At 31.1% G+C, this 57,671-nt stretch carries 53 protein-coding genes and 1 tRNA gene (1 of these 54 running past the window's edge); 39 read left to right on the top strand and 15 right to left on the bottom strand.

Annotated elements, in window-relative coordinates:
* A protein-coding gene (locus tag L1S33_RS08435) for a KTSC domain-containing protein (protein ID WP_240562002.1) crosses the window boundary here: on the top strand, window positions 1-57 show its 3' portion. Its footprint begins 390 nt before the window's first position; 57 of the gene's 447 nt are visible here — the last part of the coding sequence; the start codon falls outside the window, past its left edge; its stop codon occupies window positions 55-57.
* A 164-nt stretch (window positions 58-221) separates the two neighbouring features.
* On the opposite strand, the gene trxB is transcribed toward L1S33_RS08435, so the two are convergent.
* A complete protein-coding gene (trxB, locus tag L1S33_RS08430) occupies window positions 222-1,169 on the bottom strand; it encodes a thioredoxin-disulfide reductase (protein ID WP_240562001.1) in 948 nt (315 codons plus the stop codon).
* 183 nt (window positions 1,170-1,352) lie between these two features.
* On the opposite strand from trxB, the gene L1S33_RS08425 reads away from it, so the two are divergent.
* The 22 genes from L1S33_RS08425 (at window position 1,353) to L1S33_RS08320 (ending at window position 28,725) form a co-directional block, all read left to right on the top strand.
* Window positions 1,353-1,427 (top strand) — tRNA-Pro (locus L1S33_RS08425).
* 203 nt (window positions 1,428-1,630) lie between these two features.
* A complete protein-coding gene (locus L1S33_RS08420; RefSeq protein WP_240562000.1) occupies window positions 1,631-2,890 on the top strand; it encodes a site-specific integrase in 1,260 nt (419 codons plus the stop codon).
* Window positions 2,891-2,944: 54 nt separating this feature from the next.
* A complete protein-coding gene (locus L1S33_RS08415; RefSeq protein WP_068704607.1) occupies window positions 2,945-3,358 on the top strand; it encodes an HYC_CC_PP family protein in 414 nt (137 codons plus the stop codon).
* A 108-nt stretch (window positions 3,359-3,466) separates the two neighbouring features.
* Window positions 3,467-7,174 (top strand): efflux RND transporter permease subunit, encoded by a 3,708-nt coding sequence (locus L1S33_RS08410; RefSeq protein WP_068704609.1) that lies wholly within the window; start codon window positions 3,467-3,469, stop codon window positions 7,172-7,174.
* Window positions 7,171-8,394, top strand: coding sequence for a TolC family protein (locus L1S33_RS08405; protein WP_068704610.1), 1,224 nt, complete (start codon window positions 7,171-7,173; stop codon window positions 8,392-8,394). The genes L1S33_RS08410 and L1S33_RS08405 overlap by 4 nt, the downstream gene beginning before the upstream one ends.
* Window positions 8,395-8,421: 27 nt before the next feature.
* Window positions 8,422-9,015, top strand: coding sequence for a DUF3347 domain-containing protein (locus L1S33_RS08400; RefSeq protein WP_240561999.1), 594 nt, complete (start codon window positions 8,422-8,424; stop codon window positions 9,013-9,015).
* The gene (locus tag L1S33_RS08395) at window positions 9,016-9,471 is read left to right on the top strand and encodes a heme-binding domain-containing protein (RefSeq protein ID WP_240561998.1); all 456 of its coding nucleotides are present in this window, start codon (window positions 9,016-9,018) and stop codon (window positions 9,469-9,471) included.
* A gap of 73 nt (window positions 9,472-9,544) precedes the next feature.
* Window positions 9,545-12,037: a heavy metal translocating P-type ATPase gene (locus tag L1S33_RS08390; RefSeq protein WP_215968330.1), complete on the top strand. Its 2,493-nt coding sequence runs from the start codon at window positions 9,545-9,547 to the stop codon at window positions 12,035-12,037.
* A 4-nt stretch (window positions 12,038-12,041) separates the two neighbouring features.
* Window positions 12,042-13,811, top strand: coding sequence for an efflux RND transporter periplasmic adaptor subunit (locus L1S33_RS08385; RefSeq protein WP_215968331.1), 1,770 nt, complete (start codon window positions 12,042-12,044; stop codon window positions 13,809-13,811).
* 35 nt (window positions 13,812-13,846) lie between these two features.
* Window positions 13,847-14,245, top strand: coding sequence for a heavy-metal-associated domain-containing protein (locus L1S33_RS08380; protein WP_215968332.1), 399 nt, complete (start codon window positions 13,847-13,849; stop codon window positions 14,243-14,245).
* A gap of 151 nt (window positions 14,246-14,396) precedes the next feature.
* Window positions 14,397-14,708, top strand: coding sequence for a DUF6660 family protein (locus tag L1S33_RS08375; RefSeq protein ID WP_068704622.1), 312 nt, complete (start codon window positions 14,397-14,399; stop codon window positions 14,706-14,708).
* 137 nt (window positions 14,709-14,845) lie between these two features.
* Window positions 14,846-19,177 carry a CusA/CzcA family heavy metal efflux RND transporter gene (locus L1S33_RS08370; protein WP_215968333.1) on the top strand — a complete coding sequence of 1,444 codons (4,332 nt, stop codon included), beginning with the start codon at window positions 14,846-14,848 and terminating at the stop codon, window positions 19,175-19,177.
* Window positions 19,178-19,184: 7 nt separating this feature from the next.
* Window positions 19,185-20,390: an efflux RND transporter periplasmic adaptor subunit gene (locus L1S33_RS08365; protein WP_215968334.1), complete on the top strand. Its 1,206-nt coding sequence runs from the start codon at window positions 19,185-19,187 to the stop codon at window positions 20,388-20,390.
* A gap of 3 nt (window positions 20,391-20,393) precedes the next feature.
* On the top strand, window positions 20,394-20,807 hold the full coding sequence (locus L1S33_RS08360) for a Fur family transcriptional regulator (protein ID WP_215968335.1): 414 nt from the start codon (window positions 20,394-20,396) through the stop codon (window positions 20,805-20,807).
* Window positions 20,808-20,864: 57 nt separating this feature from the next.
* Entirely contained in the window at window positions 20,865-22,817 is a 1,953-nt protein-coding gene (locus L1S33_RS08355) for a heavy metal translocating P-type ATPase (RefSeq protein ID WP_215968336.1), read from the top strand.
* An 89-nt stretch (window positions 22,818-22,906) separates the two neighbouring features.
* The gene (locus L1S33_RS08350) at window positions 22,907-23,752 is read left to right on the top strand and encodes an RteC domain-containing protein (RefSeq protein WP_215968337.1); all 846 of its coding nucleotides are present in this window, start codon (window positions 22,907-22,909) and stop codon (window positions 23,750-23,752) included.
* Between the two features lie 319 nt (window positions 23,753-24,071).
* Window positions 24,072-24,350, top strand: coding sequence for a helix-turn-helix domain-containing protein (locus L1S33_RS08345; protein WP_068704635.1), 279 nt, complete (start codon window positions 24,072-24,074; stop codon window positions 24,348-24,350).
* 33 nt (window positions 24,351-24,383) lie between these two features.
* Complete coding sequence (locus L1S33_RS08340) at window positions 24,384-25,049, top strand: hypothetical protein (RefSeq protein WP_218773182.1); 666 nt, start codon at window positions 24,384-24,386, stop codon at window positions 25,047-25,049.
* 48 nt (window positions 25,050-25,097) lie between these two features.
* Window positions 25,098-25,760 (top strand): P-loop NTPase family protein, encoded by a 663-nt coding sequence (locus L1S33_RS08335; protein ID WP_218773183.1) that lies wholly within the window; start codon window positions 25,098-25,100, stop codon window positions 25,758-25,760.
* 120 nt (window positions 25,761-25,880) lie between these two features.
* Window positions 25,881-26,786, top strand: coding sequence for a sce7726 family protein (locus L1S33_RS08330; protein WP_240561997.1), 906 nt, complete (start codon window positions 25,881-25,883; stop codon window positions 26,784-26,786).
* Window positions 26,747-27,682 carry a sce7725 family protein gene (locus tag L1S33_RS08325; RefSeq protein ID WP_240561996.1) on the top strand — a complete coding sequence of 312 codons (936 nt, stop codon included), beginning with the start codon at window positions 26,747-26,749 and terminating at the stop codon, window positions 27,680-27,682. Before L1S33_RS08330 ends, L1S33_RS08325 begins: the two co-directional genes overlap by 40 nt.
* 2 nt (window positions 27,683-27,684) lie before the next feature.
* Complete coding sequence (locus L1S33_RS08320) at window positions 27,685-28,725, top strand: RES domain-containing protein (protein ID WP_240561995.1); 1,041 nt, start codon at window positions 27,685-27,687, stop codon at window positions 28,723-28,725.
* A 1,019-nt stretch (window positions 28,726-29,744) separates the two neighbouring features.
* Here L1S33_RS08320 and L1S33_RS08315 read toward each other — a convergent pair.
* From L1S33_RS08315 to L1S33_RS08305, 3 genes are read right to left on the bottom strand one after another with little or no spacing between them, the layout of a single operon-like run.
* Window positions 29,745-29,993, bottom strand: a complete 249-nt coding sequence (locus L1S33_RS08315) for a hypothetical protein (protein WP_218773187.1) — start codon at window positions 29,991-29,993, stop codon at window positions 29,745-29,747.
* On the bottom strand, window positions 29,971-30,393 hold the full coding sequence (locus L1S33_RS08310; protein ID WP_218773188.1) for a DUF5675 family protein: 423 nt from the start codon (window positions 30,391-30,393) through the stop codon (window positions 29,971-29,973). Before L1S33_RS08310 ends, L1S33_RS08315 begins: the two co-directional genes overlap by 23 nt.
* A 2-nt stretch (window positions 30,394-30,395) precedes the next feature.
* Entirely contained in the window at window positions 30,396-31,151 is a 756-nt protein-coding gene (locus L1S33_RS08305; RefSeq protein ID WP_240561994.1) for a hypothetical protein, read from the bottom strand.
* A gap of 736 nt (window positions 31,152-31,887) precedes the next feature.
* On the opposite strand from L1S33_RS08305, the gene L1S33_RS08295 reads away from it, so the two are divergent.
* The 7 genes from L1S33_RS08295 to L1S33_RS08265 all read left to right on the top strand — a co-directional run bounded on the left by L1S33_RS08295 (window position 31,888) and on the right by L1S33_RS08265 (window position 38,846).
* On the top strand, window positions 31,888-32,112 hold the full coding sequence (locus L1S33_RS08295; RefSeq protein ID WP_240561993.1) for a hypothetical protein: 225 nt from the start codon (window positions 31,888-31,890) through the stop codon (window positions 32,110-32,112).
* A gap of 4 nt (window positions 32,113-32,116) precedes the next feature.
* Window positions 32,117-32,596, top strand: coding sequence for a glutathione peroxidase (locus L1S33_RS08290; RefSeq protein ID WP_240561992.1), 480 nt, complete (start codon window positions 32,117-32,119; stop codon window positions 32,594-32,596).
* A 317-nt stretch (window positions 32,597-32,913) separates the two neighbouring features.
* Window positions 32,914-34,311: an FAD binding domain-containing protein gene (locus tag L1S33_RS08285; RefSeq protein WP_240561991.1), complete on the top strand. Its 1,398-nt coding sequence runs from the start codon at window positions 32,914-32,916 to the stop codon at window positions 34,309-34,311.
* Window positions 34,311-36,575 carry a xanthine dehydrogenase molybdopterin binding subunit gene (locus tag L1S33_RS08280; RefSeq protein ID WP_240561990.1) on the top strand — a complete coding sequence of 755 codons (2,265 nt, stop codon included), beginning with the start codon at window positions 34,311-34,313 and terminating at the stop codon, window positions 36,573-36,575. Before L1S33_RS08285 ends, L1S33_RS08280 begins: the two co-directional genes overlap by 1 nt.
* A gap of 160 nt (window positions 36,576-36,735) precedes the next feature.
* Window positions 36,736-37,110, top strand: coding sequence for a hypothetical protein (locus L1S33_RS08275; protein WP_240552906.1), 375 nt, complete (start codon window positions 36,736-36,738; stop codon window positions 37,108-37,110).
* A complete protein-coding gene (locus L1S33_RS08270) occupies window positions 37,107-38,057 on the top strand; it encodes an XdhC family protein (protein ID WP_240561989.1) in 951 nt (316 codons plus the stop codon). The genes L1S33_RS08275 and L1S33_RS08270 overlap by 4 nt, the downstream gene beginning before the upstream one ends.
* A gap of 117 nt (window positions 38,058-38,174) precedes the next feature.
* A complete protein-coding gene (locus tag L1S33_RS08265) occupies window positions 38,175-38,846 on the top strand; it encodes a hypothetical protein (protein ID WP_240561988.1) in 672 nt (223 codons plus the stop codon).
* 230 nt (window positions 38,847-39,076) lie between these two features.
* Here the strand turns inward: L1S33_RS08265 and L1S33_RS08260 are convergent, their stop codons facing one another.
* The 10 genes from L1S33_RS08260 to L1S33_RS08215 all read right to left on the bottom strand — a co-directional run bounded on the left by L1S33_RS08260 (window position 39,077) and on the right by L1S33_RS08215 (window position 49,040).
* Window positions 39,077-39,739: an HAD family hydrolase gene (locus tag L1S33_RS08260; RefSeq protein ID WP_240561987.1), complete on the bottom strand. Its 663-nt coding sequence runs from the start codon at window positions 39,737-39,739 to the stop codon at window positions 39,077-39,079.
* A 53-nt stretch (window positions 39,740-39,792) separates the two neighbouring features.
* Window positions 39,793-40,425, bottom strand: coding sequence for a tetratricopeptide repeat protein (locus L1S33_RS08255; protein ID WP_240561986.1), 633 nt, complete (start codon window positions 40,423-40,425; stop codon window positions 39,793-39,795).
* 103 nt (window positions 40,426-40,528) lie between these two features.
* Window positions 40,529-42,685: a TonB-dependent receptor gene (locus L1S33_RS08250; RefSeq protein ID WP_240561985.1), complete on the bottom strand. Its 2,157-nt coding sequence runs from the start codon at window positions 42,683-42,685 to the stop codon at window positions 40,529-40,531.
* Between the two features lie 96 nt (window positions 42,686-42,781).
* Window positions 42,782-43,699 (bottom strand): AraC family transcriptional regulator, encoded by a 918-nt coding sequence (locus L1S33_RS08245; RefSeq protein WP_240561984.1) that lies wholly within the window; start codon window positions 43,697-43,699, stop codon window positions 42,782-42,784.
* Window positions 43,689-44,048, bottom strand: coding sequence for a hypothetical protein (locus tag L1S33_RS08240; protein ID WP_240561983.1), 360 nt, complete (start codon window positions 44,046-44,048; stop codon window positions 43,689-43,691). Before L1S33_RS08240 ends, L1S33_RS08245 begins: the two co-directional genes overlap by 11 nt.
* A 1-nt stretch (window position 44,049) precedes the next feature.
* Complete coding sequence (locus tag L1S33_RS08235; protein ID WP_240561982.1) at window positions 44,050-44,358, bottom strand: hypothetical protein; 309 nt, start codon at window positions 44,356-44,358, stop codon at window positions 44,050-44,052.
* A gap of 6 nt (window positions 44,359-44,364) precedes the next feature.
* Window positions 44,365-45,660 carry an NAD(P)/FAD-dependent oxidoreductase gene (locus L1S33_RS08230; RefSeq protein WP_240561981.1) on the bottom strand — a complete coding sequence of 432 codons (1,296 nt, stop codon included), beginning with the start codon at window positions 45,658-45,660 and terminating at the stop codon, window positions 44,365-44,367.
* Between the two features lie 61 nt (window positions 45,661-45,721).
* The gene (locus tag L1S33_RS08225) at window positions 45,722-46,246 is read right to left on the bottom strand and encodes a hypothetical protein (protein ID WP_240561980.1); all 525 of its coding nucleotides are present in this window, start codon (window positions 46,244-46,246) and stop codon (window positions 45,722-45,724) included.
* A gap of 150 nt (window positions 46,247-46,396) precedes the next feature.
* Complete coding sequence (gene dnaK, locus L1S33_RS08220; RefSeq protein ID WP_240552916.1) at window positions 46,397-48,295, bottom strand: molecular chaperone DnaK; 1,899 nt, start codon at window positions 48,293-48,295, stop codon at window positions 46,397-46,399.
* 139 nt (window positions 48,296-48,434) lie between these two features.
* The gene (locus L1S33_RS08215) at window positions 48,435-49,040 is read right to left on the bottom strand and encodes an NUDIX hydrolase (RefSeq protein ID WP_240552917.1); all 606 of its coding nucleotides are present in this window, start codon (window positions 49,038-49,040) and stop codon (window positions 48,435-48,437) included.
* A gap of 10 nt (window positions 49,041-49,050) precedes the next feature.
* Between L1S33_RS08215 and pyrE the strand changes: the two genes are divergently transcribed.
* Both pyrE and L1S33_RS08205 read left to right on the top strand, forming a co-directional pair.
* Window positions 49,051-49,692, top strand: coding sequence for an orotate phosphoribosyltransferase (gene pyrE / locus L1S33_RS08210; RefSeq protein ID WP_240552918.1), 642 nt, complete (start codon window positions 49,051-49,053; stop codon window positions 49,690-49,692).
* 53 nt (window positions 49,693-49,745) lie between these two features.
* Entirely contained in the window at window positions 49,746-50,135 is a 390-nt protein-coding gene (locus L1S33_RS08205) for an elongator complex 1 family protein (RefSeq protein WP_240552919.1), read from the top strand.
* Window positions 50,136-50,212: 77 nt separating this feature from the next.
* Here the strand turns inward: L1S33_RS08205 and L1S33_RS08200 are convergent, their stop codons facing one another.
* Window positions 50,213-50,944: a biotin--[acetyl-CoA-carboxylase] ligase gene (locus L1S33_RS08200; RefSeq protein ID WP_240561979.1), complete on the bottom strand. Its 732-nt coding sequence runs from the start codon at window positions 50,942-50,944 to the stop codon at window positions 50,213-50,215.
* Window positions 50,945-51,042: 98 nt separating this feature from the next.
* Between L1S33_RS08200 and rsfS the strand changes: the two genes are divergently transcribed.
* The 7 genes from rsfS to L1S33_RS08165 form a co-directional block, all read left to right on the top strand.
* Entirely contained in the window at window positions 51,043-51,411 is a 369-nt protein-coding gene (gene rsfS, locus L1S33_RS08195) for a ribosome silencing factor (RefSeq protein ID WP_072554288.1), read from the top strand.
* A gap of 25 nt (window positions 51,412-51,436) precedes the next feature.
* Window positions 51,437-53,395: an ATP-dependent zinc metalloprotease FtsH gene (gene ftsH / locus L1S33_RS08190; protein ID WP_240561978.1), complete on the top strand. Its 1,959-nt coding sequence runs from the start codon at window positions 51,437-51,439 to the stop codon at window positions 53,393-53,395.
* Window positions 53,396-53,416: 21 nt separating this feature from the next.
* Window positions 53,417-54,001: a hypothetical protein gene (locus L1S33_RS08185; RefSeq protein ID WP_240561977.1), complete on the top strand. Its 585-nt coding sequence runs from the start codon at window positions 53,417-53,419 to the stop codon at window positions 53,999-54,001.
* A 2-nt stretch (window positions 54,002-54,003) separates the two neighbouring features.
* A complete protein-coding gene (locus L1S33_RS08180; protein ID WP_240561976.1) occupies window positions 54,004-54,798 on the top strand; it encodes a phosphatidate cytidylyltransferase in 795 nt (264 codons plus the stop codon).
* Window positions 54,795-55,073, top strand: a complete 279-nt coding sequence (locus tag L1S33_RS08175) for an acyl-CoA-binding protein (protein WP_240552924.1) — start codon at window positions 54,795-54,797, stop codon at window positions 55,071-55,073. The genes L1S33_RS08180 and L1S33_RS08175 overlap by 4 nt, the downstream gene beginning before the upstream one ends.
* Window positions 55,070-55,678, top strand: coding sequence for a YceI family protein (locus L1S33_RS08170; protein ID WP_240552925.1), 609 nt, complete (start codon window positions 55,070-55,072; stop codon window positions 55,676-55,678). The genes L1S33_RS08175 and L1S33_RS08170 overlap by 4 nt, the downstream gene beginning before the upstream one ends.
* 143 nt (window positions 55,679-55,821) lie before the next feature.
* Window positions 55,822-57,671 (top strand): hypothetical protein (locus L1S33_RS08165; protein WP_240561975.1); only part of this gene is annotated, 1,850 nt, incomplete at its 3' end.

The raw sequence follows: 57,671 nt of genomic DNA, 5'->3' as shown, positions 1-57,671 counted from the left end.
AATATTTTTAACAAATTTACTTATAGAAAATCTATGAAAGCTTCTGTTGAAGTATAAATTGGTTTCATAAATAAGCTTAGCCATGATTGAAGTGGCATCCTTTTGCTTTTTCTGCAAAAGATATAACGGAAAGCAGGAAATAGCTTCAAAAAAATATCATACAAAACAAAAAAGAGATTGCTTTCGCAATCTCTTTTTTTTATATAAAATAATTAAAAATCTTATTCTAAAGCTCCTAAATAACGCTCTGCATCTAAAGCTGCCATACAACCTGTACCTGCTGCTGTAACTGCTTGTCTGTATTCTTTATCCTGAATATCTCCAGCTGCAAAAACTCCTGGTAAATTTGTTTTGGTAGATTTTCCTTGGGTAATTAAATAACCTACTTCATCCATATCTAAAACTCCTTTAAATAAATCTGAATTTGGTTTATGACCAATGGCAATAAATACACCTGTTATAGCAATATCGTGCTTATCTTTTGTTTGATTATTTACAACGCGAGCACCTTCTACAACAGATTCACCTAAAACCTCATCTAATTCAGTATTATATAAAACTTCAATATTTGCAGTTTTATTAACACGGTGTTGCATTGCTTTTGAAGCACGCATATGATCTTTACGAACTAACATTGTAACTTTATTACAAATATTAGCCAAATAAGTAGCTTCTTCTGCAGCTGTATCTCCTGCTCCAACAACAATTACATCTTGACCTTTATAGAAAAAACCGTCGCAAGTTGCACAAGCAGAAACTCCACCTCCAATTAAACGTTGTTCACTTTCTAAACCTAAATATTTTGCTGTAGCACCTGTTGAAATTATTACTGTTTCTGCTTCTAATTCTTTAGATTCATCAACAATTATTTTATGAATTCCGCCAATTTTATCGCTTAACTCAACTTTAGTAACCAATCCAAAACGAACTTCAGTTCCAAAACGTTCTGCCTGTTTCTGTAAATCATTCATCATAGCAGTTCCGTCTGTTCCATTTGGATAACCCGGATAATTATCAACTTCTGTAGTTGTTGTAAGTTGACCACCCATTTGCATTCCTGTATACATAACAGGTTTCATATCTGCTCTTGCTGCATAGATTGCGGCTGTATATCCTGCAGGTCCAGAACCTATAATTAGACATTTTATTCTTTCTATTGTATCTGACATTTTTGAATTCTAATTTTAAACAATTACAAATGTAATTTTTTTTACGTTTTAAAAAGTTTATTGTGAATATCTTTTGACAATTAGACGATAAGAAAAACCAATCTTACACGTAATAATTTAAATCAAAAATAGTTTGTAAACTTAATAAAAGATGTATCTTTGCAATCCGAAATTTATATTTTTCGGGGTGTAGCGTAGCCCGGTCATCGCGCCTCGTTTGGGACGAGGAGGTCGCAGGTTCGAATCCTGCCACCCCGACTAAATTAATAATCAATTAACATCAAAACCTTGGTAATCGTAAGATTATCGAGGTTTTATGATTTTTAAGCAATCATAAGATTTGGTATTATTTGGTTAAAAAAGTGACCTATTCGGTTACCATTTTATAATAGGTATATAGGTAACCGAATTATTGATTTGACTTTCGTCAGTAAACAAATGTTTAACTAAAGACGAAAGATATGAAAACTTCGACAACGTTTAGTATTCTGTTTTGGCTCAAACTATCAAAAGCTAAAAATGGAAAAGCACCTCTTTATGCACGTATAACAGTAAATGGGAAAAGAGCAGAAATTAGCCTCAAACGAAAAATTAAAATTGAATTTTGGAGCTCTGCCAAAAACAAAGTAAAAGGAACCAACCAAGAGGCTCGAATTATTAACGCATATTTGGACCAGGTATCTTCAGAGCTTCACCAATCCAAAAACGAATTAAAATCCGAAGGTAAGATTACTTCAGCTCAAACCGTTAAGGCTCGTTACCTAAAAGAAGATGAACAAAATTATTCTTTAAATGATATCATAAAATATCATAATGAAGATATGGTTGGAAAACTCAAATGGGGTACTCAAAAAAATTACTTCACAACACAAGGGTACATTGCAGATTTCATTTTTGTAAAATATAAAGTTACAGATATGTATTTAAAGCAATTGGATTATAATTTCATTTTAAAGTTTGAAAAATACTTAAGAAATTTCACACCCACAGACCACCAAAAACCAATGGGTAACAATACTGTAATGAAGCATATTGAACGCTTTAGAAAAATGATTACACTATCTTATAAACTGGAATGGATTGAAAGAGACCCGTTTATAAACTTCAAATCTAAATTTGTAAAAGTAGAAAGAGGCTTTTTAACTGAAATGGAATTGAACGAAATTGAAGAAAAAGATTATTCAATTGAAAGATTACAATTAGTAAAGGATCTATTTGTTTTCGCCTGTTACACCGGCTTGAGTTATATTGATGTAATAAACTTAACAGCAAGTGATATTAATTATGGTATAGATGGCGAGTTGTGGTTAATTATGAAAAGAGAGAAAACAAACAATGCCTTACGAATTCCTATACTACCTAAAGCACTTAATTTAATTAATAAGTATAAAGAAAATCCAAAATCATTAGCAAATGCTACTGTATTTCCAAAAATGTCAAACCAAAAATTAAATGCTTATTTAAAAGAAATAGCAGATTTATGCAGAATAGAAAAGAATCTAACATTTCATCTGGCACGACATACATTTGCTACAACAGTAACTTTAAGTAATGGCGTACCTATTGAAACAGTATCTAAACTTTTAGGTCATTCTCGCATTTCAACAACACAAATTTATGCTAAAGTGATTGAACGTAAGGTAAGTGATGATATGAAAACATTAAGAGCAAAATTTGAGAAAGGTGTAAAAACAACCAAAAACCAATCAAGTTTTATTTAAAGCAAAGTTAAAATCTATTCAAATTGAATTAAATTTTATACCTTTGTTTTCAATATGAAACAAGTATTCCATAAAATAATGTCACTTTTAATGGCTTTTGTAGTGTTATTTTCTACAATGTCATTTACTGTAGATATGCACTATTGTGGAGATACTTTAATGGATACAGCTATATTCCATAAAGCAGAAACCTGTGGAATGGAAATGGAAAACCCATTAACTGATGGGTGTTCTATAACAAAAAAGAATTGTTGTAGTGATGAACAATTAGCTGTTGATGGTCAAAATGAATTACAACTTCAAGTTGATAAAATTACTTTTGAGCAGCAGGTATTTATTGCTTCTTTCGTATATACTTACATTAACCTTTTTGAAGGGTTAGATAATAACGTATCTTCTTTCGAAGAATACGAACCACCACTTGTCGTCAAGCAAATCTTCAAGATTGACGAGACTTATTTAATTTGATTTTTAAACATTAGACTGTTTTATCCTATGGCTGTATGTCATAAGGATGATTTTTTGTATTCGGTGTTTTCTTAACACCTATGTCTAACTGTTTAATAATCAAAGACAATGCTAAATAAAAGCATCAAATTTTTAATAGAAAATAAACTCGTAGCAGTATTATTACTTGTTCTCTTTATAGGCTGGGGAACGGTAAATGCACCATTTAATTGGGAAACAGGATTTTTACCAAGTAACCCTGTAGCTGTAGACGCTATTCCCGATATTGGAGAGAACCAACAAATAGTATTTACTAAATGGGATGGTCGTTCACCACAAGATATAGAAGACCAAATAACCTATCCATTAACAACATCTTTACTCGGTATTCCAGGAGTAAAAACCATTCGTAGTTCGTCTATGTTTGGCTTTTCAAGTATCTATATCATTTTTGAAGAAGATATTGAGTTTTACTGGAGTCGTAGTAGAATATTAGAAAAACTCAACTCGTTACCAAGCGGATTATTACCCGAAGGTGTTAATCCTGCTTTGGGTCCAGATGCCACAGGATTAGGGCAAATTTTTTGGTACACATTAGAAGGTCGTGATGAAAACGGAAATGTAACAGGTGGTTGGGATTTACAAGAATTACGAAGTATTCAAGACTACTATGTTAAATATGCACTATCGTCTGCAAGTGGCGTATCAGAAGTGGCATCAATTGGTGGTTATGTACAAGAATACCAAGTAGATGTTAATCCGGAATTAATGCGTCAATACAATATTGGTTTACATCATATTGTAAAAGCAGTAAAAGAAAGTAATAAAGATATTGGTGCACAAACTTTAGAAATTAATCAAGCCGAATATTTAGTTAGAGGTTTAGGTTATGTAAAATCTATTTCCGACATAGAAAATGCAGTAGTTACTTCCGAAGATTACACAGCGATTAAAATTAAAGACATAGGAAAAGTGTCTTTAGGTCCTGCAACTCGAAGAGGATTACTGGACAAGGAAGGTGCAGAAGTTGTTGGTGCTGTCGTAGTAGCGCGATATGGTGCGAATCCAATGGAAGTTATCAATAATGTTAAAGAAAAAATTAACGAATTAAGCGCAGGACTACCTTCAAAAGTATTAGCCGATGGCAGAACTTCACAAGTAACTATTGTTCCTTTTTATGACAGAACAGAACTCATTCAGGAAACTTTAGGGACACTTAATGAAGCCCTAACATTAGAAATACTAATTACTATTTTAGTTATAATCATTATGGTATTTAATCTTCGAGCTTCTGTATTGATTTCTGGCTTACTACCAGTTGCTGTATTAATGGTTTTTATAGCAATGAAACTCTTTGGTGTAGATGCTAATATTGTGGCTTTATCAGGTATCGCTATTGCTATTGGTACAATGGTAGATGTAGGTGTAATACTTTCAGAAAACATCATTAGGCATTTAGATGAAAACAAAGATAAACTGCCTATAAATAATGTGGTTTACAACGCAACAGCAGAAGTATCTGGAGCAATTGTAACAGCAGTTATGACAACCATTATAAGTTTTATTCCTGTATTTACAATGATTGGAGCTGAAGGAAAATTATTCAGACCATTAGCCTTTACTAAAACATTTGCTTTAACAGCTTCAATTATTGTAGCGTTGTTTTTAATTCCACCCTTTGCTGCATTTTTATTTAAAAAGAAAAACATTAAAACCAATTTCAAATATGTTTTAAATGGGGTTTTAATAGCATTAGGAATTATTGCCACAGTCTATGGTTATTGGTTAGGTTTAATCTTGGTAGCTTTTGGAGTTACAACACTATTAAGTGTTCAAAAAATGATAAGCGAAAAACAAGCAAATCTTATTAATATTATCATATCTGTATCTGCTATTGTGTTTTTATTAGCTGAATATTGGAGACCTTTAGGTGTAGATAAAAGCATCTTTTGGAATCTCATTTTTGTAAGTATTATTTGCTTTGGTTTATTAGGTGTTTTCTCATTATTCATAAGGTATTATACACGTATTTTAAAATGGTGTTTGAACAATAAACTAATATTCTTATCCATACCAACAGCTATTGTAATAGCAGGTTTTTTCATAATGAAAAATACAGGCAAAGAATTTATGCCATCTTTAAATGAAGGTTCTTTTTTATTAATGCCAACTTCAATGCCACATTCTGGAGTCGAAGAAAACAAACGTGTTTTACAACAGTTAGATATGGCTGTAGCAAGTATTCCAGAGATAAAAACCGTAGTTGGTAAAGCAGGTCGTACAGAATCAGCTTTAGATCCAGCGCCTTTGTCTATGTATGAAAATATTATTCAGTATAAATCAGAATATATGCTGAATAAAAACGGAGAACGTCAACGTTACAAAGTAAATAATGATGGTTTATTTGAATTAAAAGATGGACGTTTCATCGCTAATCCTAATAATACAGAAAATGTCACTTTGAGCGCTGTAGAAAGGTCGCAATTAATAGAAGATAATAATGGCGAATTTTATCGAAACTGGCGACCAGAAATAAAATCACCAAACGATATTTGGAATGACATTGTAAAAGTTACCAAGTTACCAGGCGTTACTTCTGCACCTAAACTACAACCTATTGAAACACGATTGGTAATGCTGCAAACAGGTATGCGTGCACCAATGGGAATAAAAGTTAAAGGTCAAGATTTAAAACAAATTGAAGCCTTTGGTGTACAGTTAGAAGGAATTTTAAAACAAGCTGATGGTGTAAAAGACGAAGCTGTTTTTGCAGACCGTATTGTAGGAAAACCTTATTTACTTATTGATATTGATAGGGAAAAAATTGCACGTTATGGTATATCTATACAAGATGTACAAGAGGTGCTAAAAGTAGCTGTTGGTGGTATGGTTTTAACCCAAACTGTTGAAGGTAGGGAGCGTTATGGAGTACGTGTTAGATACCCAAGAGAATTAAGAGCTAATCCAACCGATTTAAAGCAAATCTATGTGCCAGTTGAAAAAGGCAGTCCAGTACCATTAAGCGAATTGGCAACCATTAGATATGAACAAGGGCCACAAGTTATTAAGAGTGAGGATACTTTTTTAGTAGGCTATGTATTATTCGATAAAATGGATGGCTTTGCAGAAGTAAATGTTGTTGAAAATGCACAAGCTTTAATTCAGCAAAAAATAGATTCAGGCGAATTGGTAGTACCAAAAGGGGTTAATTATCAATTTACAGGAAGCTATGAAAATCAAATAAGAGCAGAAAAAACTTTATCGGTTGTAGTGCCTTTGGCATTGGCTATTATTTTCTTAATACTCTATTTTCAATTCCGTTCAGTAGGTACATCATTAATGGTATTTACTGGTATTGCAGTTGCTTTTGCAGGTGGTTTTTTAATGATCTGGTTATATGGTCAAGATTGGTTTTTAAACTTCAACTTTTTTGGCGAAAATCTGCGTGATTTATTTCAGATGCATCCAATTAATTTGAGTGTTGCTGTTTGGGTAGGCTTTATTGCACTTTTCGGAATTGCAACCGATGATGGTGTAGTTATGGCAACGTACTTAACTCAAATATTTGAAAGGAATACACCAAAAAACAAAAAGCAAATCAGAGCAGCTGTTGTTGAAGCAGGAGAAAAACGTATTAGACCGTGTTTAATGACTACTGCAACAACCATATTGGCATTATTACCAGTATTAACCTCAACAGGTCGTGGTAGTGATATTATGATTCCTATGGCAATACCAAGTTTTGGAGGTATGCTAATTGCCTTAATCACCTTATTTGTAGTACCAGTTTTATACAGCTGGAAAGCAGAAGCTCAACTAAAAAGAACATCAAAATGAAACATATAAAAACAATCTTTTTTCTTTTTTCTTTTCTCTTTGTTCTCAAAGGAAATGCACAAGAATTACAAACTTTAATCGATGAAGCTTTGGTAAACAATCCAGAGATTCAAAAATTCGAGTTACAGCACAAGAGAGTTTCAGAAAAAGTAAATGAAGTTAATACCATTCCAAATACCGAATTTGGAGTAGGTTATTTTGTAAGTGAGCCAGAAACAAGAACTGGAGCCCAACGCTTTAAAGTTTCTGCAAAACAAATGTTGCCTTGGTTTGGCTCAATAACAGCAAGAGAAAATTATGTAAGTTCTTTAGCTGAAACTAAATATGAAGATATTGTAATTGCCAAACGTAAATTAATGGTTTCGGTATCACAATCGTATTACAAGTTATATACTAATAAAGCAAAACAAAAAGTATTAACTAACAATATCGAACTCTTAAAAACTTACGAAACAATGGCTTTAACTTCTGTCGAAGTTGGCAAAGCTTCAGCAGTAGATGTGTTACGATTACAGATGCGTCAAAATGAATTACAACAATTAAAAGAAGTGTTGCAACAACAATTTTTAGCAGAACAAACAACCTTAAATAAACTTTTAAATAGAGAAAAAGAGGTTTCTATAGTTGTTGTTGATAAATTAAATATGCCTTCTGAAGATTTTGAAATCACTTTTGAAAATTTAGCATTGCATCCTGAATTATTAAAATATGATAAACTCTTTAAATCCATTGAACAATCAGAATTATTAAACCAAAAAGAAAGCAGTCCTATGATTGGTTTTGGATTAGATTATATCAATGTGGCGAAACGTCCAAATATGGACTTTAGCGATAATGGAAAAGATATTGTAATGCCAATGGTGTCTTTATCAATACCAATATTTAATAAAAAATATAAATCGAAAACAAAGCAAAACGAGTTACAACAGCAGGAAATTACTGCACAAAAACAAGAACGCTTAAATACTTTGGAAACGCTTTTAGATAAAGCAATAAAAGAAAGAGTGTCTGCAAGAATAAGTTATAAAACTCAAACCAAAAATTTGAAGCAAGCTAATGATGCAGAGCAAATATTAATCAAAAGTTACGAAACAGGAACAATTGATTTTAATGATGTTTTAGACATTCAAGAACTGCAATTAAAGTTTCAAATGAATCAAATAGAATCGATTAAAACTTATTATTTACAAACCACAATCATCAATTATTTAAGCAACTAAAAACAAGTATAATTTAAAACAATAAAAATGAAATATTTAAAAACAATAGTAGCAATTTTAGTAATCTCTTTAATAAATCTTACAATAATTTCTTGTAAAGATGCAAAAAAGGAGAATACTCAAGACAGCATAGTTCATTCAGAAATGAACCATAACAAAATGGATAAATCCAATAATATGATGGATGATAATTCACAAAATTCAGGTGTTCAAAAAGTGTTAGCAGACTATATGATACTTAAAGATGCTTTAGTAGAAACCGACAAAAACAAAGCTGCTAAAGCTGGCGATAAATTGAACAATACTTTGAGCAAATTTGAAATAAATGGTTTTACTGTTGAACAGCAAAAAGAACTTAAAGATATTATTACAGATGCCAAAGAACACGCAGAACATATTGGTAGAAGTGAAATAGATCACCAAAGAGAACATTTTAAAACATTGAGTAAGGATATTATGGATATTGTTGCAATTACCGGTACTAAAAATACTTTATATCAACAATTTTGTCCAATGTATGATGGTGGTAGCGCTTGGTTAAGTTTGAATAAGGAAATTAAAAATCCTTATTACGGTAGTAAAATGCTGAAATGTGGTAAAGTGCAAAAAGAGATTAACTAAATGAAAATTGTAAAAATCATAGCATTGGTTTTAGTGGTGTGTTTTGTAGGCATACAGTTTATGCCTACAGAACTAAACCAAAGTAACCTTGTACCAAAAACAGATTTTTTATTGGTAAATAATACACCTAAAAATATCAGTACATTATTGCAAACGTCCTGTTATGATTGTCACAGTAATAATACAAGCTATCCTTGGTATAATAAAATTCAACCCATTGCTTGGTTTCTCGAAAACCATATTGCTGATGGAAAAGAAGAACTGAATTTTAATAACTGGGACACGTATTCAACCAGAAGAACGAATAGCAAATTAAAGTCAATTATTAATCAGATTAAGAACAATGAAATGCCACTTTCATCTTACACCTTAATTCATAAAAACGCAAAATTATCAACATCTGAAAAGACATTGGTTATTGATTATATAAAGAAACTAAAAGGCAATTTAAAATAAAGCCCTGATGTGGGAAGGAAATACTAATTAATTGGTTAATAGCCCTTCCCTTGTCAGGCACAAAAATAAAATAATGAAACACACATATCATATACACGGAATGACTTGCAACGGTTGTCGCAGTCACGTAGAAGAAACACTTTCAAAAGTTGATGATGTTTCAAACGTAAAAGTCAATTTAGAAAAATCAGAAGCTATTATTGAAATGCAATCACATATTTCAATTGAAATATTTCAAAAAGCATTAAAAGATGATGGTGGTCGATATAGTATTCATAAACAAGGTAAACACCAACCTAATAAAGAAAAAAAGCAGGAACAACCTAAAGGCAAAGGAACAGGTACATTTTATTGTCCTATGCACTGCGAAGAAGACAAAACATATAATAAAGCAGGTGATTGTCCTGTTTGTGGAATGGACTTGGTGGAAGAAAGAAGTTTAACTACAACAAGTAGCCAATTTACGTGTCCAATGCACCCAGAAATAATTAAAGACGAAGCAGGTTCTTGTCCTGTTTGTGGGATGGATTTAGTGCCATTAGAAGCGGATATTTCAGAAGAAGACAAAACCTATAAAAAATTGTTGAAAAAGTTTTGGATAGCTGTAATTTTTACTGTGCCAATATTTTTAATAGCAATGTCAGAAGCATTAGATAATAATCCTTTATATAATGTTTTAGAACAAAAACAATGGAACTGGATTCAGTTTGCATTATCAATCCCTGTAGTGTTTTATGCAACTTGGATGTTCTTTAAACGTGCTTACACATCAATAAAAACAATGAACCTGAATATGTTTACTTTAATTGGTATTGGTTCGGGTATCGCGTGGTTATTTAGTGTATTTGCAATGGTATTTCCAGATGTATTTCCACAAGATTTTAAAACAGCCGATGGTAATGTATTTGTTTATTTTGAAGCTACAACGGTAATTTTAACATTAGTATTATTAGGTCAATTATTAGAAGCAAGAGCACATAGTCAAACAAGTGGCGCAATAAAAGAATTACTAAAATTAGTGCCTTCAACAGCAACATTGGTTACTAATGGAGAAGATAAAGTTATTGCAATCGATAAAATTGAAAAAGACAATTTATTACGAGTTAAGCCTGGAGAAAAAATTCCAGTAGATGGTAGTATTGTAGAAGGTCATAGTAGCATTGATGAATCTATGATTACTGGAGAACCAATTCCTGTAGATAAGAGCATAGACGATAAAGTAAGTTCTGGCACAATTAACGGTACAAAGTCATTTATTATGAAAGCTGAAAAGGTAGGTTCCGAAACCTTACTTTCTCAAATTATTCATATGGTAAATAATGCAAGTCGTTCAAAAGCACCTATTCAAAAATTAGCAGATAGAATATCTAAATACTTTGTTCCAATTGTATTAGTTGTTGCAGTAATAACATTTATAGTTTGGGCTATTTTTGGTCCAGAACCTGCTTATGTTTTTGCCTTTGTAAATGCAATTGCTGTATTAATTATTGCTTGTCCTTGTGCATTAGGTTTGGCAACACCAATGTCTGTTATGGTTGGTGTTGGTAGAGGTGCACAATCTGGTGTATTAATTAAAAATGCTGAAGCATTAGAAAAAATGAATAAGGTAGATACGCTTATTGTAGATAAAACAGGTACGATTACTGAAGGAAAACCATCAGTTGAAAAAGTAATCTCAATTAATAATTTAAAAGAAGAAAAGCTACTTCATTTCATTGCTTCCTTAAATCAATATAGCGAACATCCTTTAGCAGAAGCTATTGTAAACTATGGTAAATCTAAAAATACTGTAATTACAAAAGTAAACGATTTTCAAGCTGTAGCAGGAAAAGGTGTTATAGGTACTGTTGAAAACAAAAAAGTTGCTTTAGGTAATGCAAAGTTATTAGAGCAGTTTGCCATAACTATTTCTAAAAATTTAGAAACTAATGTGGTTGCAGAACAAGAACAAGGTAAAACAGTATCGTATATAGCAGTAGATAATGAAGCTGTTGGATATGTAACTATTTTCGATGCCATTAAAACCACAAGTCAAAATGCTATTAAACAACTACAAGATAATGGTGTTGAGGTAATAATGCTAACTGGTGATAATAAAAATACTGCAAAATCGGTAGCAGAACAATTAAACCTTAAACACTATAAAGCAGAATGTCTTCCAGAAGATAAATTGAATGAAATTGATAAACTTCAACAAAAAGGAAGTGTTGTAGCAATGGCAGGTGATGGTATTAACGATGCGCCAGCTTTAGCACAATCAGATGTTGGTATTGCAATGGGTACAGGTACAGATGTAGCTATTGAAAGCGCTTCAATTACGTTAGTAAAAGGAGATTTACAAGGTATTGTAAAAGCTAAAAAATTAAGTCACGCTGTTGTTAAAAACATAAAGCAGAATCTCTTTTTTGCTTTTATATACAATGTATTGGGTGTGCCCATTGCAGCAGGTGTTTTATACCCAATATTCGGGTTATTACTCTCACCAATGATTGCAGCTTTAGCAATGAGTTTTAGTTCAGTATCAGTAATTGCAAACGCATTAAGATTAAGAAATATTAAAATATAGAAAAATGAAAAAATATATAGTTTACATAGTAATATTAGCAGTTGGCTTATTATTAGGTTGGTTGTTATTCGGTAGTTCATCAAACAAAGAAACTGAACATAATCACGATGAAATAGCAGAAACCAATCAAAAATGGACTTGCTCAATGCACCCACAAATTATGCAACCAGAACCTGGTGATTGCCCTATTTGTGGTATGGATTTAATTCCTGCCGAAGCTGGAGCAGATGGTTTAGCAGCAGACCAATTCAAATTAACAAAAAATGCAATGGCGTTGGCCAACATTCAAACATCAATTGTAGGTAGTAGTAAAGCAGACGATAACGGTATTAAACTATCAGGTAAAATTGTTGCCAATGAAAAAGCAAATGCTGTGCAAGTCAGTTATTTCTCTGGAAGAATTGAACGCTTAAATGTCAGTTTTACTGGAGAAAAAGTAAACAAAGGGCAATTATTAGCAACCATTTATTCACCAGAATTATATGCAGCACAACAAGAATTAATTACAGCAGCTTCATTAAAGGAATCACAACCGGCATTATATAAAGCAGTTCGTAATAAATTAAAATTATGGAAACTTTCTGAAAAGCAAATCAATAAAATAGAACAAACAGGAAAAATAAAAGAAAATTTTCCTGTCTACGCAACTATCTCTGGTACTGTAACAGAAAAATTAGTAGAGCAAGGCGATTATATAAAACAAGGGCAACCTCTATTAAAAATTGCAAACTTAAATTCAGTTTGGGGAAACTTTGATGTGTACGAAAACCAAATAGACTTATTTAAAAAAGGGCAAGAAATAAACGTAACAACAAATACTTATCCTAATAAAAAATTTAAAGGTAAAGTAGATTTTATTGACCCTATTTTAGATAACAGAACTCGTACTGTTAAATTAAGAGTAGTGCTTAATAATAAAGACGAAGTATTTAAACCAGGAATGTTTATTGAAGGGAAAATTAAAGAGGTAACCTCTAATAAAGAAAAATCATTATTCGTGCCTTCATCTGCCATTTTATGGACAGGTGAACGCTCTGTAGTATATATAAAAACCAATCCAGACCAACCAGTTTTTGAAATGCGTCAAATAACTTTAGGTAATCAAATAGGTAGTAATTACAAAGTATTAAAAGGTTTAGAAAATGGTGATGAAATTGTAACCAATGGAACTTTTACAGTTGATGCAGCAGCACAATTACAAGGAAAAAAATCTATGATGAATAAAGATGGTGGAAAAGTAATGACTGGTCACGAAGGGCATTTAGGAATGGATAGTAATTCATCAAAAAATAATACAGACCATACCAATATGAATGAACGGTTGGAAGTATCAAAAGCATTTCAGAAACAATTAAAAAAAGTATTTGAAAGCTATATTAATTTAAAGGATGCGTTTGTTAAAGATAACTCAAGTAAAGCATCAGAAAATGCAAATAGTTTACTTGATAATTTGAATAATGTGGATATGAAATTAGTTAAAGATGAAGCTCATAATCATTGGATGTCATTAGTAAAAGAAATTAAATCTTCAACAATTGCTATTTCTAAAGCAGCAAATATAAAAGAGCAAAGAAATCATTTTAAACATTTGTCTTCGCATTTAATTAAAGCTGTGCAACTATTTGGTATCAATGAAAAGGTATATGTAGAGTTTTGTCCAATGGCAGATAGTAATAAAGGTGCCTATTGGTTAAGCAAAGAAGAAAAAGTAATCAATCCATATTTTGGCGAAGCAATGCTAACCTGTGGAGAAGTAAAACAAGTAATAGAATAATTAAATACAAACTATAACAATTAAATTTTAAAACAATGAAAAAAGTAATTTTAAGTGTAGCCGTAATTGCAGTATTAGGTTTTACAAGTTGTAAAAACGAAACAAAAAAAGAAACAAAAACAACCACTACACAAATGTCAAAGGATATGGCAATGACGGATTTGTCTTTTGGTGTAAGAGGTAATTGTGGTATGTGTAAAAAAACCATTGAAAAAGCAGTAAATGCTGTTGAAGGTGTTGCAAGTGCAAATTGGAATGTAGATAAAAAGAAAATCGATGTCTCTTTTGATGATACCAAAACCAATGCAATGGCAATTCATAAAGCAATAGCAGCTTCTGGTTATGATACTGAAAAAGTAGCAGGAAGCGAAGAAGCTTATAAAAATTTACCAGGTTGTTGTCAATACGACCACGAAATGAAAATGAATCAATAAATAAGTATGATTTTTTAATGTAATTTATAGCAAAAGGAAAATTAAGGTTTTTTCTTTTGCTATAAAATATAACTAACCAAACACCTTTTAATTATTGTAAAGCCTATTATTTGCACAACCATTGCATTAAATAATTTATATATTTGCTACAATGAAATTATTAGCATTCATATTATCAATTTATATTTTCGCACTCAATCTAGCACCTTGTGCTGATTTTGATGTGTCTGATAATGATGTTAAAACTGAAATTTCACAAGCTATGGATAATGACCATCAGCACCAAGATTCAGATTTATGTTCACCTTTTTGTATATGTCAATGTTGTCATATAAACGCTACATATTTTCAGTTTTCTTACATAAAATATGAAATAACATTTATTTCTACCCAAGATTTTTTCTACCACAATGGGATAGAAAAAGATTTTACGACTTCCATTTTACAACCACCTCGGGTATAATTCAGTTTTCATAGGATAGCTATATCCTTTTTTAATGTTTTCGTCTTCGAGTAGCATAGCTACGAGAAGCTCATATTGAGCGAAATCGAATTACGAACACACTTTTATATTTTTTAACTGAATTAATACATTTTAATATGATTAATAAAATCATTGATTTTTCAATCAATAATAAATTCATTATTGGGTTGCTAACGCTTACCATTATTGGAGCAGGTATTTGGAGTATGACCAAAGTACCAATAGATGCTGTTCCGGACATTACCAACAACCAAGTACAAGTAATAACCCAAGCACCAAATTTAGGTACCGAAGACATTGAGCAATTTGTAACTTATCCTGTAGAAGTTGCAATGAGTAACTTACCAGATGTTCAAGAAATTCGTTCCGTTTCCCGTTTTGGTTTATCAGTAGTTACCATAGTTTTTGACGATGACATGGGTACTTACCTTCCTCGTCAATTAGTGGCGGAAAAACTAAATGAGGTCAAAGAACAAATTCCAAGTGGTTTTGGCGAACCTACAATGGGACCAATTTCTTCAGGATTAGGAGAAATTTATCAATACACGCTAAAAGTAAAACAAGAATATAAAGCCAAATATTCGATTACAGATTTACGAACGATGCAAGATTGGATTGTTCAACGTCAAATGGCAATGGTAGAAGGTGTTGTTGAGGTTAACGCAATTGGCGGCAAAATTAAACAGTACGAAGTTGCTGTAGACCCAAACGAACTAAAAGCCATTGGATTAACAATTACCGATATTTTCAATGCACTTCAAGCCAATAATCAAAATACTGGTGGTGCATACATTGAAAAAAATCATCAAGCCAATTTTATTCGTGGTGAAGGTTTAGTACGCAGTTTAGAAGACATTAAAAAGATTACGGTTAAAAACACAAATAGCATCCCAATTACAGTAGGCGACATTGCCACGGTTCAATACGGTTCTGCTATTCGTTATGGTGCATTAACACAAGATGGCGAAGGCGAAGTTGTTGGTGGTTTGGTAATGATGCTTAAAGGTGCAAATTCAAACGATGTTATCGAGAATGTCAAGCAAAGAATGGCGCAAATTGAAAAGTCATTACCAGAAGGTGTTATTATTGAACCTTTATTAGATAGAAGCAAACTAATAAGTGAAACAACATCTACCGTTGCAACCAATTTAATTGAAGGTGCTTTAATAGTTATTTTCGTTCTTATTTTCTTATTAGGAAATTGGAGAGGTGGTTTAATAGTAGCTTCAACAATTCCACTATCCTTATTATTCGCATTTATACTAATGAATGTCTTTGACGTTTGGGCAAATTTAATGAGCTTGGGGGCAATAGATTTCGGAATTATTGTCGATGGCGCTGTAATTATTGTAGAAAGTACCGTTTTCCTGATTGCTTCACAAATCTTAAAAAAGAAGAAGCTAACCTCTAAAGAACGTGATAATGTTGCAGCAAATGCTTCAAAAAAAATGATGAATGCGGCATTTTTCGGTCAACTAATTATCTTAATTGTGTTCCTTCCTATTTTAGCTTTAGAAGGGATTGAAGGCAAAATGTTCAAACCAATGGCATTGACTTTCATTTTTGCAATGATTGGTGCAATGGTACTTTGTTTGACGTATGTTCCTATGATGTCTGCACTTATTTTAAGAGCACCAAAATCAGACAAAAAATCCTATGGCGATAAGTTCGTGCATTGGGTAGAAAGTAAATACCAACCTTTATTAGAAAAAGCCTTAAAAAGAGGAAAACTAATAGTTGGAATCGCAGTTATTTTATTCGGAATTACCGCTTTTATGTTTTCTAGAATGGGTGGTGAATTTATTCCACAACTTGATGAAGGTGATATCGCGTTTCACGCTATTTTAAAACCAGGCAGTTCACTTTCTGAAACCATTGAAACAACCACAAAAATTGAGCAAATTGTAAAAGCTAATTTTTCTGAAGTCGAAAAAGTAGTGAGTCGTATTGGTGTTGCCGAAATACCAACCGACCCAATGCCTATGGATTTAGCAGATGTTATTGTGATTCTGAAACCAAAAAGCGAATGGATAACAGCTAAATCTAAAGATGATTTAATTGAAGAAATGAAAGAAGCGGTTGAAATAATTCCTGGTGTTAACTATGAATTTACTCAACCTATTGAAATGCGTTTTAACGAACTACTCGAAGGTGTTAGAGAAGACATAGCTATTAAACTTTATGGAGAAGATATAAATGTACTGTCTCAAAAAGCAGAAGAAATATCTAAAATAATTGCAGGTACAGAAGGTATTGGTGATATGAAAGCGGAAGCTACCACAGGTTTACCACAAATGACAATCACCTATAACCGAAGTAAATTAGCACAATACGGACTTCAAGTAAATACTTTAAATCAAATTGTACAATCTGCCTTTGCAGGAGGTACAGCAGGTGTTATTTTTGAAGGTGAAAAACGATTTGATTTAGTGGTTAGGTTAAGTTCTCATAATCGTAAAGACATAACTGATGTTCAAAACTTGTTTGTCAACTTGCCTTCTGGTGCACAAATTCCACTTCGTGAAGTTGCAGACGTAAGCTACAAAGCTGGCCCTATGCAAATAAGTAGAGACAATACTAACAGAAGAACTTATGTAGGTATTAATGTAAGAGGTCGTGATGTAAAATCGTTAGTAGTAGAAATCAAATCAAAATTAGATGCAAATCTTCAATTGCCTTCAGGTTATTTTATTAGATATGGTGGTGCTTTCGAAAATTTAGAACGTGCCAGTAATCGCTTGCAAACTGTAGTACCAATAGCATTACTACTTATTTTTGTGTTAATATATTTTGCGCTAAAATCACTACCACAAACTTTAATGATTTACATCGCTATTCCAATGGCAACCATTGGTGGTGTTATAGCCTTATGGCTTCGTGATATGCCTTTTAGTATTTCGGCAGGTGTAGGTTTTATTGTCCTTTTTGGTGTTGCAGTTTTAAATGGTTTAGTAATGATTAGTGGTTTAAATGAATTAAAAGAAGAAGGCGTTACCAATTTAAAAGATAGAATTATTGAAGGTACAAAACGAAGAATAAGACCTATTATGCTTACAGCTTTTACTGATGTATTAGGCTTTTTGCCAATGGCTATCTCTGCATCGGCAGGTGCAGAAGTACAACGTCCTTTAGCAACGGTAGTTATTGGTGGTCTGTTAACTTCTACATTATTAACCTTGTTTGTGCTTCCTATTTTATACCATTGGGTAGAGAACAAGTCTTTTAAATTTAAAGCAAACAAAAAATTTGCAACTGCAACAGCTATTATAGTTTTTATGTTTTTGTTTCCAATAACAGGAAATGCACAACAAGTTAGCGACTCTTTGCCTATTGTTTCATTACAAGAAGCTATAAAAATGTCAAAAGAGAACTATCCTAGTTTAAAACAAAGACAGTTAGAAATTGATAAACAGCAACAATTAAAAGGGACTGCTTTCGATTTTGGCTCAACTCAAATTTTTACAGGTGGTGAGGAAATTAAAGATGGTTCAGGTATTTACACAACTATTGGTGTTGGCCAATCAAATATAGATGTGTTTGGTATTGCACCAAAGCAAAAATTATTAGAACAACGTATTCAATTAGCGCAAAAGGCGTATCAACTTTCAGAATTGGAGTTAGAATTAGAGGTGAAAAAAGCCTGGTCTAATGCCTTTAAAAGTAAACGGAATTATAATCTGTATAAAGAATTGAATGCTATTTACACCAATTTTAAAAAAGCTGTTGAGTTAAATTATGAAGTAGAAGCTATATCAAAATTAGAATATTCAGCAGCTAAAAATCAAGCTTTACAAATTAAAAATAAAACAAAGCAAGCTTATAGCGAATACCTCATTGCTTTACAGCAATTAAATTTATGGTTAGTTTCTGAAAAAATCTATACAGTTCCAAACGAGTTTAAAACCCTTAACAACATAGATTTAACAGCCTTTAGTGCAGAAGCTCATCCTTTGTATGGTGTTTCTCAACTTAAAATAGCAGAAGCAGAAGCAAATTACAAAGCTGCTAAAGCCGAGAATTTACCAAAGTTTAACCTTCAAGGTGGTTTACAAAAAGTAAACGGTAGTTCAGGCTATTATACTTATCAAGCCGGTATTTCTATACCATTTCTTTCTGGTACAACAAGAAAACAAATTAGAACTGCAAAATTCAATAAAGAAATTGCAGAAGTAAATATGTTATTTAAACAAAAGGAAGTGCAATCTAAATTTAATCAAGCAAAAGAAAATTACCAAAAATGGAAAACGTCTTGGCTATTTTATAAAGATGAAGTATTACCACTTATTAAAGAACAGAAAACTGGCGCTTTATTTGCTTATAAAGAAGGCGAAATTGATTATTCTGCCTTTACGCAACTTATAAATCAAGCCATTCAATCAGAGTTAGAAGCTCAAACAGCATTGGTAAACTATTTACAAAGCATTTTTGAATTACAATATTTTAAATAATAACACTATGAAAAACAGATCATATAATATCCTAATAATAGTAATGTTGACCTTTTTAATAACTGCCTGTGGCAATAAAGAAAAACACAACGAAGAAGATGGGCATTCTCATAATAAAGAAACCAAAATTGAAACTAATGAAGGGCATAGCGAAAACGAAGAAGTGATGCTATCAGCACAACAATTTGAAGCCTTAAAAATGAAAATTGACACCATTGCGTTGCGAAATATGAGTGGTTATGTTGAAGCCAATGGAACGTTAGAAGTACCACCACAAAATGAAGCAGCAATAACTTCCGTAATTGGAGCTAATGTAGTTTCCATTAAAGTAATTGAAGGAGATAAAGTAAACAAAGGTCAGGTTGTTGCTTATTTATCACATCCTAATATCATTCAAATGCAAACCAATTATCTCAATGCGTATAGCAATAGCAATTTTTTAAAGAAAAATTATGAACGTCAACAAAAATTATATAATGCTGGCGTAGGCTCTGGTGCAAATTTTCAAAAAGCAGAAGCAGAATACGAAGCGTCAAAGGCTATGGTTAATGGAATGGCAGCTCAACTACAATTACTAAATATCAGTACAACATCGGTTCGTAATGGCACAATAGCTCAACAAGTAGCATTGCGTAGCCCAATTGAAGGGTTTGTTCAAAAGGTAGAAGTAAAAACTGGTCAGTATGTTGAACCTCAATCAGAACTCTTTGAAATAGTAAATACACATCACGTCCACGCAGATTTAATGGTCTTCGAAAAAGATGTTTATAAAGTAAAAAAAGGTCAAAAAGTAACCTTTAATGTTCAATCTACTCAAAATGAAGAATTAATTGCAGAAATCTATTCGGTAAGCAAAACATTCGAAGATAACCCTAAAGCAGTACACGTTCACGCAGAAATTGAAAATAAAAAAGGTAATTTAATTCCAGGAATGTATATCCAAGGTAAAATTCAAGTTGAAAATACAAAAACAAGAGCATTACCAGAAAGTGCCATTATAAAAGAAGGCGATACCTATTTTGTGTTTTCTGTAGAAAAGGAAAATGAAGATTGGAGTTTCAAACCAGTCGAAGTCATTTTAGGAGCTAAAGATGGTAATTGGATAGCTGTAGAGTTTACTAAAGAAATCGAAACGAGTACAAAATTCGCTTATAATAATGCCTACTACCTTATTGCAGAAATGAAAAAAGGTGAAGCAGAACACGAACATTAAATTATGCAAACTATAGAACAATTATTAGAGTCAAAAGAGATACGTGTTACAGCAATGCGATTACTTATATATAAGTTTCTTGCACAAAAACAAATAGCAGTTACATTAAGCGATATTGAAAATGCTTTTGAAAAAGCAGATAGAACCACCTTATACAGAACAGTTAAAACATTTGAAGAAAAAGCAATTGTTCATCAAATAGACGACGGTACAGGTATTACTAAATATGCCCTTTGTGAGCAAGGATGCAGTTGTGAAATTGAAACCGATTTACATTTACACTTTCATTGTAATAATTGTAACGAAACTATATGTTTAACAGAACATAAAATACCTCAAATAAAAGTGCCTGATGGTTTTGTTTCTGAAAACGTCAACTTGGTTGTAAAAGGTATTTGTGATAAATGTAGTAGCTAACAATGCACTTCCATTGCAGTCAATTTTAAAGCATCTTTGAATTAAATTTAAGTATCAATGAAAAAAAAGAAACTCAATTTAAGAGATATAAAACCTAATTCTGAAAAAGAACACAGTCACGATGATGGTCATAATCACAGTAAAGGTTCCAATAATTTTAAAGCATATAGTGCAGCGATAGTAAGTTTTGTAATGCTAATCATTGGTATTACTTTAGATTATTTTGATATTAATTTTTTTAGAGATTGGATTCGCATTGTTTGGTATATCATAGCATATATACCTGTTGGATTTCCTGTTGTAAAAGAAGGATGGAAAAGTATTAAAAAAGGTGATGTCTTTACAGAATTTTTTTTAATGTCAATCGCAACCATTGGTGCGTTTATTATTGGTGAATATCCTGAAGGTGTTGCAGTAATGCTATTTTATGCAGTAGGCGAATTATTTCAAAGCACAGCAGTTAATAGAGCAAAATCAAACATTAAAGCATTGCTTGATGTTAGACCAAAGGAAGCGTTAGTTTATCGAAATAAAGATTATGTTTCTGTAAATCCTGAAGCCGTAAATATTGGCGAAAAGATACAAGTACGTGTTGGCGAAAAAGTACCTTTAGATGGTGTTTTTTTGTCTGAAAAAGGATCATTTAACACAGCAGCTTTAACTGGTGAAAGTAAACCAGATACCATTGCCAAAGGTGAAAAAGTATTTGCAGGAAGTATCAATCTCAATGGTGTTATAGAAATTGAAACCACCAAAGAATTTAAAGACAGTTCCATTGCTCGTATTCTCGATATGGTTCAAAATGCAACAGCTCGTAAATCTAAAACCGAATTATTCATAAGGAAGTTTGCACGTATTTACACACCAATTGTTGTGTTTTTAGCCATAGGCGTTACATTATTACCTTATTTTATTGTCGATGGTTATGTCTTTAGAGATTGGTTGTATAGAGCTTTAATTTTCTTGGTAATATCTTGTCCTTGTGCTTTAGTTATTTCAATTCCATTGGGTTATTTCGGTGGTTTAGGAGCAGCTTCAAAAAACGGTATTCTATTTAAAGGTGCTTCTTTTCTTGATGCTATGACCAAAATTAATACGTTGGTTATGGATAAAACGGGTACAGTTACCAAAGGTGTTTTTAAAATCAAAAAAGTAAAAGCAATCAGTTGGGAAGAAACTGAATTTATGAAATACTTAATGGCGATGGAAGAGCAATCTACGCATCCAATTGCTAAAGCCATTTTAGAATACAAAGCAAATGGAGCAGATTTTAATGCTACCAAAGTTTCAGAAATAGCAGGAAAAGGTTTAAAAGGAATTGTAAACGGAAAAACTGTTTTAGTTGGAAACAAAGCATTAATGACTGCCAATAATATTGAAGTTGCAAAAGAAATCGACACTATTGTAGAATCTATTGTTTTAGTTTCAATTGGTAATAAGTTTGCTGGTTATGTTGTCATTGCAGACGAATTGAAAGAAGATGCCAAAGAAACCATAACCAATTTGCACAAAGTCGGTATTTCTAAAATAATGATGCTTTCCGGGGATAAAGATTCCATTACTCAAAAAGTAGCTTCTCAATTAAACATTGAAAAAGCAAAAGGTGGTTTATTACCCGAAGATAAATTGAATGAAGTTGAAACTTTAAAACAAAATTCCAAAAATAAAATAGCCTTTATTGGCGATGGTATTAATGACGCACCAGTTTTAGCAGCAAGTGATGTAGGTATTGCAATGGGAGGTTTAGGAAGTGATGTTGCCATTGAAACTGCTGATGTCATTATCCAAACAGACCAACCTTCAAAAGTAGTTAAAGCAATAAAAATTAGTCGTTCTACTCGAAAAATTGTTTGGCAGAATATCATTTTAGCTTTTGGTGTTAAAATAGTTGTTTTAATATTAGGTGCAGGTGGTTTAGCAACAATGTGGGAAGCTGTATTTGCTGATGTAGGTGTTGCGTTATTAGCAATTTTGAATGCTGTAAGATTACAACGAATGCAATGGCGTTAAATAATTAAAGTCATTGTATTTATTTTAATTTTTTTAAAGTAAAGTATTTTTAAACAAACCAGATTTATTGTCCTCATAACTACTGTAAGTTGAAAAAAATTGAAAGAATAGTAAAAAAATTAGATTCTAATTTAGATTTTTTAGAAAAAGAAATTGAAGGCGTTTTAGAGAAGTCTGAAGAGGGTATTAAGGTAACTCAAAGAGCTCTTGAACAAATAAGAGAACTTTTGTTAAAACGAAAATCAGCATCAACTTCTGATGAAATCTATTTTTTCAAAAATATTAAGCCTCAAGTTTTTAGTAAATTAATTTATTATGTGAAATTATTTAGTATTGAAAGTAAAAGACCAAGAAGTAGTAACAAATCTCAAGTAAAGTATTTTAACAAACATATAGATAGGTTGCAAAATTATTTTAATGATAATTTAGAGTTTTATCATTATTATAGACGAGGTGCTACTTTTTTGGATAACGAATATTTTATAAGAGGAAAAGCTAATATTCGTTTATTTCCAGATTCTCTTTCTTTTTTCGCAGATGATAAATTTTCTACAAGCCACGATTCTACTGTAGCCACAATTCTTGCTTATGATATGCTAATAATTTATTTAAAAACTGAAATTGATAAACTTGAAAATAACAATGGTATGGAAGCAAATTATAACGCTTTTCAAAAGCAATCAAAATTATTTTGGACAGGTAATAAAACAGATTTAATAGAACTCATTTATGCACTTCATAGTTCTGGAGTAATAAATAGTGGAACAGCAGATATTAAAGAGGTAGCCTTAATTTGCGAACAAATGTTTAACGTTAGTTTGGGCGATTATTACAGAACTTTTTTAGAAATCCGTTCACGCAAAATAAATCAAACAAAATTCATTGATAAACTAAAAGAGTCTTTAGTAGATAAAATGCTAGAATCTGATGAATAAACACCCAACTTGGGTGTTTTAAAGAGCAAATAATTATCATAGTATTTGCTCTTTTTTATTGCCTATGTTTTACAAGTAAAACATTAAAACAAATCAATGTAACTCATTAAATATGAGCGTATAAAAACACCCAAGTTGGGTGTAACTTGTGAAAAACACTCAATAATTCACTTCATATTTGCTAAACGAAAGTCAAATCACAGATTCACGAATACCTATTTGAAAAAAACATTCTAACTCGTGAATTAAATCAATTTAATAGCTGCCATTGATAACGAAAGTTTGATGTGGTAGCTGTTTTTAACTTAAATCGTTTACTATGGCAGCAACAATTATTACAACCGAAGATCTTCACGAATTCAAATTAGAATTATTAGAAGGTATTAAAACAATCATCAATAACAAAACAGGTTTAGCCACTAAAAAATGGTTAAAATCACCAGAAGTTCGCGACCTGTTAAGTATTTCACCAGGTACATTACAAAACTTACGAATTAACGGAACGTTACCATACACTAAAGTTGGTGGTGTTATTTATTACGATTATGATGATATTCAAAAAGTAATGCAAGACAATAGAATACACAACAAGTTTTAATGCCACTTTAAGTGCAGCTAAAACACCTATTCTATGCAAAAAGTTAATTATATAAAACACCTAAAAGGTGTATTTATTCAATTCTCTAAAGACAACCGTTTAAATCCAACACATATAAGTTTATATATAGCATTATTCCAAATATGGAATAACAATCGGTTTTTAGACGAATTTTATATCAATCGAGAAGAAGTAATGAGCTTTTCAAAGATAGGCTCTAAATCAACATATCATAAATGTATTAAAGAGCTAAATCATTGGAAGTATATTATTTACTATCCATCACACAATCCATTTAAGGGAAGCAAAATAAAGATGTTCAATTTTGAGACAAGTTATAAACAAGTTATGGACTCATACAATCCTATAAACGGACAAGCACTGGTATCTAATAATAAACATATACAAACTAATAAAAACATTAATAAACTTGACCAGCCAAAAAATGAAAATGATGTTATTACTTTTTTTAAAAAAGAAAAATGGCCAATAATTGAAGCTCAAAAATTTTTTAATCATTATCAAGGTATTGGTTGGAAAGTAGGAGGCAAAACAAAAATTGTCAATTGGCAAGCTACTGCTAAAAATTGGATGCTAAAAGCTGAAGAAATAAAAACAAAAATAAGTCAAAAAGCAGTTAGCCAAAATCAAGACAACCTAAAGACAAGTAAAAACAAAAACTACAATGAGCCTTTATAACGCTTTGCGTCATACGGCGCTTATTTCAGTAACTCACTATCTAAAACTATGAATAAGATACAACCACATATTATAAAAGAAGGAGGTGTTCAATACCAATTAGGAGAATTTAATAACAATAATATTTCATACGATTTCAAAAAAATATTAATTTATCTTGATGCAAAAGGAAAACTGCTCTTTGGTAAAAACTTTAAAATCTATGAAGAAGATGAGGTTATTTTATATAAACTATGTGTCTATTTTATAAGTGATTTTGAAGCTTGCAAAAAATTAGAAATAGATCCATACAAAGGTATTTTATTATCTGGCCCAGTAGGTTGTGGTAAAACAAGCTTAATGAAATTATTAAGGTTTATGGTACCACATCAAAAACCGTATGAACTAATTCCTGCTAGAAATATCACATTCGCATTTAATAATATTGGTTACAAAACTATTGAAGAATATGGTAATAGTAGTTTTTATTGTTTTGATGATTTAGGTGTTGAATCAACTGGTCGTCATTTTGGTAAAGATTGTAATGTAATGGGAGAAATTCTTTTATCTCGTTACGATTTATTCCTAAAAAGAAAAATAAGAACTCACGCTACAACCAATCTCAATGCACAAGAATTAGAAGAAAGATATGGTAATCGTGTACGTTCCAGAATGCGACAAATGTTTAACTTAATAAGTTTCGATTCAAGCAGTAAAGACAAACGTGGTTAAATTTTTAATAGCTTTTAAATATTGAAAACAATAATAAGTAAATAGACGTGTTTTAAATCTATAACAGAAAAAGTCGTTAATTATACGACTTCTTAATGAAATTTGTAAATTTGTTGAATAATGGACAAAACTAGCGACATTACCCAAATAAGAAGTTTAGCTCAAATATTTTCTGCCTCTAATTTTAAAAAAATAGTAAGAGAAGATAATTATTTTGATACATTTTATCGTATAAACAGATATGCTAAAATTAATGAGAATACTACTAATCTTGAGGTGTTTAATCAAATTTATAAATCATTATTAAAGGTTTATAAAAATGAATATGTCTATAAAAACGTACTAATAAACAAGCTTTTAATTAAAAAATATAGTCTTAAAAATACCATTGCTTTAAATGAATTTAAAGTAGGTAATTCTATTGCAGATTTTGTGCTTTTAAATGGTGAAGCTCGTATTTATGAAATAAAAACAGAGCTTGATGGTTTAGAGAAATTAGATAAACAAATATCAGATTATGAGAAATTTGCTGATAAAATTTACATTGTAACAAGCTCTAAACACATTCCTAATTTATTGACAAAATATTACAATTCTAATATTGGTATTATTGAATTAACTAATAGAAATGCACTTAAAACTTTAAAAGAAGCAAAAGTAAATCAATCAGTTTTTAACCACGAAACATTATTTAAAACATTAAGAAAAGACGAATATTTAAGTATAATTAAATCATATTTTAATGTTGTGCCAAATGTACCTAATACACAAATATTCAGAGAATGTCTTAAGTTGTCAAAAAAGATTGATATTTTAGAATTTCAAAAATTAGTAATTCAAAAATTAAAATTTAGAAATATTTCTAACCCAGAAAGTTTTAAAGAAAGACAAATTCCAGAAGCATTAAAACATATATGTTATTCTTTAAACTTTTCTGATAATGAATACCAACAGTTAGATAATTTTTTATCCCAAAAAAGCAAAGTATGTATTTCCCATATGTTAGAGGTAAACAATTTGAATTAATCGCATTAAGAGATTTATGCTCGATATTTTCAGATGATATATTAAAAACTTCACCAGTAATAGAACCAGTTAAAAGCACATCAACTTTTAAATCAACATTAAAAGAATTAGCTTCTAAAAATGTTAATTTTAATATTATTATAAACCCTAGAGTTGGCGATTTAAAAGGAAAGCATCAAGAAATTATTGATGTAGTTTCAGAAAGTTTACAAGGCTATGAGAACTTCCAATTAGCTGTTATTATGGATGATAAATCCGAAAGAAATATCCAAACATTTATTGATTTTATAGGTGCTTTGAATTTTAATTTTAATGGTGTTACCTTAATTCACAATTCTGAAGTTTCCGGTAATAATATAGAATTACTTACTACAAATCTTAATATCGTTTATAACTTAATTTACTTCTCTAAAACAAGTAGAAGATATTATAGAGAGTTTGATCAAAACACGCGAGTATCACTAGATGATTATTTTAAGGAAATGCCTAAAAATGCAGATTATCTTGATTTAGAAAGCAGCTTTTCTGAAGAATACAAATATTATCAAGAAGATGGTTTTGTTGGTTTTGGTGATTTTCTTACAATAGGAGATAATTATTCCGATTCAGGATTTTTACCAAGAGCTGTGGCAATACATTTATCTTACATAGATGGTAATGATAGAATAAGAGTAAAACATTTTGTGTCTGACTCTAATGGTGATGTATCAGATATTGGTGGTAAATTTTCTGAAGCTATTCACAAGTTAGTTACTTGGTGTAACCAACAAGATATACAAACAAATGCAGTAAATACTTTTCGAGATTTGCACCAAAGAGGTCATTTTCCTGGTCTTGGCACTTTAAAAAAATTGTCAATTATGAATCACATCGAATTAGTAATTAAAAACATTTAGTTATGAATTGTTGTGTAAACTGTTTTACTAGTGATTATATCATTAGTATAATAAATGCAGATGATAGAGTTGGTAACTGTAATTTTTGTAAATCAACAAATGTATCTATTTATACAGCTAGAGAGTTAATTCCTTTTTTTAGAAATTTCTTGTCCTTATACGCTGTAGATGCTAACTCTAATCAAGATATAGCACAATCTTTAAAAAAAGATTTTAACCTTACTACAGATATAGTTGAAGATTCCAAAGAACTATTTAAAGCAATTTTTATTGATGAAATGGAAGATATTACCGAATTATTTAATAGTAACGTATCTTCTGAAATTAAGATAGAATTACTCTCTGAAACAAATCAAATTCACGGTATTTGGGAAGATTTTAAAGAAGAAATAAAATATACAAATCGTTACCACATTCAAAATACAATAGATTTAAAAAAACTAGCCAATTTTTTTGAGCACGAAAGTTTTTATAAAGAAATTAAAAAAGGAAGAATATTTTACCGTTGTCGTATTTCAGACAAGAAAGGTTTTGCGCCAGATAAAATGGGTAATCCACCAAAAGAAGTTACTACTGGAGGTAGAGCAAACCCTAAAGGTATTTCTTATTTATATGTTGCAGATACACTTAAAACATCTTTATATGAAACAAGAGCTTCACTCTTTGATTATGTAACTGTTGGCGAATTTCAGTTAAAAGAAGATTTAAAAATTTTAAATTTAAGGAATCCAAAAGATGATCCAATTCCTTGGTCAGAAAATGAAGCAATTGAAGATTTTTTAATTTATGTTCCTTTTATTCAAACATTACAAAAAGAAATTTCATTACCAATTCGTAAGTTAGATAAACAATTAGATTATATTCCTACTCAATATATTTCAGAGTTCATTAAATCATTAGGTTTTGATGGTGTAGAATATCAAAGTTCCTTATATTCTGAAGGATATAATTTGGCAATTTTTAATCCTGAAAAATTAAATTGTAAAACAACACAAGTTTATGAAATTGAAGGTATTGATTTGCACCATAAAGCAGCTATATAATTTCCCCACAAACTAAAACCCAGTTTTTTCGTTCCTCAAAATCCTCTGTCTTTTAGTTTGTTCCCCTCGCCATTCCTTTATAGCGTTTAAATTGCCACACTTATGCAGCACATTACAGCTTGTTTCATTCGTGCCTCATTACACAACTGCAAAGAGCTGCACATTGCCAAAAGCTAATAATTTAAACGCTATCCCAAGCTATATTTACATAACGTGCAGTTATAGCAGCATTCATTCACTTTCTGTACTATAACGCCATTATGTAAAATATCTTCTTTTCCAGCGCACAATTTCGAACTATCAACATTATTTAGTACTAATATTGAACAACAGTACAAATGAATTATTAGATATAAAATTAAATATTCGTTACCTCATTCAAACTGTACAAAACCATCGTTAAGTCCAAGTTTTCCTTATCTCAAGTATTTGCTTGTTTCATTTCGTTAACAAACATTAGATGCCTCTTTTCCCCACCACCCATTCAACGGTGTAGGTTACAGCAATTATTAATGTTTGCCAAGTGTCTGTGGTAGGATGCATTTCATTCGTTCAATCCCTTATCAGGGAATCACTCTTTACATTTACCCACCTCAACACAGCGCATAAAAAAAGCACATTATTATCATAATGCACTTTATTTATTTTTTCCAACCCTAACATCAATAATTACTTCCACCTACATCACTTTACCCCGAAAAGAGTTAACATTTATTATTGAAAAAAGGAAAGAGAAAACAAAGATAAGCACTAGCGTGCTTGGTGTTCTCTGCTTTCTCTTTCCTTTTTTTTAGGCTTTTTTCGTTTCTCTTTTAAAATTAATGTTATTGGGTTTGTAGTTCCAAAACTATTTTTTGAGTTTAATTTTAAGCTTTTCGTATAAAAATTTCAAAAAAATTGAAACAAAAAAACTAACTGTTGCGCCAACAATAGCTAAAATACTGGTAGTGATAAAATCTTCAACACCAATATTTACTACTGAAGAAAAGAAAATACCACCCAAAAAACTAGCTTTTGTATTATGGTCCATCGTTAGTTGCATTAGCTTTAATTTCAGATTTACCTTCATCTTTAACAACTGCTTGACTTACAGCTGTGGCAACTGTTCCGGCAACTGTCATATAAGTTGCAATAGTTACAACAATTGCAGGCATTGTGATTGGAGCTGCAATAATGGCACCACCAGCTGTTGCTAAAGCAATACCAATATTTCTTAAAATTTTGAAAAACTTCGGAGTTGGTTTTTTATAACGTTCTACAATGTTCATAATTTTGTGATTTAATAGTTAATAAAATAGATTCTTTACGGTCTTTTGCTTGATGTACCAAAGACAATAGTTTTTGCATCATTGGTCTTGATTGAGTTCCCATACCTATATTACTTAAATAGGTTACTGGTGCAATACATCCTTCTAATTCTTTTAAAGCATTATTAGCTGGATGAAATAAAATCAATCGTCTGTTTTTTACACCTTTAACTAAAAGATGATTTTGAAAACGTTTAGAATACCTTGTAACGATTTCATAAGAGCCTTCTGGAATACACGATAAATTACGCTTGTTGTTTTTCCAGGGAAGCTCTATTGTGTGACATAAAAAGGTATCAGAACAAAAGAGAGTACCATTAGTACCCTCTTTGTAATACGCTCTATAGAGTATTAAATCCATAATTATGGAGTATCTATAGTAACAACAGATAAGGCATTGTAAGCACCGTTTTTTAACTCATACATTTGCCCATTTACTTCTTGATAAAATTCAATACCAAGCACCTGAACAACATCTACAGTAGAGTTCGCAGTTAATGACGCTGTTAAAGCAATTGCAGCTGTATCAGCAGACGTGTAAGGCAGAATTACTGTTTCGTCATTTTCAAAAACTGAAGATTCATTTTCAAAATCCAATTCAGCAGCACCCATAACCACTTTAAAATGTGTTGTTCCTGAAGGAGCTGCAATTCTTAAAGTTGGAGAAAAAGGAGCAATGTCCAAAGTTGCATCCCCAGAAACACGGTCAAACGCATTTACAAAAGGTGTAAATAAAGTAGTACCTAATTTACCATTTAGATTGAATTCAAAACCTAATAATAGGTTAAAATCCCCTTCTGTTAAGGTTCTTAAACCTCTATCATTGGTCGTGTCTGTCTTAATGATAGCTAAAAGGTCTTTTGTTAATCGAGAAGCTACACGTTTATCTTTTGCATTTTGCAAAAGAATACGAATAGCATTTCTCAATACTTTTCCACCTTTTCCTGCACGTCCAAATTCCGACCCATTTTCACGCGTTCTCTGAAACGCAGGATCATTTGCAATACGACTGGCATCAACACCACCTTTTTCGCGTGCTAGATGTCCATCGCTTGTTTTGTAAAAAGAAATACCACCGATAGTTCCTTTTAATTTAATAATTCCTGTTTGTATTGCCATAATATTTCATTTTTTGATTAATAAAACAAAACAACTAACTTGTATTCAGGTATTAAAAAATCAAGTTCCGTTAAATGCTATATAAACCGATTTTACCAAATAAACCACAGATGGCTTTATATTTGTATGAAAAAGCATAGATAAGCCCGAGATAAAGCCTTATGAATCGCAAACGAATATGTATATATGCAAAAGATATCCAACTTATAACAGGTAGGAGTGAGCGATATGGGCGTAAATTACTTCAAACTATCCGAAAATTACAAGACAAAGAACCTCATCAATTTGTTACTATACGTGAATTTTCGGAGTATTCAGGTATAGAAATAGAAGTTATTAATCAGTATATTAATTAGTTACAATCTACTTTTATTTTTCATAAAATTTGCGTAAATTTATGTTGTATTGTTAAGTTGAGGTTGCTATATTTGCATCGCTCAAGTGTAAACTAATACAAAGCGAAAGTTCTTATCAATAAAGTTACCCATTCGGTTACCACGTAATTTGAAAATTACATAACTTATTGATTATTAAACATAAACGGGAAGCAGTTATAATCCTGCCACCCCGACAAAAATCCAGCTTTTAAGCTGGATTTTTTTATACAAATTTATTAAGTAAGTTATTTTTATGTTATAAAAATTTGCATATTAACTAAACCTTTTTATATTTACGTATTAAATCTTTCAGCTTACCAACTTTAAATTGAAAGTAAAATTATTAAAATAAACAATCTATGGAATTGATAGAGAAAGCTTTAGAGTTTGAAAATAGAAAATTTAGTTTCCCAACAACTAGTGATAGAATACTAGCGTCTAGAGAAGTAAAAGACCTAATTTTAAGCTTAAATGAAGTTTACAAAGAAACTAAGGACGCAGAAATAATGGATATTATGAAACGTTTAACAGTTATTAAACAACGTATTGAAAAACGACTTAAAGGAAAACCTTTAACGTCATAAAAATATGAGTAAAAATATATCTTTTTACGATATAAAAATTAAAAGTCTGCAAGGTAAACTTGTAGACTTTTCTGTTTTTAAGGGAAAAAATGTGCTTTTTGTTAACGTTGCTTCTAAATGTGGATTTACACCACAGTACAAAGAACTACAAGAATTAAATGACACTTATAATGATTTAGTAGTTATTGGAATTCCATGCAATCAATTTGGTGCTCAAGAACCAGGAACTTCCGAAGAAATTAATGAATTTTGCGAAATAAATTATGGAGTAACATTTTTAATTACTGAAAAAGTTGATGTAAAAGGAGAGAATCAACATCCACTTTATAAATGGCTTACCTCAAAAGAATTGAATGACAAAAAGAGTTCTACCGTAAAATGGAATTTTCAAAAATATCTAGTAAACAAAAACGGAATTTTTGTTGATTATTGGTATTCCTTAACCAAACCTACAAGTAAAAAAATTATAAAACATTTTTTATAAGCAAAACTATAAACCTTAACTGACCATTTAGTTTCAATCTTTATATATTGAATTATAAACATAAGAAATACAACAAGTGAAAAAAAATTTCGTTCTTAATATAAATTGTGGTAACAAAATTGCCTGGCAGCAATTTATGAAACCTAATAATTTATTTTTCTTGTAAAGAGCATTGATTGTTATCAATGCTCTTTTTTATGCCTAAAACTATTTCAATTTTAACAGAAATACCAAATTATTAAAAAGAACAAAATAAGCTTAGAAATAAAAGTTAAGTTGATTTTATTTTAAAAAATTACTACCTTGCTATTATACTTATGATACATTTTATACTTAACAATAAAACAATAAAAACACCTGAGAAATCTGGAGTTACACTACTCGATTTTATTCGAGAAAACCAACAATTAAAAGGCACAAAAATTGGTTGTCGCGAAGGAGATTGTGGCGCTTGTACAGTTTTGGTTGGCGAATTAAATAATAACAAAATTAGCTACCAAAGCATTACTTCTTGTATTTCGCCTTTAGGTAACGCTCATGGTAAACACATTGTAACTATTGAAGGAATTAATCTTCCCAAAAAATTAAATAGTGCACAAGAAGCAATGAGCAATAACTACGCAACACAATGTGGTTTTTGCACTCCAGGCTTTGTGGTTTCTATGACAGGTTTTGCTTTAGGGAATGATAAAAACAAAACTTGTAATGATGCCGTTAGCGGAAACATTTGTAGATGCACAGGTTATAAATCCATTGAAAAAGCTGGTTTTGAAATTGAAGAAAAACTACTTCAAAAAGATGAAAACAATAAAATAGCTTGGTTGATACAAGAAGGTTTTATTCCTAATTATTTTGAAGAAATTCCTAATAGAATAAAAGATTTAAAAGTTGAAAAATTAAATTCAGAAGAAACTAAGGTTGCAAATGGAACCGATTTATATGTTCGTTATGCAGATGATTTATCTGAAGAAAATATTGAACTACTTTCAAGTAAAAAAGAATTAAAAAATATTGTTTTTTCTAACGGAATTTGTTCAATAGGCGCAAATGCAACCGTTACAAATATGGATGAAAGCTTGCAATTACAAACACTTTTCTCAAAACTAAAACAGTTCTTAAAACTAGTATCTTCTGAACAGATTAGAAACATGGGAACTTTAGGTGGAAACTTTGTAAACGCATCACCAATTGGAGATATGTCTATTTTCTTTTTGGCGTTAAACTCAACACTTACAATTCAACATAAAAACGGATCAGAAAGAACAATTCCGTTTCAAGAATTTCATCAAGATTATAAAAAATATGATTTACAAGAAGATGAAATTTTAACCTCAATTTCTTTTCCAGTTCCTTCAAAAAACACTTTTTTCAATTTTGAAAAAGTAAGCAAACGAACTCATTTAGATATTGCTAGTGTAAATTCCGCAGGAAGCATAACTCTTAAAAATAATACAGTTACCGACGCACATTTTTCTGTTGGTGGTGTAGCGGCAATTCCAAAATACTTGTTTAAAACAGGTCAATTTTTAGTTGGAAAGGAAATAAACAACAAAACTATTAAAGAAGCTGAAACTGTTTTGCAATCAGAAATTACACCAATTAGTGATGTCCGTGGAACTTCAGCATACAAAAGACTACTTGCTAAGCAATTATTCTTTGCGCATTTTATTGAATTATTTCCAAGTAAAGTTGAACTTCAAAAATTAATCGCCTAATGAAAACAATGAAAAACATAGATAGTTTTACGCATGTTCGTGGCGAATCTCTTTTTGTAGATGATGTAATTACACGCAAAGACACTTTATATGGTTTGGCTTTTGACTCTCCAAAAGCACATGGAAAAATAAAATGGGTAGATTATACAAAAGCGGAAGCGCTTGAAGGTGTTGAGAAAATATTTACCTATAAAGATATTGTAGGCGAAAATCAAATTGGAGGAATTCTTCCTGACGAACCACTTTGGGCGGAAGATGAAGTTCATTTTTGGGGACAACCTATTGCTTTTATCGTTGCAGAAAGCGAAGCTATTGCTAAAAAAGCACGTAAATTAATTAACATAGAAATTGAAGAATTACCTGTAATTACAACTGCTAAAGAAGCCAAAGAAAAAGGTAGTTTTATTAATGCACCTCGTTCTTTTTCACTCGGAAATTCATCGGAAGCATTTAAAGATTGTGATTACGTTTTTGAAGGAGAAACTTTTTCTAACGGACAAGAACATTTATATTTAGAAACACAAGGTTGCTATGCAATTCCACAAGAAAATGGCAATATAAAACTGATTTCTTCTACACAAGGACCAACAGCTGTTCAAAAAATAGCAGCGCGTGTTTTAGGTGTTTCTATGCATAAAATTGAGGTTGATGTAACAAGACTTGGTGGCGGTTTTGGAGGTAAGGAAGATCAAGCAACACCTTGGGCTGTTATGGCCGCAGTTGCTACACAACATTTAAATAAACCCGTAAAATACATACTTAATCGACATGATGATTTGCGAATGACAGGAAAACGCCATCCATATTCATCATTTTATAAAATAGGCTTAACAAAAGACTTAAAAATTAAAGCTTTTGAAGTAGAGTTTCTTCAAAACTCTGGAGCTGCTGCAGATTTATCTCCAGCAATTGCAGAACGAACTTTGTTCCATGCAACCAACAGTTATTTTGTTCCCAATGTGGCAACAACTGTGTACAGTTGTAAAACAAATCTACCGCCAAACACAGCATTTAGAGGTTTTGGTGGGCCGCAAGGAATGTTTGTTATAGAAAGTGCCATTGCTAATGTTGCAGACAAATTAAACATCAATAGACGTCTTATTCAGGAAGCAAATCTATTTGATGAAAAAGATACATTCTCTTTCGGACAAGTTGCAACTGAAGTGCAAGCAAAAAAAGCATGGTTTTCTGCAAAAGAACAATTTGAATTAGAGAAACTTGAAACTGAAATTGAAATTTTCAACAAAGAAAATCAACTGTATAAAAAAGGAATTTCTTTGATGCCAATTGCATTCGGAATTTCATTTACCAACACACCAATGAATCATGCAAGAGCATTAATTCATATTTATCAAGACGGAAGTGTTGGCGTTTCAACTGGCGCTGTAGAAATGGGACAAAGCGTAAACACTAAAATGTTGCAAGTTGCCCAAGACATTTTAGGAATTGCTGCCAATAAAGTGAAATTAGAAACCACAAATACAACCAGAGTTGCAAACACCTCTCCTACTGCCGCAAGTTCTACAGCAGATTTAAACGGAAAAGCGGTAGAAATGGCGTGTAATTCTTTAATTGAAAGATTAACCAAGGTTGCTTCTAAAAAGCTTTCTTCCGAAGAAAAAAATATTAGTTTTAAAGATGATTTTGTTTTTCTGAACGATGAAAAAACTGCACTTTCTTGGGAAGAATTAGTTGCACAAGCAATGTTAGAAAGAGTCGCACTTACTGAAAACGCGCATTATGCAACGCCAATTATTCATTTTGATAAAAGCAAAGAAAAAGGACATCCTTTTGCGTATCATGTGTATGGAACTGCAATTACAACGGTTACCGTAGATTGTTTGCGTGGAATTTATGAAATTGATAGCGTAAAAATTGTACATGATTTTGGGAAATCTATGAATTTAGGAATTGATATTGGTCAAGTTGAAGGTGCTTTGGCACAAGGAATTGGTTGGATGACGATGGAAGAAATTTCTTATAATTCTGATGGTCGATTATTATCAAATGCGTTGTCTACGTATAAAGTTCCAGACATATTTTCTGCACCAAAAACCATTGAAACAATTCCGTTAGAAACAGAAGGAAACGACTTGGCTATTAAAAAATCGAAAGCAGTTGGAGAACCTCCATTAATGTATGGAATTGGAACTTATTTTGCTATTCAACAAGCGGTTAAGGAATTCAATCCTAATTATACGTTGAAATTTCATGCGCCTTTTACACCAGAAAAAGTGTTAATGGCTTTGTATGAGAGCCCATAATGGGCATTTAATTTTGACAAATCCTCATGAATAAAAACTAAATTCAATTAAACTGAAATTCACAAAACAAAACGTACTAAAAGGCGCTATAATTTATAGCGCTGGAGATACTATTGCTGCTATTTTACTAAACGAATTCTCAATCTATAGATTACTAGGAATGATGTTGGTAGGCGCAACTATTTATGCTTTTGAAATTCCAAATTACTTTGCTTGGATTGATAAAAAAACTGCCCAACTTTCTGGAATTAAACAAACATTGTCAAAAACCGGATTGGCAATTGCCTATTTTAATCCACTGTGGATTTTTAGACATTTGGCATTTATAAAACTATTTTCTGGTAGTTTTTCTGATATAAATTTCAACTTATTAGAAATAGCATGTTTGTCGTTTTTAGTAAATATTCCAATTTCTTTTATTGCTAATTTTTTAATTCAGAATAAAATAAAACTCGATTGGCGTTTTCTTGCAAGTGCTATTTTCTCTGCAATAATGGCTATTTATTACGCATTAAGTGAAACAATTTTTCAATGATTTTCTGGCAACACATACTAAATAAACTCAAAGACAATCAAAAAATATATGTCTTAACCGTTATTGAAAATCACGGAAGTTCTCCTGGCAGAAAAGGGTTTAAAATGTTGGTTGCAGAAGACGGATTTATTTTTGGCTCAATTGGCGGCGGCGTTATGGAATTTTCTTTAGTTGAAGAAGCCCAACAATTATTGATATTAGAAAATTCGCCAACATTTATAAAGAAGCAAATACACAAAGGAAATATAAAAGATGGCTCTGGAATGATTTGCTCAGGCGAACAAACCGTAGCTTTTCATTGTTTAGACAACAAACACATTTCCGTTGTTAAAGACATTTTAAATTGCCTAAAAAATAGCGAAAAAGGAGCATTAAGTTTAACACCATCTTCTTTTCACTTTTCTCATAAAGTATTAGAAAACCGATTTGATTATACAATAACCTCAACAACAAATTGGCATTTTGAAGAACACATTGGTTCTAAAGAAACCTTATACATTGTTGGTGGCGGACATGTTGGTGTTGCCGTTTCTGAACTATTTGTAAAACTTGGTTTTTACGTAGTTATTTTTGATAATAGAGAAAACCTAAACACTTTAGAAAACAACACCTTTGCAAATAAAAAACTGGTTGTTAACTATGAAGAAATTGACAATTATATTACAAAAGGCAACACAAGTTACGTTGCCATAATGACCAACAAATACACAGATGATAAATTAGTTTTAAGCAAACTTCTTAAAAACCATTATAAATTTTTAGGTGTTTTAGGCAGCAACGCAAAACTAAAAACCATGTGGGAAGTTTTACTAAAAGAAGGTTTTACACAAGAAGAATTAAACACGGTTTACGCACCAATTGGAATCTCAATAAAAAGCGAAACCGTTGAAGAAATAGCCGTAAGTATTGCTGCACAGATTATACAAATTAAGAATTCTGAGAAATAGTTTGGTTTGTTTCTAGACATATTTTTTAAGTAACTTAGCTAACGTTGAATATAAGTCATTAAAACGACGCATATTCAGAAATACATTGTGTTTCATACTGAAAAAAATTGAAATTAAATGCAATATGAAAAATTAACAAAAGAAGAATTGCTAATTGAAATTGATAACAAATCAAAAGCAATCATAAATATGGGCAAACAATTAGCTATGATTAATCCCAAAGGAGAAGTTTTTGATATTTTCCTTATAGCTTCTCTTAATAGAACTGTCAATATTTCTAAAGCATATACAAGTTTAATAAGAGATAATAATTTTTTAGCTGCTGCTCCTTTAATAAGAATTAATATTGACACATTGTTAAGGTTATACGCTTCAATTATTTCGGAATACGATAGAAATACTTTTGCCACAAAAGTAATCGCAGGTGAGTTAATAAAAAAAATGAAATTGAATGTTAGTAATGAAAAGTTGAGTGATTTTACACTTTATACTGAAATATCGAAAGTTGAAAATATGGAATGGGTTTCTAAAATTTATAAAGTAGGTAATTCATATGTCCATTTAGAAAAATCTCATATTTTTTCAGCTTCGAAAATTGTTGATAACAAAGAAAGTCTTATTAATATGTCAATCGGTTTTCATGATTCATTTATACCTGAAAATGAAAAATTCGGTTCAGCATATTGGATGAATAAAACTATTGATTCTATAATACATCAAGCACAAATATGGATGTATGAAAAAGCAAAAAAAACAGGTTTTGACATTGAAAAATTAAATAACTTTTAAATTGTTTGAAAATAAAGTACGAAAACACAACACCAGCTAAACTTCATGCGGGTTCTTTGCTTTATCAAAGTTTTGTGTATATTTACTAAGTCGCCAAATCTTGTTGATTTGGCTTTGTGAAAACAAAGAAACAAATCCAAACAAAAAGCTTCGGCTTAGTCCGTAATCGAAAATCTTGTCGATTTTCAATCCCGCACAAAGCCTAGCCAAAACCGTTAGCTAAACTTCAATTAAAAACTCTTCTCCATAACATCAAACCTAATTTCTCTATAATCAGAAATCACTTTTTGAGCTAAGGTGTAATCTTGTGCTTTTGAGTGTTCACTTTTATAAGCAACACAGTAAATTTGGGCATCGTGTGCTGCTTTTATTCCATTTGTAGAATCTTCAATTACAATACACTCTTCTCTTTTAAAACCTGCTATTTCTGCCGCTTTAATAAAAATTTCTGGATGCGGTTTTGATGCTTTTAAATCGGCTCCGCTAATTTTTCCTTTAAAATACGGATTCAAATCAAACTTATTAAAAACATTATTAATGGTAACCATAGAAGCAGAAGACGCTAATACTAAGGTAATTCCGTTGTTATAATAATCTTTAATCAAATCTAGAACGCCATCTAACAATTGTAAATCGTTTGTATCAGAAAAAAAGAGCTCTTTAAAAAAGGCTCTTTTATACGCTACCAATTCCTTAGCTTCTAATGTTAAATTGAATTTCTTTACTAAATCTTTACAAATATCAATTGTAGATTGGCCTGTGTAAGAATTGTACAATTCTTGAGAAACAGCAATCTCAACTTTTTTAAACATTAAAAAATAAGCTTGCTTGTGTAAAGGTTCTGTATCTACAATTACACCATCCATATCAAAAAGTACTGCTTTAAAAGCCATGCGTTTTTATTTATATTAAGGCTGTAAAAATAGTTATTTGAGATGATTTAATACTATTTTCCTTCACACTGTTTTAAAACTTGTTCAGCTCTTTCAACCCCAAATCTAGGATAAAATGCCTCTGTAACTTTTTCCGCTTTACCAAGTTCAATTGCGCGTTTAATATCTTTACAATATGGTGTTAAAGGTTGTCCAAAAAAACGTGCTGAACCCATTTCCCACTCTGCTTTTCCTAAAATAACTCTTGGGTTGTTTGGCGCAATCTCTAATGCTTTTGCATACAATTGATTGTTCTTTCCAGACAAAGTCATTCCATATTTTTGACCATCAAAAGCAATATATCCTAAATTTAAGAATGCCTGCGTTATTATAATTTCAGGGTTATTTTCTGAAATTGATTTTGCTTCATCTAAAAAACTTTGTGCTTTATTCAATTTAGCAGTTAGTTTTGCTTCATCTTTTAATCCGAAGCTTCCTAAAATCTCTACAGTTGCTGCGTAATAAGATGGCAACCAATTGTCTTTTTCTGCTTTAGAAATTCGCTCGAAAAGTTGAGATGCTTCATCCATTTTTCCTTCTTCCCACATTGCAAATGCTTTTTCCATTCCTTTTTCATATTGACCTTGTGCAGCAATTGTTCCTGTAAAAATTAATGCTAATACTGTTACTATAATAATACGTTTCATAATGTTGTTTTTTAATTGATTATTCAAATATCTTCTCTTTTTTATCCTTAAAAATATAATTCTAACCGAACTGTCGATTTTGGTTTCTGAGTTGTTAATTAGCCTACAAATTCTTTAATTGATTGTCTTTTTTGTTATCACTAATTGTCCAAAATAAACCTACAAAGAAGAATCTATCTGCTGAAGGAACAATTGCTTGGCGCTCAAAAGAACCATTCATATTTGGTGTATCTTTATAATTATAGCCAAACACATTTTGTGTACCCAAAACATTGTTTACAGAGAAATACAGTATTTTTTGTTGGCTTAATAAGTACGCCCAATTTAAACTTACGGAGTTGTAATTTTTAGTTTCTTGATTTAAAAACCCTGTTTTATTCGGGTTGGTATAATTTCTCCCTGAAGCAAAACTGTAACTTACTCCAATTTGGCTTTTCCAGTCTTCCATCCAATACTTACCAACGACAGATAAATTGTGTTGCGACGCAAAATTAGGTCTTGCTTTTACTGGATAATTTCTATAATCTCGTTTTGTATCTAAAAACGAATACGAAACCCAATATTCTAAGTTTTTAATATTATTTCCGTCTCTCCAAAAAACATCAACTCCTTTTGCAAAACCATTTCCGTTATTAGAAAAATTAGTGTTTGGATCTACAAAATCGGTATCATATTTAACCAAGTCTTTATAATCTTTGTAATACCCTTCAACTCTAAAAATTTGATTGTTTTTTACATATTGATAATTAGCAATTACATGCGAAGTGTTTTCAGCTTCAAAATTGTCGCTAAACTTTAAATATTCGCTTTTCGGGTTTTGATAAAAACGACCATAAGCCAATGAAAACTGAGCGTTTTTCCCTGATTTATAAGCTAAAGAAGCTCTTGGTGAAACTGTAAACTGATTTAATAAATCTGAATTTTCTACACGAACACCAATTTTAGACGCTAACTTTTTTGAGAAGAAAATGTCAGTTTCGGCAAAAGCTCCAAAAATGTTATTATCGAATCCGTAGTTGAAATTTCCTGCGGTATTTCCAATAAAATTCTCATTAAAATCTGTTGTAAAATATTCTGCCCCAAAATTAAGTTTGAATCTATTTGAAAATCGTTTTTTCAACTTCAATTTTACATGCACCGAGTTTTCATCATTCTTAACAGCATCATCAATTATTGCAATATCAGAATTATCGTTTGTAAAACTTGCTCCACCAGAAATAGTCCAATTATTTCCAAGTCTTGATTTGTATGAAGTATTAAAATATAGGTTTCTGTTTTTTAATCCGAAGTGCAAACCATCATCAAAATTAATATCATCTTGTAAAATATCAAAGTCACTATAACTAAATGCTCCATATAATTTCAACATACTTTCATTCTGAAACTTATATCTATAAACCATTTCTCCGCTAAATGATTGATACGGTTTATTCCACTTATTTCTATCAGGAAATAACTCTAAATAAGGCTGTAAATTAATATAAGACATATTAACACTCAATGAACTTTTACCCCAAATTTGTGTATTTCCAACTCCTAAACCAACTGTCATAAAAGACAAATCGGTTTTTTCTTCAACAGGTTCATCTATTGTATTTAATAACAAAACACTGGACAAAGCTTGACCGTATTCTGCAGAATAACCTCCAGTTGAAAAGGTAATTCCTTTAAATAAAAATGGCGAATAACGGCCTCTTGTAGGCATGTTATTTGTTGTTGGCGTATATGGTGTAAAAACACGAATTCCATCTATAAAAATTTGCGTTTCCTCCGCTTCACCTCCACGCACAAAAAGTCGACCATCTTCTGCAACTGTAGCTGTTCCTGGAAGTGTTTGCAATGCGCCGACAAAATCGCCCAAAGCGCTTGCAGTTGTTACAACATCTAAAGGTTTTAAAGCGGTAACTTTTGCGTTATCGCCAGCTTCAAAAGTTCCTGCATTTATAGTTACTGCATCCAATGTATTTACATCTTCTCTCAATTTTATCTGTAGATTTTTCAGTTTAGAAACATCGGCAGTTCGTGTAAAATTTTCAAACGAAATAAAAGAAACTACTAATGTTTTCACTCCTTTTTCTGAAGTTGAAAAAGAAAAATTTCCATTCTCATCAGATGAAGTTCCATCGTAAGCACCGTATAAATAGACATTTGCGCCTAAAATTCCGATTCCTTTATTGTCTGTTACTTTCCCTGAAATTGTTGTTTGTGCAATTAATGAAAATTGACAGATAGTGAATAAAATAAATAATATACGTTTCATCAGTTTGGTTTTTTGATGATACAAAGATGTGGCGTTATCAGTTTTTAAAATAAAAACAAATACCGAGTTGTAGAAAAAAAACGATGAATTGTTACTCTATAAAATAGGAATACATAAATCTACAATAAACTTATTTTCTGGATGTTCTGCAGCATTGTTATAATAAATTTCAAAAGGATCAGAATCAGATTTTTTGTATCCATTTTCCACCATAAAAGCAAATGAAGATTCCCAAGCTTGTTGAAACTCAAAAGGCGCAATCTCTAATCTAGAAACAATACATTTAGTAGGACTTAAAATTCTTAAACTTACTTCTCCGTCAATTTCTACAGGATCATTTAGAACAATACAAGCGCTCATTCTTAATTTATTTGGATCCGTAATTTTTGGACTGTCATGATAAATAGTAACCATTCTTGTTTGCTCATCAATCAAGCCTTTTGGAGTAGCCCATTTAACCAACTTATTATAAATACTTCCAATTGCCTCCATTCTTCCTTTATGAGAAATGTAAGCTAAATCTAGTCTAGCAATTGTTTTAACTTCTGTTTTCGCGTTCATTTTTAACCATTTTAATGCGTTATTAATGTTGCAAATATATTGTTCAAAAGTAACAGACACTTCTCCAATCTTGCTTTTAGTTTTACTAATCTTGCTATATTTATCTGGACTTTCTTCTTTGAATTTGTTTGGTGAAACTCCGTAAAACTTTTTAAAAGATTTAGAAAATGCAGACAGGTTACTAAAACCTACAATTTCAGAAATTTGGGTAATACTCTTTTCTTTTTGATGTAATAAATAAGCCGCAGATTTTTCAATTCTCTTTCTATTGATAAAATTGTGAACAGTTTCACCAACTACAATTTTAAACAATCTATGAAAATGAAAAGGAGAGAAATATGCTTTTTCTGCAATAATTTCTAATGATAATTTTTCTGATAAATTCTCTTCTATAAATGCTATTGCAGTATTTAAGCGAGCAATATTTTCTTTAGCAATTTTATTAGAATTCATTTTTATTTTTTTGAAGATAGTAGAACACCAATCCACTTGCAAAATAAACAATAACATCCATAAAGTCTTTGGTATATCTTGCTAAATATTTTGGAAAAACATACTCGAACAAAACACTATATAGTAAACAAACGTATAAAATTATAGGCAAGCTTAACATGTAATTTTTATTGTTTTTAGACCATTTTAAAACTCTTAAACAGCTATATAAAACAATAGGAATAATTAAAAAATCGTTCACATAAAAACGAAAAATTCTTGGTAATGGAACTGAAAAATACTGCAAAAAATAAATTACGGTTCCTGTAAATAATGAAAAAATAAAGTAATAAAATAGTGTGTTTTTCATTTTATCCTGCTGCAACCATTGCAATAAACCAAGCTAAACCTGCGCCAATTAAACTAACTACTGTAATTACTGAATATAAAATCCAACCAAAAATTCTATACAACAAAAATGGATGTGCTTTTAGTCTTTTAGCAAAACCTGGATTTTCCATTTCATGAACTACTTCATCAATATGCTTTTGTGCTACAGCTATTTTTTTGAGTTCTCGTTTCTTTTTATCAGAAATAAGTGTGTCACAATTTTTACAATATTCTCTATCTGTGTTAAAGACACCACAGTTTGGACATTTAATATTTCTTGTGACTTTCATAGTAATTTACTCTTTAAAACTATGTTTATTCTTGTTTTTATAAGGACGAATAATTAAACGCGTTTCTCTATCAAAACGAATGTAATTATACACCCAATTCATAAAAACAATTGCTTTATTTCTAAATCCTATTAAAGAAAATAAGTGTACAAACATCCATACAAACCAAGCAAACACACCTTGAAATTTCCATTTTGGTAAGTCTACAACAGCTTTATTTCTTCCAATTGTAGCCATTGAACCTTTGTCGTTATATTCAAATTCTTTTTGAGCTTTCCCTTTTAATCCTAAGATAATATTTTTTGCCAATAAACGTCCTTGTTGAATTGCAGGTTGCGCCATCATTGGATGACCATACGGATATTTTTCAGATTTCATAAAAGCAACATCTCCAATAGCATAGACGTTTTTGTAACCTATAACACTATTAAACTCATCTACTTTAAATCTATTTGCGCGTTCAATTAAGCATTCGTTTTGCAAACCAGAAACCGATTCACCTTTAACACCTGCTGCCCAAATAACAGTTTCAGCCCTAAAATGATCTTCGCCATTTGTAGTAACCATTTTACCATCATAATCTAAAACACGAAGATTTTTCCAAACATCTACACCTAACTTTACAAGAAAATCTTCTGCTTTCTCTGAGGCTTTATCGCTCATTCCTTTTAAGATTTCACCAGAACTTTGTATTAAATTAATCTTCATTAATCTAATGTCTAAATCCGGATAATCTTTTGGTAAAATTCCTTTTTTCATTTCTGCCAAAGCACCGGCCAATTCCACTCCTGTTGGTCCTCCACCAACAATAACAAAATTCATTAATGCTTTTCTCTCCTCTAAATCTGAAGTCAATAATGCCTCTTCAAAGTTTTCTAAAATTAAACTTCTAATGTTTAAAGATTGCGGAATTGATTTCATTTCCATTGCAAACTTTTCTACATTTTTATTTCCGAAGAAATTAGTTGTAGAACCTGTTGCAATAATTAAATGATCGTATTCTAAGCTACCAATTGTAGTTTCAATTTCGTTTTTTTCTGAATTAACATTTGTTACCTCTGCAAGACGGAAATAGTAATTTTCCACATCATTAAAGCGCTTCCTTAACGGAAAAGCAATAGAATCTGGCTCCAAACCTCCTGTGGCAACTTGGTATAATAAGGGTTGAAATGTGTGGTAATTATGTTTATCTATTAAAACAACTTGCAATTCTTGTTCTTCAAGTCCTTTTGCTGCAGCTAAACCTGCAAATCCACCTCCAATAATTACTACTCTTGGAAAACTAGTTTGTGGTATATTCATCTCGGCTTTATAGACTTTTAGATTGTTAAAATTTCAGATTACAAATTTACGGAAAATGAATTTATTTATACATTCTTTTTACTTCTTGTAAAGTTTTATTTGAACTGATAAATTCTGAAATAACTTTAAACTGTAGTTCTTTAATTTCTAAATCGAAATATTGCGCCCATTTATCATCTTTAAGTAAATGACGCACCTGTTTTATTCTTTTCTGAGCTTCAGAAAACGAAAATAAATGATTTGTTCTACTTTCTTTTTTAGCTTGAATTTTTGCGGTTTTTAATTCAAAATCAACTTCAATAAAATAGATTTTTTCGCTTGAATTTAACGGATAAAAATCTGACCATTTTGCAAAGCCAATTACTGTTTGTTGGTTTTTATATTTTTCTTCAGTTATTAATTTCCATCTGCAATTAGCAACTCTTCCCCAATGATTCGATTTTCTATAAACACCTTCCACTGTATAAAAATACAAACTGTCTGATTTACTTTTATAATTGGTATTTTCCGGAATCTGAAAATTATCTACTTCTGTAAATTCACAAAAAGTATGTTTAAAGAAGTTGGTTTTGTTATAAGTTTTCAAAAGAAAATAGATTGAATTAAAAAACGCAACCAAATTAATGATTGCGTTTTTATTATTTTAAGAAAATATGTTTTTCTTTTTAGAAGATCCCAAATCAAGTTTGGGATAAGCGATATGTAAGAATTTGTAGAAACAAATTCAACATCCTGCTTACTTTACTTCTTCGAAGTCTACATCTTCAACATTGTCTCCTTGATCTGCACTTGCAGCTTCTGGTTGACCTTGTTGTGCTCCTGCTCCTGCTGCTTGTTCTGCTGCATACATTTCTTCAGATGCTACTTTCCAAGCTTCGTTAATCTTTTCCATTGCAGCATCAATTTGTGCAATATCTTTAGATTCGTGAGCTGCTTTTAATTCAACTAATGCTGCTTCAATTGGACCTTTTTTATCATCAGATAATTTTTCTCCAAATTCTTTCAATTGCTTTTCAGTTTGAAAGATCATTCCGTCTGCACCATTAATTTTTTCTGCAGTTTCTTTTGCTGCTTTATCTGCTTCTGCATTTGCTTCAGCATCTTGTCTCATTTTTTCGATTTCAGCATCAGATAAACCTGAAGAAGCTTCAATTCTAATTTCGTGAGACTTGTTTGTTCCTTTATCTAATGCAGAAACTTTAATAATTCCGTTTGCATCAATATCAAAAGTTACTTCAATTTGAGGAACACCTCTTTGTGCTGGTGGTAAACCATCTAAATGGAAACGACCAATTGTATTATTATCTGCAGCCATTGCTCTTTCACCTTGTAAAACGTGAATTTCTACTGATGGTTGGTTGTCTACTGCTGTAGAAAATACTTGCGATTTCTTTGTAGGAATTGTTGTGTTTGCATCAATTAACTTAGTGAAAACATTCCCCATAGTTTCGATACCTAAAGATAATGGCGTTACATCTAATAAAAGAACGTCTTTTACCTCTCCAGTTAAAACTCCACCTTGAATTGCTGCTCCTAAAGAAACAACCTCATCTGGATTCACACCTTTACTTGGCGATTTTCCGAAGAACTTTTCTACCGCTTCTTGTACAGCAGGAATACGAGTTGAACCACCAACTAAGATAATTTCATCTATCTCAGAAATTGATAAGTCTGCATTTTTTAATGCTGTTTGACAAGGCTCAATTGTTCTTTTTACTAAATCATCAATTAACTGCTCAAATTTTGCTCTACTTAATGTACGAACTAAGTGTTTTGGTCCGCTAGCAGTTGCAGTAATATAAGGTAAGTTAATTTCAGTTGATGTTGTAGAAGATAATTCAATCTTCGCTTTTTCAGCAGCTTCTTTTAAACGTTGTAAAGACATTGGGTCTTTACGTAAGTCCATTGCTTCTTCAGCCTTAAACTCTTCCGCTAACCAGTTAATAATTTTTTCATCAACATCATCTCCACCTAAGTGTGTATCTCCGTCAGTAGATAATACTTCAAAAACTCCGTCTCCTAATTCTAAGATAGAAACATCATGTGTTCCTCCTCCAAAATCAAAAACAACAATTTTCTTGTCTTCATCTGCTTTGTCTAAACCGTATGCTAATGCTGCTGCAGTAGGCTCGTTTATAATTCTTCTTACTTTTAAACCTGCTATTTCACCAGCTTCTTTTGTAGCTTGTCTTTGTGCATCGTTAAAGTATGCTGGTACAGTAATTACTGCTTCTGCAACTGAAGTTCCTAAATAGTCTTCAGCAGTTTTTTTCATTTTCTGTAATACCATTGCAGAGATTTCTTGTGGCGTATATAAACGTCCATCAATATCTACACGTGGTGTATCGTTATCTCCTTTTACTACTTTATAAGGAACTCTTCCTGCTTCTTTAGAAGATTCAGAAAATTTATTCCCCATAAAACGTTTGATAGAATATACCGTTTTTGTTGGGTTAGTAACTGCTTGACGTTTTGCTGGATCTCCAATTTTACGTTCTCCACCTTCAACAAAGGCAACTACAGATGGTGTAGTTCTTTTTCCTTCTGAATTAGGAATTACAACTGGCTCATTACCTTCCATTACAGAGACACAAGAGTTTGTTGTTCCTAAATCTATACCAATAATCTTACTCATAATTTATGTTTATTAATTTTTAATTCAATTTTACGAGTAAACAATAGTCAAAGTGTGTGCCAATAGCTTTTAAAATGGTTTTTGGCAGAAATGTTAAAAAATAAATAGGAATTAAATGACATGATGTCATAAAAAGAAGCTAATTCGATTCTTTTTGATAGGTTTCATAGACCAAACCTACATTTACAAAAGTGTTTTGTAATGCTAGTAATGTACTTGTATGATTTTTAAAAACGGCTTCAACAATGCCTTCTTCTTTTTGAGGAACTGGTTTACCTTTATAATTTGTATGCATTAAAAACCAAAAGGTTTCTTTTAGCTTGGCTTTATTATTTTTATAAAATATATGATACGTAGCTGTTAAAAAAGAGTCTATTTTTAAATTAAAAACGCTACACTCCTCTTCTACTTCTCTAATTGCTGTAGTTTCAATATCTTCTCCTTCTTCTACACGTCCTTTGGGCAAATCCCATTTATTACCTCTATAAATAAATAAAACTTCTTTGTTCTGATTAAAAACCAATCCACCAGCAGCTTTAACTATCTTAAAGTTTTCTCTAAAATTACTCCAAGCTTGTTCTAAATTATTGGTAATAAGGTAAACTCCTTTTATGTTTTCAGTTTTAAATCTATAAATAATTTCATCTATAATTACTTCATCAAAAGAATAGGTAGGAAATTTTTTATCCTTTTGTGAAGAATCTGTAATAATTATAGGCTTATCATTTACAAAAACTTTATACATTTGCAGTACTATGAGTTTAAACAAAGATACATCAAAAAAAACTGCTGAATTATTACTACAAATTAAAGCAATAAAATTGAGTCCTAATGAACCTTTTACTTGGGCTTCTGGATGGAAATCTCCAATTTATTGTGATAATAGAGTAACATTATCTTATCCCCCAGTTAGAAACTTTTTAAAAGAAGAAATTGCTAAAATAGTAGAACTAAAACATGGAAAACCAGACGTAATTGCTGGTGTTGCAACAGGTGCAATAGCTATTGGAATTTTAGTTGCACAAGAATTAGGTGTTCCTTTTATTTATGTTAGGCCAGAACCCAAAAAACATGGTAGAAAAAATCAAATTGAAGGACATTTGGAGCGTGGACAAAATGTTGTTGTAATTGAAGATTTAATTAGTACTGGAAAAAGCAGCTTAAACGCAGTAAAAGCTCTTAAGGAATGTGATGCAAATGTAAAAGGAATGGTTGCTATTTTCTCTTACGGATTTGATATTGCTACTGAAAATTTTAAAGAAGCAAATGTAGAACTTACTACACTTAGTAATTACGAGTTTTTATTAGAACAAGCATCAGATAGTAAATACATAAATGCTAAAGAATTAAGAACACTAGAAGACTGGAGAGTTAATCCTAGTCAATGGAAACAATAGTTTGGCAGTATTTTTGAAATAAAGTAAACCGTAACACTAAAAAAAACAAAAAAATGAACATCAAAGGAAATACAGTATCAGTAAAAAAATCTCAAAAAGAAATGTTTGAATTTTTAACTGACTTGCAAAATTTTGAACAATTAATGCCAGAAAGCATTCAAAAGTTCGAAGTTGATGGAGATTCATTTATTTTTGGTTTAAAAGGAATGCCAGAAATTAGACTGGTTTTAAAAGATACTACGGAATATTCTAACATAACTTTAGGTGCAGCAAGTAGTAAGTTAGATTTTGAACTAGTTACTGATATTAAAGAAATTGATGCCAATTCGAGTGAAGTTACTTTAGATTTTAATGGTAAATTTAATATGATGATGGCAATGATGGTAAAAAAACCATTAACAAGCTTTATTGAAACATTAACTGACAATTTAGATAAATTATAAAATAGAATTTTAAGCTTCCAGTAAGCGGGAACAATAATTTAACCGAAAAACTGACAAGTAACCTTGTCAGTTTTTTTTTATAAAAATTTTATTTCCTTTAAACCAAAATCTTTTACCAATTCATCTTCTAACTCAACCTGTAATTTTCCTTCTGAAGAAACACCTACTATTTTACCCATAAATAAGTGTTGGTTAATTTCATCTCTAAACATTGATGGCCTATTAAATTTACACAAAGAACTTAGGTAATCTCTTTCCAACACAACAAAGTTCTTCTGCTCTAAATTTCTAACCTGATTTTTTAAGTTAACAATCATCTTTTCTAACAACTGATCTAAATCAAAATCAGTTTGCTTAATTATTTTTAATGAAGTTGCATTTGGCAGTTCATTAAAAATAAGTTGATTCACATTTAAACCAATTCCTATTATTGAAGAATTAATTTTACCTTTCTTAAGTTGATTTTCTATTAAAACACCACACAATTTCCTATTATCTGACAGAATGTCGTTAGGCCACTTTATAGTTAACTTAGGTAAATCTAAAGGCTCTAAGGTATTAAAAATAGCCAAACTTATTGCGAAATTTAAATACTTTTGATGTAGAATCTCCAAACTATCAAAACAAACAAAAACACTGAATGTCAGGTTTTTAAAAGACTCAGATTGCCACTTTTGCTGTACTTGACCACGCCCAGAAGTTTGAGCATCTGTTACTACAACTGTAAAGTTATCTAGGCGAGATTCTTTACTTAATTCTTTTAAAAAAGAATTGGTAGATGTAGTGGTATGAAGTTTGATTAATTTCAAGTGTAAAATAGACTGTTAAATAAAGACTAAACTAGTGTAATTTTACACAAAAAACTAACAAAAAAACAGTAAATTTGCACTAAACTTAAAATTTCTGAATGACTAAAAAGCAAGTAAGTACAGACGAATTAATCTCCGCTATAATTAAAGGAATTGATGATGTAAAGGGAGAAGATATTCAACTTTTAGACTTAAGAGAAATAGAAAACACTGTTTGCGATTATTTTATAATTTGCAGCGGTACTTCAAACACACAGGTAAATGCCATTTCTGGTTCTGTGCAAAAAGGTGTAAGCAAAGAGCTTAAAGACAAACCTTGGCACATTGAAGGACAAACAAACTCTGAATGGGTATTAATGGATTATGTAAACGTTGTTGTACATATTTTCCAAAAACAAGTACGTGAGTTTTACGACATAGAAAGTTTATGGGGTGATGCAAAAATCACAAAGATAAAATCTGTGTAAAACTTAATTTTTTCAAAAAAAATTTATGAGCCAAGATAAAAAAGACACTAAAAAAAACGCGCCTTTTAAATTCAATTCTTATTGGATTTATGTGCCAATTGTAATTTTCCTTTTAAGCTTAAGCCTATTTAATTCAGGTAGCTTAGGAACAAAAAGAATTTCTAAAAACGAATTCTTTAAAGTTTTAAAAGATAATGAAATTTCTAAAATTGTTGTAGAAAACAACAGTTTAGCTCAAATTTATCTTAAAGAAGAAGCGCTTAAAAAAGCAGAATATCAAAAACAAACAAAATCTGTTTTATACAAATCAGAAGCTCCTTTTTTTGAATATAATTTTGGTGATTTACAAAATTTTGAAAATGAAATCGCAAAGATTAAAACAGAAAGTAATTTAGATTTCGATAAAGAAAATATAGAACGAACAAGTATGATTGACACTATAATCGGTTTTTTACCGTTTATACTTTTAATTGGTATTTGGCTGTTTTTTATGAGAAGAATGTCTGGTGGAGCTGGCGGAGCTGGTGGAGGCGGACAAATCTTTAACATTGGTAAGTCTAAAGCAAAATTGTTTGACAAAGACACTAAAGTAAAAACTACTTTCGAAAATGTTGCTGGTTTAGAAGGAGCAAAAGAAGAAGTACAAGAAATTGTAGATTTCTTAAAGAACCCAGGAAAATACACCGCTTTAGGTGGTAAAATACCTAAAGGAGCATTATTAGTAGGACCTCCAGGAACAGGAAAAACATTATTAGCTAAAGCCGTTGCAGGTGAAGCTGATGTGCCATTTTTCTCTTTATCTGGTTCAGATTTTGTAGAAATGTTTGTTGGTGTTGGTGCTTCTCGTGTTAGAGATTTATTTAAACAAGCACAACAAAAATCTCCTTCAATTATTTTTATTGATGAGATTGATGCTATTGGACGTGCTCGTGGAAAAAATAGCATGACTGGCGGAAATGACGAAAGAGAGAACACACTAAATCAGTTATTAACTGAAATGGATGGTTTTGGAACTGATACAAATGTAATTGTATTAGCTGCCACAAACAGAGCAGATGTTTTAGACAGTGCATTAATGCGTGCTGGACGTTTTGATCGTCAGATTTATGTAGATTTACCAAACATAAATGAACGTGAAGAAATTTTTGAAGTTCATATAAAACCTTTAAAATTAGCAGACGATGTTAAGGTGAAGTTTTTAGCACAACAAACTCCTGGTTTTTCAGGTGCAGATATTGCAAACATGTGTAATGAAGCTGCTTTAATTGCTGCTAGAAATAGTAAAAAAGCAATTCATCATCAAGATTTCTTAGATGCTGTAGACAGAATTGTTGGAGGTTTAGAAAAGAAAAATAAAGTAATTACACCAAAAGAAAAGAATGTTATTGCTTTTCACGAAGCTGGTCATGCAACCGTTAGTTGGATGCTAGAACACGCTGCTCCATTAGTTAAAGTAACTATTGTACCTCGTGGACAATCTTTAGGAGCTGCTTGGTATTTACCTGCAGAAAGAATGATTGTTCAAACAGAACAAATGTTAGATGAAATGTGTGCTACGATGGCAGGTAGAGCAGCTGAAAAAATAATGTTTAATAAGATTTCTACTGGTGCATTGAGTGATTTAGAAAAAGTTACCAAACAAGCTAGAGCAATGGTTACTGTTTATGGATTAAACGATGAAGTTGGTAATGTAACCTATTATGATTCTTCTGGAAATGATGGCTTTGTAAAACCTTACAGTGAAGCAACTGCTAAGAAAATTGACGAAGAAATATCTAAAATTATTGAAGGACAATACATTAGAGCTATAGAAATCTTAAGTTTACACAAAGATAAATTAACTGTTTTAGCAGACAAACTATTAGAGAAAGAGGTTATCTTTAAAGACGATTTAGAAAAGATTTTTGGAAAAAGACCTTTTGACAAAGAAGAAACTGAAACTAATACCCAACCTCCTAAAGAGGAAAATGAACTATTAGATTAGTACATTTTTTTAATTAATAGTATGAATTTTTTTAAAAAAATATTTAAAAATACCGCTCAAGAGAAAGAAGAGATTAAACAACAACCTGTAAATCTTTCTCTTGACGATAACTTTGTGCATCACTTTATTAATAAAGGCGGTAAGTTTTTATATTGCACTAATAAAGATGAAGTTATTTCTAATTTGAAAAATATTTTATTGGAAAATAATTGGAAAAAATTAATCTGTACAGATATTGATTTACCAAAATTCTTAACTAAGATTGATGTTAATTTAACAAATTCACTTAAAACAAATGCTCCATTTTTTACAACCTGTGAGCACTTAATTGCAAATAAAGGAGATATTTTATTTTCATCCAACCAACTAAGAAGTAAAAAGTTAACAGAACTATCAGATCATTTTATTGTATACGCAACAACCAGTCAAATTGTTAAAGATACAGGTGAAGCATTAACAGGTATTAAAACTAATTTCGGCGGAAATATTCCAACAAACATTAGTGCTGTTAAAGAATATACACTCAAAAAAAATGACGATAATTTCATGAATTACGGTAACAGTAATTCTAAAAACTTATATTTGCTACTCTTTGAAGATTTATAAGAATGAGCAACCTTATTACACGAGCCGCTTCAGGTGTAATTTACATTTTACTTTTTTTAGCAGCAATTCTTTATTCTAAAGAATCGTATGTTATTTTAATTACAATATTTGGATTATTATCAGTTTGGGAATTTTCTAAACTTGTTAAATTAAATAGTATTGTTCCATATTTATTTGTAGGTTTTTTAGGGTATGCAGCTTATGCAAAAAATGACAATAAGTTAATCTGGATTCTTCTAGCATTTTGTTTAATTTGTGGTATCCGATTAATAATCTACCTATATTCTAAAAAAAACAGTTACCCTACACACAATTTTGAAAAGCTTGACCTATCAGTAAGATATATTGCATTTTCATTTTTCTTTTTACTCTTAATTCCATTTACTACAGGCAACTATAATCCATATATAATAATTGGTATTTTAGTACTTATTTGGGTTAATGATAGCTTTGCTTATCTTATTGGAAAAAATTTTGGAAAACATAAACTTTTTGAAAAGGTGTCACCAAGAAAAACTATTGAAGGTTTTATTGGTGGATTAGTTTTCTCAACCTTATCAGCAATTATATTATCTGAATACATTCCTGTTTTTTCAACATTAAACTGGGTAATTATTGCTTTAATAACCTCTGTATTTGGAACCTTAGGAGATTTAGTAGAATCTAAATTTAAACGCCAAGCTAATGTTAAAGACAGTGGAAACATAATGCCTGGTCATGGAGGAATTTTAGATAGACTTGATAGTTTGTTTTTCTTGGCTCCTTTCGTATATTTATACATTAATTATTTTATATGATTATCCCAGAAAACTTAAACACAGCATTTGACGATGCTTTCGAGAAGGTTTCTAAAGTTAGATTTGAAATGGCTCCAGATATTCGGCTGCAATTTTATGCCTACTATAAACAAGCAACTTCCGGAGATAATTTTGCTCACAATAGAGAGGCAAATGTAATAAGTGCTTTTAAATTTAATGCTTGGATGCAGTTAAAAGGAATGTCTGTAATAGAAGCTAAGAAAGCGTATATAGAGTTAGCGAATAATGTTTTAACCCAAAATAAGAACCAATGAAAAAATTAATAATCTTACTAATAGCAGTATCTTTTTCTTTTCAATTTACAGCTTGTAAATCAGAAGTAAAAAAAGAAATAGAACCAGAAAAAACAGCTAAATTCTCTTTAGAAAATGCAGAAAACAATATTGGATGGACAGCTTATAAAACAACTGAAAAAATAGGCGTTAATGGTCAATTCAATAAAATTGACATTACAAAAAACGGAGAAGGTAATTCAATTAAAGAAGCAATAAATAATGTAGAGTTTTCAATTCCTGTAAGTAGTATTTTTACAAAAGATAAAAGTAGAGACTATAAAATTCAGAAATTCTTTTTCGGAATCATGGAAAACACATCATTACTTTCGGGTAAATTATCTTTAACTGATGAAACTAATGGAGTTGCAGAAATTACAATGAACGGTATTACTGAAAAACTTCCTTTTACATATACTATTGCAGACAAAACGTTTTCAATGACATCAATAATGAATATAGAGAATTGGAAAGCTAATAAAGCTTTAGCATCATTAAACGAAGCTTGTAAAGATTTACACTCAGGTGCAGACGGCATATCTAAAACATGGAATGAAGTTGCACTTAATATAAGTTCTACTTTTTAATCTAATAAGAAAAAAAAATAAAAAAGAGGTTTAGAAAATTCTAAACCTCTTTTTTTATACATAAATTTTAGATTCATTTTTTTTTTGTACTTTTCCCATCGTTATATTAACAATACTTTTTTAACCCCTACAACTAATCTGTAATGAAGAAAATTACCCCTAGTTTCTTAAGGCTATTTATTGCTTTTACCTTTCTATTAACTTCAAACTTTTTATCAGCACAATTATTACCAGCAGACGTTCCTTCTGCATCTCAATATCATAACTCTAGTAAAAAATATATTGAGTACATTCCTGGGAATATGCCAGTAATAATTTCTGCTCCACATGGTGGAAGATTAACACCAAGTGAATTACCAAACAGAGGTTGTGGTACAAATGAAATGGATGATAATACTGATATTTTAATACGTGAAATTCAAAAATGGTGTTATCAACAATATGGTCTTTACCCACATATTATTGTAAATAATTTACGTAGAACAAAATTAGACCCTAATCGAACGCAAAGTGTTGCAACTTGTAATAATAGTACTGCAGCAATATATTACAATGCTTTTCACGACTTTATAGATGACGCTAGTGCAGACGTAACTGCCAAGTATGGAAAAGGTTTATATATAGACTTACATGGTCAAAGTCATTCAATTCCAAGAATAGAAGCTGGTTACAATTTACCTTCTAGTTCTTTTGATGAGGATTTAGACAACACCTCAACAAATGCAACTGAATTATCTAGAGTTACAATTAAAAATCTTATTGAGAATAACATTCAAAATTTAGGCTTTGAAGATTTAATTAGAGGAGCACAAAGTCTTGGAGGTTTAATGCAAACAACAGGAGGTGCTGAATATGCTGGTTTAGGACATGCAGGTTGCGGTAGGTCTGTTGGTTATAGAACAGTTCCAAGCCATATTGGCAATGGAGGACAAGGATCTTGTGATGATACAAACCCTGGAAATTATTCTTACTTTGCCGGAGATTACTACAACAACATTCGACATGGATCAGGTGACCCAAGTACATCAAATAGTACTTCTGGTGGCGGTTCTCATAACGGTGGTGGTGGAACTATTGATGGTATTATGACTGAAGTAAACCGTAGAGTTAGAGATTTAGGTAATACATATTCTTCTACATATGGCTATACAGATACTCGTAGTACAACTGTCCCTTATTTTGCTAGAGATTATGGTACAGTAATAAAAAACTATATAGACGCTCATTATAATGATTTTTCTAATTTTTCTTACGGAAGCTCAAGCTATGACACAGCTGATTCAGACCCAACACCAACTATAAGTGGAATTGTAGGCGGAACTTTCTCATCAACATCTGGCTTATCAATTAACAGTTCTACGGGGATTATTGACGTTTCTTCAAGTACAGTAGGAAACTATACGATAACATATATAGCGCCTAATATTCATACATATTATCAAAAAACATTTAGTATTGAAATAACCAGCACCTTGGATGACGCTTCATTTAGTTACAGCAAAAACAATTATTGTAAAGATGAAACTAATCCTACACCAACAGTAACAGGTGAAACAGGTGGAACATTTTCTTCAACGACGGGATTAAACTTTATAAGCACCAGTACTGGTCAAATAAATTTATCAACATCAACTGCAGGAACCTATAATATTACTTATACAACTCAAGATCCAGGACAAAATTCTGATGCTTTTGAGATTACCATTAATACGTTAGACGACGCTTCATTTAACTATTCAGCTGCTGCGTATTGTTCAGATGATACTGATCCAACGCCAACTATTACTGGTCTTAATGGTGGAAGCTTCTCTTCTACAAGTGGATTATCAATAAATAATGGAACTGGTGCAATTGATGTATCAGCTTCGACTCCAGGAACATATTCTGTAACATATACAACTAGTGGAACCTGTCCAAATTCAAGTGCTGTTTCTGTAACTGTAAACGCTTTAGACGATGCTTCATTTAATTATTCAGCTGCTGCGTATTGTGC

The sequence above is a fragment of the Tenacibaculum aquimarinum genome, from assembly GCF_022478115.1.
Lineage (GTDB): Bacteria > Bacteroidota > Bacteroidia > Flavobacteriales > Flavobacteriaceae > Polaribacter > Polaribacter aquimarinum_A.
This window is presented reverse-complemented; position numbering and strand designations above follow the sequence as displayed.

What these genes read in the sequence shown, in the direction of transcription:
- trxB (WP_240562001.1), bottom strand. Translation starts at nt 1,169, where the DNA reads ATGTCAGATACAATAGAAAGAATAAAATGTCTAATTATAGGTTCTGGA.
- L1S33_RS08420 (WP_240562000.1), top strand. Translation starts at nt 1,631, where the DNA reads ATGAAAACTTCGACAACGTTTAGTATTCTGTTTTGGCTCAAACTATCA.
- L1S33_RS08415 (WP_068704607.1), top strand. Translation starts at nt 2,945, where the DNA reads ATGAAACAAGTATTCCATAAAATAATGTCACTTTTAATGGCTTTTGTA.
- L1S33_RS08410 (WP_068704609.1), top strand. Translation starts at nt 3,467, where the DNA reads ATGCTAAATAAAAGCATCAAATTTTTAATAGAAAATAAACTCGTAGCA.
- L1S33_RS08405 (WP_068704610.1), top strand. Translation starts at nt 7,171, where the DNA reads ATGAAACATATAAAAACAATCTTTTTTCTTTTTTCTTTTCTCTTTGTT.
- L1S33_RS08400 (WP_240561999.1), top strand. Translation starts at nt 8,422, where the DNA reads ATGAAATATTTAAAAACAATAGTAGCAATTTTAGTAATCTCTTTAATA.
- L1S33_RS08395 (WP_240561998.1), top strand. Translation starts at nt 9,016, where the DNA reads ATGAAAATTGTAAAAATCATAGCATTGGTTTTAGTGGTGTGTTTTGTA.
- L1S33_RS08390 (WP_215968330.1), top strand. Translation starts at nt 9,545, where the DNA reads ATGAAACACACATATCATATACACGGAATGACTTGCAACGGTTGTCGC.
- L1S33_RS08385 (WP_215968331.1), top strand. Translation starts at nt 12,042, where the DNA reads ATGAAAAAATATATAGTTTACATAGTAATATTAGCAGTTGGCTTATTA.
- L1S33_RS08380 (WP_215968332.1), top strand. Translation starts at nt 13,847, where the DNA reads ATGAAAAAAGTAATTTTAAGTGTAGCCGTAATTGCAGTATTAGGTTTT.
- L1S33_RS08375 (WP_068704622.1), top strand. Translation starts at nt 14,397, where the DNA reads ATGAAATTATTAGCATTCATATTATCAATTTATATTTTCGCACTCAAT.
- L1S33_RS08370 (WP_215968333.1), top strand. Translation starts at nt 14,846, where the DNA reads ATGATTAATAAAATCATTGATTTTTCAATCAATAATAAATTCATTATT.
- L1S33_RS08365 (WP_215968334.1), top strand. Translation starts at nt 19,185, where the DNA reads ATGAAAAACAGATCATATAATATCCTAATAATAGTAATGTTGACCTTT.
- L1S33_RS08360 (WP_215968335.1), top strand. Translation starts at nt 20,394, where the DNA reads ATGCAAACTATAGAACAATTATTAGAGTCAAAAGAGATACGTGTTACA.
- L1S33_RS08355 (WP_215968336.1), top strand. Translation starts at nt 20,865, where the DNA reads ATGAAAAAAAAGAAACTCAATTTAAGAGATATAAAACCTAATTCTGAA.
- L1S33_RS08345 (WP_068704635.1), top strand. Translation starts at nt 24,072, where the DNA reads ATGGCAGCAACAATTATTACAACCGAAGATCTTCACGAATTCAAATTA.
- L1S33_RS08340 (WP_218773182.1), top strand. Translation starts at nt 24,384, where the DNA reads ATGCAAAAAGTTAATTATATAAAACACCTAAAAGGTGTATTTATTCAA.
- L1S33_RS08335 (WP_218773183.1), top strand. Translation starts at nt 25,098, where the DNA reads ATGAATAAGATACAACCACATATTATAAAAGAAGGAGGTGTTCAATAC.
- L1S33_RS08330 (WP_240561997.1), top strand. Translation starts at nt 25,881, where the DNA reads ATGGACAAAACTAGCGACATTACCCAAATAAGAAGTTTAGCTCAAATA.
- L1S33_RS08325 (WP_240561996.1), top strand. Translation starts at nt 26,747, where the DNA reads ATGTATTTCCCATATGTTAGAGGTAAACAATTTGAATTAATCGCATTA.
- L1S33_RS08320 (WP_240561995.1), top strand. Translation starts at nt 27,685, where the DNA reads ATGAATTGTTGTGTAAACTGTTTTACTAGTGATTATATCATTAGTATA.
- L1S33_RS08315 (WP_218773187.1), bottom strand. Translation starts at nt 29,993, where the DNA reads ATGAACATTGTAGAACGTTATAAAAAACCAACTCCGAAGTTTTTCAAA.
- L1S33_RS08310 (WP_218773188.1), bottom strand. Translation starts at nt 30,393, where the DNA reads ATGGATTTAATACTCTATAGAGCGTATTACAAAGAGGGTACTAATGGT.
- L1S33_RS08305 (WP_240561994.1), bottom strand. Translation starts at nt 31,151, where the DNA reads ATGGCAATACAAACAGGAATTATTAAATTAAAAGGAACTATCGGTGGT.
- L1S33_RS08295 (WP_240561993.1), top strand. Translation starts at nt 31,888, where the DNA reads ATGGAATTGATAGAGAAAGCTTTAGAGTTTGAAAATAGAAAATTTAGT.
- L1S33_RS08290 (WP_240561992.1), top strand. Translation starts at nt 32,117, where the DNA reads ATGAGTAAAAATATATCTTTTTACGATATAAAAATTAAAAGTCTGCAA.
- L1S33_RS08285 (WP_240561991.1), top strand. Translation starts at nt 32,914, where the DNA reads ATGATACATTTTATACTTAACAATAAAACAATAAAAACACCTGAGAAA.
- L1S33_RS08280 (WP_240561990.1), top strand. Translation starts at nt 34,311, where the DNA reads ATGAAAACAATGAAAAACATAGATAGTTTTACGCATGTTCGTGGCGAA.
- L1S33_RS08275 (WP_240552906.1), top strand. Translation starts at nt 36,736, where the DNA reads ATGATGTTGGTAGGCGCAACTATTTATGCTTTTGAAATTCCAAATTAC.
- L1S33_RS08270 (WP_240561989.1), top strand. Translation starts at nt 37,107, where the DNA reads ATGATTTTCTGGCAACACATACTAAATAAACTCAAAGACAATCAAAAA.
- L1S33_RS08265 (WP_240561988.1), top strand. Translation starts at nt 38,175, where the DNA reads ATGCAATATGAAAAATTAACAAAAGAAGAATTGCTAATTGAAATTGAT.
- L1S33_RS08260 (WP_240561987.1), bottom strand. Translation starts at nt 39,739, where the DNA reads ATGGCTTTTAAAGCAGTACTTTTTGATATGGATGGTGTAATTGTAGAT.
- L1S33_RS08255 (WP_240561986.1), bottom strand. Translation starts at nt 40,425, where the DNA reads ATGAAACGTATTATTATAGTAACAGTATTAGCATTAATTTTTACAGGA.
- L1S33_RS08250 (WP_240561985.1), bottom strand. Translation starts at nt 42,685, where the DNA reads ATGAAACGTATATTATTTATTTTATTCACTATCTGTCAATTTTCATTA.
- L1S33_RS08245 (WP_240561984.1), bottom strand. Translation starts at nt 43,699, where the DNA reads ATGAATTCTAATAAAATTGCTAAAGAAAATATTGCTCGCTTAAATACT.
- L1S33_RS08240 (WP_240561983.1), bottom strand. Translation starts at nt 44,048, where the DNA reads ATGAAAAACACACTATTTTATTACTTTATTTTTTCATTATTTACAGGA.
- L1S33_RS08235 (WP_240561982.1), bottom strand. Translation starts at nt 44,358, where the DNA reads ATGAAAGTCACAAGAAATATTAAATGTCCAAACTGTGGTGTCTTTAAC.
- L1S33_RS08230 (WP_240561981.1), bottom strand. Translation starts at nt 45,660, where the DNA reads ATGAATATACCACAAACTAGTTTTCCAAGAGTAGTAATTATTGGAGGT.
- dnaK (WP_240552916.1), bottom strand. Translation starts at nt 48,295, where the DNA reads ATGAGTAAGATTATTGGTATAGATTTAGGAACAACAAACTCTTGTGTC.
- L1S33_RS08215 (WP_240552917.1), bottom strand. Translation starts at nt 49,040, where the DNA reads ATGTATAAAGTTTTTGTAAATGATAAGCCTATAATTATTACAGATTCT.
- pyrE (WP_240552918.1), top strand. Translation starts at nt 49,051, where the DNA reads ATGAGTTTAAACAAAGATACATCAAAAAAAACTGCTGAATTATTACTA.
- L1S33_RS08205 (WP_240552919.1), top strand. Translation starts at nt 49,746, where the DNA reads ATGAACATCAAAGGAAATACAGTATCAGTAAAAAAATCTCAAAAAGAA.
- rsfS (WP_072554288.1), top strand. Translation starts at nt 51,043, where the DNA reads ATGACTAAAAAGCAAGTAAGTACAGACGAATTAATCTCCGCTATAATT.
- ftsH (WP_240561978.1), top strand. Translation starts at nt 51,437, where the DNA reads ATGAGCCAAGATAAAAAAGACACTAAAAAAAACGCGCCTTTTAAATTC.
- L1S33_RS08185 (WP_240561977.1), top strand. Translation starts at nt 53,417, where the DNA reads ATGAATTTTTTTAAAAAAATATTTAAAAATACCGCTCAAGAGAAAGAA.
- L1S33_RS08180 (WP_240561976.1), top strand. Translation starts at nt 54,004, where the DNA reads ATGAGCAACCTTATTACACGAGCCGCTTCAGGTGTAATTTACATTTTA.
- L1S33_RS08175 (WP_240552924.1), top strand. Translation starts at nt 54,795, where the DNA reads ATGATTATCCCAGAAAACTTAAACACAGCATTTGACGATGCTTTCGAG.
- L1S33_RS08170 (WP_240552925.1), top strand. Translation starts at nt 55,070, where the DNA reads ATGAAAAAATTAATAATCTTACTAATAGCAGTATCTTTTTCTTTTCAA.